40 protein-coding genes (2 of these 40 running past the window's edge) are annotated in these 57,671 nt (G+C 45.5%); 25 read left to right on the forward strand and 15 right to left on the reverse strand.

All coding sequences use genetic code 11. The annotated features are described in order from the left end of the window. Positions 1–2,446, reverse strand: the 5' portion of a protein-coding gene (locus tag DXD65_RS10620) for a glycoside hydrolase (RefSeq protein ID WP_117887617.1). It extends 374 nt beyond the left edge of the window; the window shows 2,446 of its 2,820 coding nt (coding positions 1–2,446); it begins with the start codon at positions 2,444–2,446; its stop codon lies beyond the left edge, outside the window. Between the two features lie 201 nt (positions 2,447–2,647). Here DXD65_RS10620 and DXD65_RS10625 point away from each other — a divergent pair, with 201 nt between their 5' ends. The 8 genes from DXD65_RS10625 (at position 2,648) to trxB (ending at position 10,877) form a co-directional block, all read left to right on the forward strand. After that, a complete protein-coding gene (locus tag DXD65_RS10625) occupies positions 2,648–4,228 on the forward strand; it encodes a hypothetical protein (RefSeq protein WP_119958731.1) in 1,581 nt (526 codons plus the stop codon). A gap of 139 nt (positions 4,229–4,367) precedes the next feature. Then, positions 4,368–4,943 carry a hypothetical protein gene (locus DXD65_RS21130; protein WP_070101133.1) on the forward strand — a complete coding sequence of 192 codons (576 nt, stop codon included), beginning with the start codon at positions 4,368–4,370 and terminating at the stop codon, positions 4,941–4,943. Continuing rightward, complete coding sequence (locus DXD65_RS10635) at positions 4,921–5,208, forward strand: hypothetical protein (RefSeq protein ID WP_035449033.1); 288 nt, start codon at positions 4,921–4,923, stop codon at positions 5,206–5,208. The genes DXD65_RS21130 and DXD65_RS10635 overlap by 23 nt, the downstream gene beginning before the upstream one ends. Before the next feature lie 13 nt (positions 5,209–5,221). Then, on the forward strand, positions 5,222–5,488 hold the full coding sequence (locus tag DXD65_RS10640) for a hypothetical protein (RefSeq protein ID WP_005832022.1): 267 nt from the start codon (positions 5,222–5,224) through the stop codon (positions 5,486–5,488). Between the two features lie 359 nt (positions 5,489–5,847). Continuing rightward, the gene (locus tag DXD65_RS10650) at positions 5,848–6,459 is read left to right on the forward strand and encodes a winged helix-turn-helix transcriptional regulator (protein WP_005832923.1); all 612 of its coding nucleotides are present in this window, start codon (positions 5,848–5,850) and stop codon (positions 6,457–6,459) included. Between the two features lie 271 nt (positions 6,460–6,730). Next, a complete protein-coding gene (locus DXD65_RS10655; protein ID WP_005832921.1) occupies positions 6,731–9,235 on the forward strand; it encodes an FtsK/SpoIIIE family DNA translocase in 2,505 nt (834 codons plus the stop codon). Between the two features lie 3 nt (positions 9,236–9,238). Then, positions 9,239–9,889 carry a LolA-like putative outer membrane lipoprotein chaperone gene (locus DXD65_RS10660; protein ID WP_117887620.1) on the forward strand — a complete coding sequence of 217 codons (651 nt, stop codon included), beginning with the start codon at positions 9,239–9,241 and terminating at the stop codon, positions 9,887–9,889. 37 nt (positions 9,890–9,926) lie between these two features. Beyond that, a complete protein-coding gene (gene trxB, locus DXD65_RS10665; RefSeq protein ID WP_009038069.1) occupies positions 9,927–10,877 on the forward strand; it encodes a thioredoxin-disulfide reductase in 951 nt (316 codons plus the stop codon). 83 nt (positions 10,878–10,960) lie between these two features. On the opposite strand, the gene DXD65_RS10670 is transcribed toward trxB, so the two are convergent. Further along, positions 10,961–11,662, reverse strand: coding sequence for a Crp/Fnr family transcriptional regulator (locus DXD65_RS10670; protein ID WP_005832010.1), 702 nt, complete (start codon positions 11,660–11,662; stop codon positions 10,961–10,963). A 291-nt stretch (positions 11,663–11,953) separates the two neighbouring features. Continuing rightward, a complete protein-coding gene (locus DXD65_RS10675; protein WP_005832915.1) occupies positions 11,954–14,143 on the reverse strand; it encodes a glutamine synthetase III in 2,190 nt (729 codons plus the stop codon). A 415-nt stretch (positions 14,144–14,558) separates the two neighbouring features. Between DXD65_RS10675 and DXD65_RS10680 the strand changes: the two genes are divergently transcribed. Then, a complete protein-coding gene (locus tag DXD65_RS10680) occupies positions 14,559–16,880 on the forward strand; it encodes a DUF5686 family protein (RefSeq protein WP_057255727.1) in 2,322 nt (773 codons plus the stop codon). Between the two features lie 167 nt (positions 16,881–17,047). Then, the gene (coaW, locus tag DXD65_RS10685; protein ID WP_008665214.1) at positions 17,048–17,878 is read left to right on the forward strand and encodes a type II pantothenate kinase; all 831 of its coding nucleotides are present in this window, start codon (positions 17,048–17,050) and stop codon (positions 17,876–17,878) included. A 3-nt stretch (positions 17,879–17,881) separates the two neighbouring features. Here the strand turns inward: coaW and DXD65_RS10690 are convergent, their stop codons facing one another. Beyond that, a complete protein-coding gene (locus tag DXD65_RS10690; RefSeq protein WP_005832910.1) occupies positions 17,882–18,703 on the reverse strand; it encodes an alpha/beta hydrolase in 822 nt (273 codons plus the stop codon). Positions 18,704–18,899: 196 nt separating this feature from the next. On the opposite strand from DXD65_RS10690, the gene rpsA reads away from it, so the two are divergent. The 6 genes from rpsA to DXD65_RS10720 all read left to right on the forward strand — a co-directional run bounded on the left by rpsA (position 18,900) and on the right by DXD65_RS10720 (position 24,133). Next, entirely contained in the window at positions 18,900–20,696 is a 1,797-nt protein-coding gene (gene rpsA / locus DXD65_RS10695) for a 30S ribosomal protein S1 (RefSeq protein WP_005831997.1), read from the forward strand. Positions 20,697–20,871: 175 nt separating this feature from the next. Continuing rightward, a complete protein-coding gene (locus DXD65_RS10700) occupies positions 20,872–21,663 on the forward strand; it encodes a hypothetical protein (RefSeq protein WP_008665217.1) in 792 nt (263 codons plus the stop codon). A 34-nt stretch (positions 21,664–21,697) separates the two neighbouring features. Then, on the forward strand, positions 21,698–22,612 hold the full coding sequence (locus DXD65_RS10705) for a ribonuclease Z (protein ID WP_117680910.1): 915 nt from the start codon (positions 21,698–21,700) through the stop codon (positions 22,610–22,612). Between the two features lie 54 nt (positions 22,613–22,666). After that, positions 22,667–23,221 carry an RNA polymerase sigma factor gene (locus DXD65_RS10710; protein WP_005831992.1) on the forward strand — a complete coding sequence of 185 codons (555 nt, stop codon included), beginning with the start codon at positions 22,667–22,669 and terminating at the stop codon, positions 23,219–23,221. 47 nt (positions 23,222–23,268) lie between these two features. Beyond that, on the forward strand, positions 23,269–23,634 hold the full coding sequence (locus DXD65_RS10715; protein ID WP_005831990.1) for a hypothetical protein: 366 nt from the start codon (positions 23,269–23,271) through the stop codon (positions 23,632–23,634). Between the two features lie 25 nt (positions 23,635–23,659). Beyond that, positions 23,660–24,133 (forward strand): hypothetical protein, encoded by a 474-nt coding sequence (locus DXD65_RS10720; protein WP_035449335.1) that lies wholly within the window; start codon positions 23,660–23,662, stop codon positions 24,131–24,133. A 129-nt stretch (positions 24,134–24,262) separates the two neighbouring features. Here DXD65_RS10720 and mazG read toward each other — a convergent pair whose 3' ends face one another. Further along, positions 24,263–25,087, reverse strand: coding sequence for a nucleoside triphosphate pyrophosphohydrolase (gene mazG, locus DXD65_RS10725; RefSeq protein ID WP_035449333.1), 825 nt, complete (start codon positions 25,085–25,087; stop codon positions 24,263–24,265). Between the two features lie 8 nt (positions 25,088–25,095). Further along, the gene (locus DXD65_RS10730) at positions 25,096–26,142 is read right to left on the reverse strand and encodes a DUF3810 domain-containing protein (RefSeq protein ID WP_117588457.1); all 1,047 of its coding nucleotides are present in this window, start codon (positions 26,140–26,142) and stop codon (positions 25,096–25,098) included. 101 nt (positions 26,143–26,243) lie between these two features. On the opposite strand from DXD65_RS10730, the gene DXD65_RS10735 reads away from it, so the two are divergent. Next, positions 26,244–28,877, forward strand: coding sequence for a valine--tRNA ligase (locus DXD65_RS10735; protein WP_117887621.1), 2,634 nt, complete (start codon positions 26,244–26,246; stop codon positions 28,875–28,877). Between the two features lie 78 nt (positions 28,878–28,955). On the opposite strand, the gene DXD65_RS10740 is transcribed toward DXD65_RS10735, so the two are convergent. The 4 genes from DXD65_RS10740 to DXD65_RS10760 form a co-directional block, all read right to left on the reverse strand. Continuing rightward, the gene (locus DXD65_RS10740; RefSeq protein WP_117887622.1) at positions 28,956–31,328 is read right to left on the reverse strand and encodes a glycoside hydrolase family 9 protein; all 2,373 of its coding nucleotides are present in this window, start codon (positions 31,326–31,328) and stop codon (positions 28,956–28,958) included. 33 nt (positions 31,329–31,361) lie between these two features. Next, positions 31,362–32,291, reverse strand: coding sequence for a ThuA domain-containing protein (locus tag DXD65_RS10745; RefSeq protein ID WP_009038079.1), 930 nt, complete (start codon positions 32,289–32,291; stop codon positions 31,362–31,364). Further along, positions 32,288–32,782 (reverse strand): hypothetical protein, encoded by a 495-nt coding sequence (locus DXD65_RS10750; protein WP_057281662.1) that lies wholly within the window; start codon positions 32,780–32,782, stop codon positions 32,288–32,290. The genes DXD65_RS10745 and DXD65_RS10750 overlap by 4 nt, the downstream gene beginning before the upstream one ends. A gap of 376 nt (positions 32,783–33,158) precedes the next feature. Further along, the gene (locus DXD65_RS10760) at positions 33,159–33,737 is read right to left on the reverse strand and encodes an RNA polymerase sigma-70 factor (RefSeq protein ID WP_022401932.1); all 579 of its coding nucleotides are present in this window, start codon (positions 33,735–33,737) and stop codon (positions 33,159–33,161) included. A gap of 137 nt (positions 33,738–33,874) precedes the next feature. Here DXD65_RS10760 and DXD65_RS10765 point away from each other — a divergent pair, with 137 nt between their 5' ends. From DXD65_RS10765 to DXD65_RS10790, 6 genes are all read left to right on the forward strand, one after another. Beyond that, the gene (locus DXD65_RS10765; RefSeq protein ID WP_008665236.1) at positions 33,875–34,888 is read left to right on the forward strand and encodes a FecR family protein; all 1,014 of its coding nucleotides are present in this window, start codon (positions 33,875–33,877) and stop codon (positions 34,886–34,888) included. A 235-nt stretch (positions 34,889–35,123) separates the two neighbouring features. Further along, positions 35,124–38,525 (forward strand): TonB-dependent receptor, encoded by a 3,402-nt coding sequence (locus DXD65_RS10770; protein WP_117887629.1) that lies wholly within the window; start codon positions 35,124–35,126, stop codon positions 38,523–38,525. Between the two features lie 12 nt (positions 38,526–38,537). Further along, a complete protein-coding gene (locus DXD65_RS10775; protein WP_117887623.1) occupies positions 38,538–40,529 on the forward strand; it encodes a RagB/SusD family nutrient uptake outer membrane protein in 1,992 nt (663 codons plus the stop codon). Positions 40,530–40,554: 25 nt separating this feature from the next. Further along, positions 40,555–41,271, forward strand: a complete 717-nt coding sequence (locus DXD65_RS10780; protein ID WP_005831972.1) for a DUF3823 domain-containing protein — start codon at positions 40,555–40,557, stop codon at positions 41,269–41,271. A gap of 71 nt (positions 41,272–41,342) precedes the next feature. Continuing rightward, positions 41,343–44,357, forward strand: coding sequence for a glycosyl hydrolase family 28-related protein (locus tag DXD65_RS10785; protein ID WP_117887624.1), 3,015 nt, complete (start codon positions 41,343–41,345; stop codon positions 44,355–44,357). 29 nt (positions 44,358–44,386) lie between these two features. Continuing rightward, the gene (locus DXD65_RS10790; RefSeq protein WP_117887625.1) at positions 44,387–47,389 is read left to right on the forward strand and encodes a glycoside hydrolase family 55 protein; all 3,003 of its coding nucleotides are present in this window, start codon (positions 44,387–44,389) and stop codon (positions 47,387–47,389) included. Positions 47,390–47,495: 106 nt separating this feature from the next. Here DXD65_RS10790 and DXD65_RS10795 read toward each other — a convergent pair whose 3' ends face one another. The 5 genes from DXD65_RS10795 to DXD65_RS10815 all read right to left on the reverse strand — a co-directional run bounded on the left by DXD65_RS10795 (position 47,496) and on the right by DXD65_RS10815 (position 55,501). Further along, on the reverse strand, positions 47,496–47,942 hold the full coding sequence (locus DXD65_RS10795; protein ID WP_005831967.1) for a hypothetical protein: 447 nt from the start codon (positions 47,940–47,942) through the stop codon (positions 47,496–47,498). A gap of 66 nt (positions 47,943–48,008) precedes the next feature. Continuing rightward, positions 48,009–49,109 (reverse strand): DUF6340 family protein, encoded by a 1,101-nt coding sequence (locus DXD65_RS10800; protein WP_098031968.1) that lies wholly within the window; start codon positions 49,107–49,109, stop codon positions 48,009–48,011. Positions 49,110–49,279: 170 nt separating this feature from the next. Then, on the reverse strand, positions 49,280–52,615 hold the full coding sequence (secA, locus tag DXD65_RS10805; protein WP_005831963.1) for a preprotein translocase subunit SecA: 3,336 nt from the start codon (positions 52,613–52,615) through the stop codon (positions 49,280–49,282). 97 nt (positions 52,616–52,712) lie between these two features. Further along, positions 52,713–54,281, reverse strand: a complete 1,569-nt coding sequence (locus tag DXD65_RS10810; protein WP_117887626.1) for an alkaline phosphatase family protein — start codon at positions 54,279–54,281, stop codon at positions 52,713–52,715. Beyond that, entirely contained in the window at positions 54,281–55,501 is a 1,221-nt protein-coding gene (locus tag DXD65_RS10815; RefSeq protein WP_117887627.1) for a DUF4105 domain-containing protein, read from the reverse strand. The genes DXD65_RS10810 and DXD65_RS10815 overlap by 1 nt, the downstream gene beginning before the upstream one ends. 505 nt (positions 55,502–56,006) lie before the next feature. Between DXD65_RS10815 and DXD65_RS10820 the strand changes: the two genes are divergently transcribed. Next, positions 56,007–56,738: a type III pantothenate kinase gene (locus DXD65_RS10820; protein WP_005831955.1), complete on the forward strand. Its 732-nt coding sequence runs from the start codon at positions 56,007–56,009 to the stop codon at positions 56,736–56,738. After that, positions 56,725–57,671: the 5' portion of a hypothetical protein gene (locus DXD65_RS10825; protein ID WP_117887628.1), read on the forward strand. It continues 316 nt past the right edge of the window; only the first 947 of its 1,263 coding nucleotides appear in the window; its start codon is at positions 56,725–56,727; its stop codon lies off the right edge, out of view. Before DXD65_RS10820 ends, DXD65_RS10825 begins: the two co-directional genes overlap by 14 nt.

Consider the following 57,671-nt stretch of genomic DNA (forward strand, 5'->3'; position numbering starts at 1 on the left):
GGCACTCGGTGGGGAACTGCCGGAACAAGGGATGTTTCTCGTCCATCAGCAAGGAGAGGGTGCCCGGCGAAACTTCGCGGCCGGCGTTTTCCGAAATGCTTTTGAACATGGCATAGTTCCAGTAGTCAGGAGTAAAAAGTCCACCTACACTCTGTTCTTCAATGGCTTTGTGGTCGGGTATAAGCAGTATCTTCCCTCCTTGGCTCAGTCTCTTTCGCGCCTCGTCATCCAAGGACTGACAGATGAAGATGTCCGCTTCGCTTTCCGGTGTCCGGTCGGGGTATACCCATAAGTTATAATAGTTATGATAATTCCCGGTGGTCAGTGTCAGTCGCAATTGGGCAGGCTTGTCTATTTCGGTAAGGGTGCTTTTCAACTCGCCCACCTGCATTACTTTTCCTTGCTCTACATGGGCGGGGACTTTGCCTTCGCGAACAAAAGTTACGCTGTCACTCAGGCTTTCCAGACGCCAGCATAATGCATCAGACCATGGTTGCTCTTCGTAATTTGTCAGGGCGAGTCCTATGTTCAGCTCTTCTTTGTTGCTGTAACAGTAGGTGTCCATAAGCGCCAGCGGTACCACCGGAGCACAAAAGCCGCGGAATGTTTCGGGAGTGACAATGCCTTTGCTGTCCATGAAAGCATCCAGAATGCCTACCAGTGCCGAGCCTTGTCCGGGAAAGTCTTGAAGGTCGAGCATCTGGAATCCACCTAAACCGGCAGTGCGCAGGCCGTATTCAATATCAGCCTTGTAGCATTCGACGGCAAACCGGCCGGTGGCCTGATGGAATGCGTCAATCTGGTTCTGCAGTCCATTTTCATTGAGCCGGTCACGGAATATCTCCAAGTTATATGGATGCAATACGCCGGTGTATTTCTCCAACTCCTTGTAGTCGGGATAAATTTGGAACTGTCCGGTTTCGTGACTGATGACCGGTCGGGGAGATTTCGCTATGGCAGCAGTATAATCCGCACGGGTATTGGGACGGGTGTTGTTCAAGATACCTCCCTTTTCGGCATCGACAAAGGCAAACGAACTGCGTACGTGCGTTGTATAGCCTTCGCCTCCTCCTACCCGGCAGGTTGTCAGATAATCTTCACCGTCTATGGCACCTCCCCAACCCAGGAAGTTGTTGGAACCGAGCGAATAGAGATGGCGGTTGTCATGTTTTCTGAATCCGTCCAGCCAATTGCGCATCAGGTCAACGTCGCCACCCAACTCGTTGCCCAGTCCCAACATGGTGAATGAGGGGTGATTGCCCATGTAGTCGAGGGTCATATAGGCTTCGTTCAGCAAGAAGTCATTCAGGCGATGGTTGTCCGGTGAAATGCTTCCCCATAAAGGCAACTCGGCCTGGAAATAGATACCCTCGATGTCGGCAGCGGCAAAAGCGGCGCGGGGCGGGGTGTAGGAATGGCAACGGTAGTAGTTGATGCCATAACTCTTGGCTGTCTGAAAAACTTTTCGCCAGGACTTTACATCCATCGGCGCATATCCGGTAAGTGGGAATACGCAAGCGTCGTGTTTGCCGCGCAAGAAGGTCTTGAAGTCGTTTATGGTGAACTGAGTACCTTCGGTGGCAAAGTCGCGCATACCGAAATCTGTTATTATATTGTCTTTACCCTCGTTTGTGGCAAGGGTCACGTTCAGTGCATAAAGTGTGGGGTGGAATTCGCTCCATGTCTGCATCCGGTTGCCCATGTCGAGCGTCAGTTCTATCTTATTTTCACCTTTGCTTAAGCCGACTTGTTTTTCCATGTCCAGTAACAGGCGTTCTTGTTGGGTGTTCCACGTCTTGGCAGAAAGGGTCACTACGCCCGATTGCTCCGAATCGCTGTATATGTTTACATGGATGCGGGCCTTTTTCTCCTTTACAGACGGGTAGACTTGTACCTGCTCGAGATAGGTGTGTGGGGTCGCTTCGATGTAGAAATCGCCCAGAATGCCGTTCCAGTTGGTTTGTGTGCCGTCGGTCCAGGCATGCGAGCTTTGGATTTCGGCTGGTACGGAGCTGGGGGAATTGTCAATGCGTATCTTTATATGGTGGCTGCCGGGTGCCAAGGCCGGCAGGCTATAGCAGTGAGGTGCATAGATATGTCCCAACGTGCCGACGCTGTCCCCGTCTATCCAGAGAGTACTGGGCTTTGTACGTTCCATGAAGAGTATCAGGCGTTTCCCTTCCATCTGTACGGGAATTTCAACATCTTTTTCATATTCTACGATGCCGGAGTAGGGATAAGTCCGTGTCAACTGGGAGGTTACATTGGTGGGATGCCTGCCGTCTCCCAACTTGTTTTCATCCGTCGTACCGGGCAATGTGCAGTTCCCTAATGAACTGTTCCAATTTCCTGATAAATCGATTCGTTCTCTTATTGTCTGGAATTCTTTTTTGTCTGTACATGATGCCAGACATGCCAATAAGCATAATACAATGAAATTTCTCATAAACTACCTGTTTTTCATGGCCGGTGATTGATTGACCGGTTGCAAATATAGGGCATTGCTCCCGTCTCTCTGTATACAAAATGTTTCCAATTATGTGACGGGATGTTTTTTTATTGCTATCTTCATGCTTGATATTAGTGTTGTTGAGTGTTCGTCATTATAGATGAGGATTTTTATATCATGTAATTTGTTTCTGTCTTTATGAATAAAGAATTGAAAATCAGTGATAAATCACCTTTTGAGAAAATAAGGAAGTTTGATGGGCAAGGACGGTCATACTGGACTTCGAGGGAATTGTGCGCTGCTTTGGGGTATAGTACGTACCAGAAATTTTCCGTTCCATTGGCAAAAGCCATGAGGTCTGCCGAAGCGGATGGTATAAATGTGGATGAGCATTTTAACCTGATGGTTGAAATGGTTGGGGTAGGCTCTGGTGCGCGTAGGAGCGTGGAAAACTATCACCTTACGCGGGAGGCTTGCATCTTTATAGCGAGGCAGGTCTATGCTAAAAAGAAAGAAGTGCAGGCAGCCCTTGAATATTTTTCCAGTGTTAGCATTGATTTTGATGGGGCCGAATGTGATGTGAACTGTCAGGAGGTTGTCTCTGAGATGGAGAAAGATAAAATCAGAGAGAGGAACCGGGAGCATTGGAAAAGGTTAAATGACGAAGCTTCAGAGTTTTATAAAAAGAAGATGAGGCTGCTGGATGAAGTGGAGGATTTTAAAGCGGATGCTTCTTTTCATGGGAACAAGGCTCCACATCACATGATGTACAAGCTGGGGACATTGTACAGTAAGGATGGATGCAGAGGGTATGAATTTCTGATAGAATATGATGTGTATGAACCGGTTGTCGGCATTTATTATGGATGTAAGGGGCTGATTCTTGATGGGAATGATGAAGATGGGGAAAAAATGTTCAATGAAGAATGGAAAGATATTCGTTATTATGTTACTGCTGTTCTTGAAAATACATTTCCGGGGAAATCTTTCACTCATCGCTTTAAGCCTACAAATAATGCGAACAACCATACTTATTGGCCCTTTTGGATTACTCTTCATGAAGATGAGGATATTGTGGAGGTGGGTGCAAGGGCGGTTCGTCTTATAAGAAGTGTATATGAGGGGTATCTTGAAAATGAAGATGTTGAGGCTCTGAGAAAACGTTCTGACTCCCGGAAAGAGTCTCAAAAAGAGGATAAGATACGTTTCTCTGCTGATGTTAACTTTACAAAAGAGGCATATCAGGAACTGCTTGAAAAGATAGGCCGAATGTCGAAAAAGGGAAAGGGGAAGACAAATAAAAAATTGTTTGAGAAGCTGCTGGAAAAGGCCACTGAAAGTGGATACTTAACAAAAGAAAAACACTATGAGGCAGCGTGGCGGATAGTAGGAAACGGAGATGTGAAAGAGCGAGATTTCCAGAAGAAAACTAATAAACAATTTGTCTATGTGATTATACTTCTTCTGGGGTATATGCAATTTTATTTGAAAACATTAGATACTTCTAAGTGTGGTAAAGAAAATAATAGAATAGTGGCTGTTTCACCTCCTTACACGCATATCAACAAGATTCTGATGACAATGAACGGCAGATCTTTCGGGGCAACACTAAGAAAGGTGTGTACAAAGGGCGATGCTACATCTATAATAATAAATGCATGGAAAATATTGCAAACTCTATTAGACCTGCCAAAGGACGCGTGGAGAATCGTAAATGATACATTGAACTTTCCTGACTGGCAATGGGAAGAATTTAAAAAGAACATGAGGAATGGATAAAGAGGTTGATTGCCTTTTTTGTAGACGTCTATTTCGTGCTTGATTCTTCCCCCATATTTTTGCAATCGTTAATGCTAACGGTTGCTTTTTGTTTTTATAGGCAGAGGGCGCCATAATATAAACTTTAAAAAAAAAGATTATGGAAAATCAAGAATTTCCAAAAGGAGTCGGTTTCGCTCCGTTTTTGCGTTCATTCATGAGTAATTCTTCTATTTCTATTGATGAACTTGCAGTGGCTATGACAATGTCGAAGTACGCAATTACACGTTTGGCCGAGGGCAAGAGCTATCCTACTGACGTGTGCTATGCAGAATTCTGTATCATGTTCACCGTTGTATTAGGCAAAGATTTTGATGCTTACAAAAAGATGACTAGAAAAGACAAAGATGATTTGGTTGCCAAAATAATGGCAAGTGGAGGATCTGCTTGTACGGTGGCAGGAATGATAAGCTTGATTTCGGCTTCAGGTGTTGTTGCTGGGTTGTCGGCAGCAGGAATAACCTCCGGATTGGCTGCAATTGGCGGTATAATAGGAGGTGGTATGCTGGCAGGGATTGCAGTTGTTGCGGCTGCCCCATTGGTAGTAGGGGCCATATTGTATTCTCTTTGTAAACCCAAAGATAAAAAGGCCGATTTTTTGCTTGCGTACAGATATGATTTAGACCCCAAATATGAAATAAATCCTCAAGACAATGAAGATGAAGATATGGATTGAAGAAGCAATGAAGGAAATGGTAGAAGAGGTAGAAAAAAATGAACCGATGCCAAAACATTGGAAACGCAATGTGCTGCTGTTCTGCTTGTTGTCGGCCGTTTGTTTTCAGACGGGACTTTGGGTGTTGGCAAAAAACGGCATTGCTTCCGCTGATAGAAGTCCTCTTTTCATTGCAATTGGCATTGTCTGTTCTATGCTGGTGGGAGTTGTGCTGATTAAATGCTGCTTATATGCAAAAAGAATAATGAATAAAAGTAATAATTAAAAATAAGATAGTTATGGAATGTATTTTTTGTTTGAATGAGAATGCCTATTTCGATGGCGTGAATTATGTTTGTCCGGATTGTGGAAGAGAATGGCCATGTGATGAAATTGCGGATGACGATGATGATAACAACAAGTTGCGTTGCCCTGAGTGTGGCTCGCATTTGGTCTATCCTGATTCAAGTGGTATTAATGATTATGCTTGTGATGCTTGTGGGTGTAGATGGGATGGTGACGATGATGACTACGATGAAGATTATGACGATGATGATGAAGATTAATTATTGCAATTATGGAACTGGGCAAATAGCGCTATTATTACCGCATTATTACATGCTTCAATCTGAAAAAGATTAGCATTCCTTTGCCAAGCCCCCTGCTTTTCATTATCTTTGCCTCTGTAGTTTGTAGTTGCGCACAGTCGTGGAATGTCTTTCTCATAGTTGTGAAGAAGGTGTATCACAAATATGAAGAAGGTAAACCACAGCTGTGCGCATCTTTTTTTGATAAGCTTTCAGCAGAAGGAAGAACGCTTCTTTGCGTAAGGAAGACCCATGTTCTGCCTAATGAAAGCCGGTACTTTGCATGAGCGAAACCTGCAGACAGCAACAGAAATGAATCTAAAAATGGAGGAAAGAATATGGCAATTTTATTTGATTGGTACGAAAACCCGAAAACGAAGGATAAACAAGGGGAAGAACTGACCCTGCATCCCCGGATTAAACTGAACGGCTCCACGACGACCGATGAGCTGCGCAGGCATATACAAGAATACTGCTCGCTGACCGAGACGGATGTACTGGCGGTACTCGATGCTTTGTCGCATTTTGTGGGACGCGAGCTGGGGGAGGGCAGGCAGGTTCATTTGGACGGCATCGGTTACTTTGTTCCTACGCTGACCTGCACGGAACCGGTGACACTGGAGACAAAGCGGAAAAGTACTAAGGTAAAGTTGAAAAACATCACTTTCAGACCGGACAAGGCGCTGCGCAGTGAGATAGGAGTATTGAAGGTAAAGCCGCTGAAATTGCGGAATCTCACGAAAAAGAGGCTGACGGATGATGAGGTGAAGCAAAAAGTGGTGAACTATCTACGTAAGAATGAGTTCATCACCCGCAGTGTTGTACAGTCGATTTGCGGCATGACCCGCACGACTGCGACGCGGCAGATTCGTCGTCTTTGTGAGGAGAATGTGTTGGTGAACAAAGGGTTGCAGAAACAGCCGATTTATTTTTTGAAGGAAAAAGAGTAGGTTGATGCGTATAGGGCTTGCATGGATTGCGTCATGTAGGCAAAATCTGCCTGCATGCTTGCATGAGGTCTGCTTGCATGGCGCAATCTGTTGTAAATTAGTGCGCTATGTCATTTCATGCAAGCATGTAAGTAAAACATGCGATAAAACTACAGTTGTAGATTAGGAATACCTATAATCGGCAGACGAGAAATTAAAGAATGAAAACAACGCGGCAGAAGGATAGTTTTTATTATTTTTGCAATCAATTCTCAATAGTTATTTAAAAAATATGGCAAAGAAAAATTCAACAGCTAAAGATACGGAGCTGTCACTCTCGTTTTTTGGGAAAGTGGCAGCGTTATTTAGAAGTGAAACTGTTCATTTCGTTATCGGCTTGGTACTGGTAATCTTTTCGGTTTATTTGTTGCTCGCCTTTTCGTCGTTCTTTTTCACGGGAGCGGCAGACCAGAGCATCATTGACGGAGGCAGTGCGCAGGAGCTGATTTCCACCAATAATGGGGTGAAGAACTACGCCGGTAGCCGCGGTGCGCAGTTGGCCAGCTATCTGATAAATGATTGTTTCGGCGTATCGTCTTTCCTGATTCTCGTGTTCCTGGCTGTGGCGGGATTGAAGCTGATGCGGGTGCGTGTGGTGCGCTTGTGGAAGTGGTTCATCGGCTGTTCGTTGATGCTGGTGTGGTTCTCGGTATTTTTCGGTTTTGTGTTTGTAGACCAGTACAAGGACTCTTTCCTCTATCTGGGCGGTATGCACGGATACAATGTCAGCAACTGGCTTGTGTCTCAAGTCGGTGTGCCGGGAGTATGGCTGCTATTGTTGGTAACTGCCATCTGCTTCCTCATCTATCTGAGTGCACGGACTGTCATCTGGTTGCGCAGATTGTTCAGTCTCAGCTTCTTGAAGCGTAAGGAGAAGGCGGAAAGCGTGCAGGGTGAAACGCCGGAAGAGTTCAAGACCTCTTGGGGTGCAAAGGAAAAGACTACTGCTCCGACACCGGAAGCTGCGGAGCCGGAAAAGGTTCTTGAAAAGGAGGAGGAGGTTGCCACAGAGGAAGAAGAGGACGAACCGCTGAATGAAATCACCCTTGACTTGGGTGGAAGTGATGGAAAGGTAAAGCCAGCCAAGTCTGCGGATGAGGATGTTACCATGACTTTTGAGACTCCTGCACCGGAGCCGGTGCCCCCTTTTCGGGAACAGCCGGTAGAGAAGGAGCCGGCATTCCAGGTTGAAAAGGCCGAAGAGGAGGAGTATGTGGGAACGGAGAAGGAGCCGTACAATCCCCGTCTGGATTTGGAAAACTATCATTACCCCACAATAGACTTGATGAAGCATTACGATGACAATGGTCCGACCATTGACATGGTAGAGCAGAACGCGAACAAGGATAAGATTATCAATACTCTGCGTAGTTTCGGTATAGAAATCAGTACCATTAAGGCGACGGTAGGTCCTACGGTGACGCTGTATGAAATCACTCCCGAGCAGGGCGTCCGAATTTCGAAGATACGCGGTCTGGAAGATGATATTGCCCTCAGCCTTTCGGCGCTCGGCATCCGTATCATCGCTCCCATTCCGGGAAAGGGTACGATTGGTATCGAAGTGCCCAACTCCAATCCGAAGATTGTATCCGGTCAGAGCATTATCGGCAGCAAGAAGTTCCAGGAGTCTACTTACGACTTGCCCATCGCACTGGGTAAGACGATTACGAATGAAGTGTTTATGGTGGATTTGTGCAAGATGCCGCACGTGCTCGTTGCCGGTGCTACCGGTCAGGGTAAGTCCGTGGGGTTGAATGCCATCATCACCTCCTTATTATATAAGAAGCATCCGGCAGAGCTGAAGTTTGTGCTGGTAGACCCCAAAAAAGTAGAATTCAGCATCTACTCCGTAATTGAGCATCACTTCCTCGCGAAATTACCCGACGGGGAAGATGCCATCATTACGGACGTCACGAAGGTGGTGCAGACTTTGAACTCCATCTGTGTGGAGATGGATACTCGCTATGACTTGCTGAAAGCTGCCCATGTGCGCAATATCAAGGAGTATAACGAGAAGTTCATCAACCGTCGTCTGAATCCGGAAAAGGGGCATAAGTTCATGCCTTACATCGTAGTCGTTATCGACGAGTTCGGTGACTTGATTATGACAGCCGGTAAGGATGTGGAACTGCCCATCGCACGTATCGCCCAGTTGGCGCGTGCCGTGGGTATACATATGATTATCGCTACACAGCGACCGACAACAAACATCATTACGGGTACGATTAAGGCCAACTTCCCGGCGCGTATCGCCTTCCGTGTATCGGCAATGGTCGATTCGCGTACCATCCTCGACCGTCCGGGAGCCAACCAGCTGATAGGCCGCGGTGATATGTTATTCCTGCAGGGAGCTGACCCGGTGCGTGTGCAGTGTGCCTTTATCGATACGCCCGAAGTGGCGGAGATTACGAAGTTTATCGCCCGCCAGCAGAGTTACCCCACTGCTTTCTATCTGCCCGAATATGTGGATGAAAATGCAGGGGGTGATTTGGGGGATGTGGATATGGGACGTCTCGATCCTTTGTTCGAGGATGCAGCCCGTCTCGTTGTTATTCACCAGCAGGGTTCCACATCGCTCATTCAGCGTAAGTTTGCCATCGGTTATAATCGTGCCGGCCGCATCATGGACCAGTTGGAGAAAGCGGGGATTGTGGGACCGGCGCAAGGTAGTAAGGCGCGTGAGGTGTTCTGTATAGATGAGAGCGACCTGGAAATGCGGTTAAACAATTTGCAATAAGGAATGGTTATTTATAGAATGATAAAACTTGATAAGCTTTTACTTGGTGTGCTATTGCTGTTGTTTGCTGTGCCGATGTCGGCACAACAACCGGATGCCAAGAATATATTGGAGCGTACAGCCGAAGCCTTTCGGAAAGCGGGAGGGGTGAAGCTGGCGTTTACCGTGAACGAACAACAAGGCTCTTATGCGGGAGTTCTCTATCTGGAAGGTGAGAAGTTTGTGGTTGAGACCGAGGGAATGAAGACTTGGTTTGACGGACATACGCAGTGGAGCTATGTGGCTTCGGCAGATGAGGTGAATGTATCGGAACCTACGCAGGAGGAATTGCAGACTCTTAATCCGTATGCTTGGTTGTCCCTCTACAAGCAGGGATACAGATTGAAGTTGAGCAGTGTCGGTGGTAAGCAAGACAAGTCTGTTTATTACATCACCATGACTGCTGCCGACAAGAGAAAAGACCCTGAAAGTGTCTATCTGTTTGTGACAAAGGATACGTATCGTCTGCATCAAGTGGACTTGGCACCACGGGGAAGTAAGTATATGACTACTATCCTTATTAATAACTACCAGACCGGACAATCCTATCCGGATAGTTTCTTTGTCTTTGACAAAAAAGCCTATCCCACAGCTGAAGTCATCGACATGCGCTAAATAGTAAATTGTAAATAGTCAAATAGTAAATAATATAATGATGGAAACAGAAAAAGTAAAATGTCTGATTATCGGTTCGGGTCCTGCCGGCTATACTGCCGCTATTTATGCAGGTCGTGCCAATCTTTCACCGGTGCTTTATGCAGGATTGCAGCCCGGTGGCCAGTTAACGACCACTACTGATGTGGAGAATTTCCCCGGTTATCCCCAAGGTATCGGAGGTCCGGAATTAATGGAAGACCTGCGGAAGCAAGCCGAACGTTTTGGTGCAGATTTGCGTTATGGAGTTGCTACCGCAGCCAATCTTGCTGAAGCACCTTACAAGATTACGATTGATGACGAAAAGATGATTGAGGCTGAAACGCTGATTATTGCTACAGGTGCCGCTGCGAAGTATCTGGGGCTGGAGGATGAAAAGAAATATGCGGGAATGGGTGTCAGCGCTTGTGCCACTTGTGACGGTTTCTTCTACCGCAAGAAAACGGTAGCTGTTGTAGGGGGTGGAGATACTGCCTGCGAGGAAGCTGTTTACCTTGCCGGATTGGCTGCCAAGGTTTATCTGATTGTCCGCAAACCTTATCTTCGCGCTTCCAAGATTATGCAGGAGCGTGTGATGAAGCATGACAAGATTGAAGTGCTGTTCGAACATAATGCCGTAGGCTTGTTTGGAGAGAACGGTGTGGAAGGTGTACATTTGGTACAGCGTATGGGTGAACCTGATGAGAAGCGCTATGATGTGGCTATTGACGGTTTCTTCCTGGCTATCGGCCATAAACCCAACTCGGATATTTTCAAACCTTATGTAGATACGGACGAAGTAGGTTATATCGTCACCGAGCCGGGAACACCGCGTACGAAAGTGCCGGGCGTATTCGCCGCCGGAGACGTTGCTGATTCTCACTATCGTCAAGCCATCACCGCTGCCGGAACTGGTTGCCAGGCAGCCATTGAAGCGGAAAGATATTTGTCTGCGAAAGGACTGATTTAGTGATTAGTGATTAGGGGTTAGGATGACAACAATGTGTTTTTATTATGCTAACCCCTAATCGCTTATCCCTTGTCACTTATTCCTTATCCTATCTTGCTGATTTTCTTCAGCTTTTCTTCGTCTATGATTTTGATTTTACGCCCGTCGATGGTGATTAACCGTTCTGTGGCAAACTGTGACAACGTACGTATGGCGTTGGAAGTGGTCATGTTTGACAAATTGGCCAGATCTTCACGCGAGAGATAGATACTCAAGGTGGAGCCGTCTTCCTCCAAACCATAACTTTCTTTGAGGAATAGTAGGGATTCTGCGAGTCTTCCGCGGATATGTTTCTGCGTCAGGTTTACAGTGCGTTCATCGGCAATGCCCAAGTCAACGGACAATTGCTTGATGAAGAACATGGCAAGGTCGTTGTTTTGTGTGAGCAGAGTCATCAAGGCAGTCATGGGGATTTGGCAAACAAGAGACGGCTCGAATGCAGATGCTGCCGTGACATAGTCTGTTTTTGCAAAGTAAGGGCGGTAACCGAAATATTCGACAGGTTTAATCATACGGATAATCTGGCTTCTACCACCGACTCCGTCTTTATAGATTTTGACCTTTCCACTCAGCAGACACATCAAATGCGTAGGTGTCTCGCCTTCGCAATGGATGACTTCGTTTTTTTTGTAGTTCTGGAGTGTGAAGTGGTTGGCGAGGAATTCCCGCTGTTCGTCATTCAAGGGAGACCATATATCTGCAATCAACTCCGGAACATTAATATCAGACAAGTTTACTTTTACCATAACTGCTGCAAAACTGTGTTATACAGCACAAATGTAAAAAGAAAAAATTAAATATTGCACAAATATGACAAAAAGATGTCGTAGGGGGGAGATAAAGGAAAATCTATATATTTACGATTAGACGATTTACGATTGAAGTTTGTATTGTTAAACAACTGCTCATTAGCAGGTGGGTTTATGATTGTATGAGTAACTCCAACCGTAAACCGTCAAATCGTAAATCGTAGTAACTTAATTGTTTATCGTAGTATCTCTATCCCCCTCCCTGCGGGGGAGGGGCTAGGGAGAGGCCTACTTTGTAAACAGCAGCTCCCTATATTTCGGAAGCGGCCAGATTTCATCATCAATTTCCATCTCAAGGTGGTCGATGTGGTCACGGATACTTTCCAGATAAGGGCGTACGGTTTCTTCGTAAGCGAAAGCCTTGTCTTTGTAGTTATCCATGTGGTTGGCTACTTTGCGGGCTTCGGTCATTTCGCGTACTTGTACCTTGATGGCTGTTACGCGCTTGGAAATTTCGCGTACAAGCTCTTTCCGGTCGGCACTGAGGACTTCGTATTCTTCGGGAGAGAAGGTCTCGCGCAGGCCACGGAGATTTTCCAGCAGACGGTTTTGGTAGATAACGGCAGTCGGTACGATGTGGTTGATGGCAAGGTCGCCCAGCACACGGCTTTCTATCTGTACCTTCATGGTGTATTTCTCCAGTTCTACTTCCAGGCGGCAGGCAAGCTCCGTTTCGTTGAAGATACGTTCGCCGATGAGTACGGAACGGGACTGGTTATCCATGTAGTGCATCAAGGCTTCGGGAACGTGGCAGATGTTGGTCAGCCCACGGCGTGCAGCTTCCTGCTTCCATTGTTCGGAGTAGCCGTCACCCTCAAAGCGGATAGGCTCGGAGGCGATGATGGTCTCTTTCATAATGCGGAAGATGGCTTCATCCTTGCCGACCCCTTCTTCCATCAGTTTGTCGATGGATACTTTGAACTCGTTCAGCTGATTGGCCATAGCCGCATTGATGGCAATCATGGCGGCGGCGCAGTTGGCAGATGAACCTGCGGCACGGAATTCAAAGCGGTTGCCGGTAAAGGCGAATGGAGAAGTACGGTTACGGTCGGTGGTATCCAGTAATATTTCGGGAATACGTCCGATGCCTAATTTCAGTGTTGTCTTTTCTTCCGATGTCATCTTGCTGCTGCTGATCTGGCGGGCTATCTCGTCGAGGATGGAAGACAGCTGTTTGCCCAGGAAGATGGACAGAATGGCGGGAGGTGCTTCATTGGCTCCCAGACGGTGGCTGTTTCCGGCACTCATGATGGAGGCGCGCAGCAAGTTCTGGTTTTTGTATACCATCATCAGTACGTTTACCAGGAAGGTAAGGAACAGCATGTTTCCTTTCGGATTCTTGCCCGGTGCAAACAAATTGATACCCGTATCGGTGCAAAGCGACCAGTTGTTGTGCTTGCCGGAGCCGTTCACGCCGTTGTAGGGTTTTTCGTGAAGCAGTACGGCGAAGTGATGCTTGCGTGCGATGCGTTTCATCAGATCCATCACAAGCTGGTTGTGGTCGTTGGCAAGGTTGGCATTCTCAAAGATAGGCGCCAGCTCAAACTGGTTGGGAGCTACTTCGTTATGGCGGGTCTTGACCGGGATACCCAGTTTGTGACATTCGATTTCCAGTTCTTTCATAAAAGCTGTGACACGTGGGGGGATGGAGCCGAAATAGTGGTCCTCCAGCTGCTGGTCTTTGGCCGAGGAGTGTCCCATCAGGGTACGTCCGGTCAGACAAAGGTCCGGGCGGGCATTGTACAGTGCCGAGTCGACGAGGAAATATTCTTGTTCCCAGCCTAAATTGGTATAAACGCGTGTGATATTCTTGTCGAACAACTGGCATACGTCTGTCGCTGCTTTGTCTACGGCTGCCAAGGCTTTGAGCAATGGAGTCTTGTAGTCGAGCGCTTCGCCGGTATAAGAGATGAAGATAGTGGGGATGCAAAGTGTGGTATCTACCACAAAGGCAGGTGAGGAAACATCCCAAGCAGTATATCCTCGTGCTTCGAATGTGTTTCTGATACCTCCGTTGGGGAAAGAGGATGCATCCGGTTCCTGCTGGATGAGCAGTTTGCCGGAAAAACGTTCAATCACTTCCGTTCCTTCTCCGAATTCGATGAAGCCGTCATGTTTCTCGGCTGTTCCGTCCGTCAGAGGCTGGAACCAGTGCGTGTAGTGGGTGACGTTGAGGGACTTTGCCCAACTTTTCATGCCGTTGGCAATCAGGTCTGCCATTTCGCGGTTGATGGGAGTGCCTTTTTCGATGGCGTCGGTCACGGCTTTGTAGGCTTCACGAGGCAGGTATTCCTGCATTTTCTTACGGTCGAAGACATGGCTGCCGTAGTAGTCGGACAGTTTGTTTGAAGGGGTGGTCACTTCAAGAGGTTGCCGATTGGCAAGTTCTTGCAAAGCAAAAAATCGCATTTTTGACATATAAGTCTCTCCTTTTATTGGTTGTTGGGCGCAAAAATACATGTTTTTTCTGAACTACCCCCTCTTTTTTAGGGGGTATTCTCGAAAATATTAGTGTTTTTTGAGAATAGACCCCCTAAAAAGTCTGCTTGTTATGGAAAAACGACCAAAAGCTTGCGTTTGTTACATGCCATGATTAGTAATCTTTCCGCATCACGATTAGTAATCTTAGTGCGTCGTGATTAGTAATTTTCATGTGTCACAATTACGAATCATTCTGTACATGACACTTGTGGCACCCTTTTTATAACAATTAATATAGGTTCGTATTTATCTCGCACAAACTATGTGTGCTTGTGTATTATTGTCTCTCGCGCGTAACATATGTTTTATAATAAAGGGTGTCACAAGTGTCATTCCCGCTTCTTTATGGAACATGTTTTTGCATTACACAAATTCTTCCGTATATTTGTCCCGATTCTATAAGGAGAAATTGCGGTTGAAACGTTTGTTGTTTATATGGATTTGGATTTGCTTCTTGTTTTCTTTTGTACAGAAGGCAGGGGCGGAGCGTGTATCTTATCCGGTTGACAAACATGTGAGTTCGGCAGACTCCATCATGGAGAAAGTCATCTTCTTTGCCCCCCTTTATGAACGTATTATTGAAAGTTATAAGGCTGAGCTTTACATAAAGGGCTGGGTGAATATCCGTAAGAAGAATCATATTCTCCGCTACATCCCTTCCATGTTCCGGCCCAAGAAAGGGGTGCGGGAATATATGATGGAAACTTATAGCGATTTGCATTTTACTGCTCCCGACATCTATGACCAGAAGGTAAAGGCAAGTGTCGGTACTGCTTCCGAGTTTTGGGAAATGGACGGACGGCTGCCGGAATATTTTCACATCAACATCTATTCTTCTACCTTATTATATGACAAACTACTCTCTCCTTTAGCACCCAATGCCAAAAAATATTATACCTATCGGATTGATACGGTGATGGGGGAACGGCATGCCCTTCAGTATAAAATCCGTTTTATGCCAAAAAGCAAAAGCTTTCAGCTGGTGGGCGGTTATCTGATTGTGAGTGATAACGTGTGGAGTGTACGCGAGATGCGTTTTTCCGGACGTAATGAGATGGTGCGGTTCAATAATCTGGTGAAGATGGGTAATGTGGGCGATTCGGACGAATTTCTTCCGTTGCAGTATGATGTGGATGCAACGTTTCGTTTTTTGGGAAATGTGGTAGATGGCACTTATGAAGCTGTACTCGATTATAAGAACATCATTCAGAAAACTTCTGGCAGTGATATACGGAGGTCGGTGAAGAAAAGTAAATATGACTTGTCCGATTCATACACGTTGCGTACTGATACGAATGCTTATCTACGTGATACTGCTTACTTTAAAACTTTGCGTCCCATTCCTTTGACTCCGCATGAGGAGACACTGTATCAGGATTTCTTTTTGAGTCGGGATACGCTCGCCCGGAAAAAGAAACCGGTGAATAAGAACTTGGAGTTTTGGGGGCAGATTGGAGATGCATTGATCAGTCGCTATACGGTAGACCTTGATAAATTGGGGAGTGTGCGCTGTTCACCACTAATCAATCCTTTTCTTTTGAGCTATAGCGGCAAGCATGGAATTTCGTATCGGCAGGAGTTCAAGTACAACCGTATTTTTACCGGTGATCGCCTGCTGCGCATCGTTCCCCGGATAGGTTATAATTTTAAGGAAAAAGAGTTTTACTGGAGGGTGAGGTCCGATTTTGATTATTGGCCCCGTAAGCGTGCAGCATTGCATCTGGAGTTTGGTAACGGTAACCGGATTTACAGCAGTGATGTGCTGGACGACCTGAAAGCCATCCCCGACAGTATTTTTGACTTCAACCAGATACACTTGGATTATTTCAAAGATTTGTATCTGAATCTGCGTCATAGCTGGGAAATAGTAAACGGTCTGTCGCTGGAAGTGGGTGTATCCATGCACAGACGTACGGAAGTGAACCGCTCCCGGTTTGAACTGAACTACCCGAGCATGCCGCCTACCAAGTCGGCCACCCGTGCCGGTTCCGGAGGTTCATCCTTCTTTCCGAATTTTGACCCGAATATCCTGAACAAGTTCCGCCATACCTATAATAGTTTTGCTCCCCGCGTCCGCCTCACCTGGACTCCGGGACAATACTATTATATGAATGGCGACCGTAAAGTAAATCTTCATTCCAAGTATCCTTCCATCTCAGTAGATTGGGAGCGGGGACTCAGTGGAGTGTTGCAGAGCAGTGGTTCGTACGAGCGTGTAGAGATTGATTTGCAGCATCAGGTTTCTTTGGGCTTGATGCGTGATATTTATTGGCGTTTTGGTTGGGGAGAGTTTACCAATCAGAAGGAACTGTACTTTGTGGACTTTGCCAATTTGCGGCGTTCCAATCTTCCTATGGGTTGGAGTGATGATATTGGCGGGGTGTTCCAGTTGCTGGACGGCCGCTGGTATAACTCTTCCCGTAAATATATCCGCGGACACCTTACCTATGAAGCGCCTTTCCTCCTACTCCGCCATCTGATGAAATATACCCAATATGTATTGAATGAACGTCTGTATCTGAATGCATTGGTGGTTCCTCACTTGAAACCTTATCTGGAAGTAGGGTATGGCATTGGTACACATATATTTGACTTTGGCTTGTTTGCCAGCTTTGCAAACTGGAAGTATCAGGAAATAGGTTGCAAATTTACCTTCGAACTGTTTAACAGATAGCAATGTGGTAATGTGATTAATGTGCCAATGTGTCAATGACCAGGACGTGATGGCGTAGCATAAACATAGCGCAGCCAATTAGCCAATTAGCATATTGGCACATTATCACATTAATCAATTGTCAATTATTGATTCTTTTGTAACTTTGCTGCAAATTACTTGGAGCTATGGGTATAGTAATAGGAATAGATGTGGGTGGAAGTACCACGAAAATCGTTGGAATCAATGGAGAACAGATACAGTCTCCAATGTTTATTACGGCTACCGACCCGGTGACTTCCTTATTCGGAGCATTCGGTAAGTATATTTATGACAATGGTATACAGCTGGCCGATGTGGAGCAGGTGATGCTGACGGGAGTGGGAAGCGCATTTGTCAACAGCCCTCTATATGGACTGCCTACTCGCAAAACGGATGAGTTTATTGCCAATGGTTTGGGAGCCAGACATGCAACGGATATAGACCAACTGATTGTAGTCAGCATGGGTACCGGCACTTCTTTTGTGAAAATAGACGGAGACAAGGTGCAGCATATTGGCGGCTTGGGGATTGGTGGAGGTACTTTGCAGGGATTATCGAGGTTGCTGTTGAAAACTCATGATATTCATCAGGTGTCCGAGTTGGCTGAGAAAGGGGATGTAACTCGTGTCAACTTGCAGATAGGTGATATTTGCAACACTGCTTTGCCTGACTTGCCGGTGAGTGCTACCGCCTCTCTTTTCGGGAAAGCAGATAGCAATGCTTCTCAAGAAGATATTGCCTGCGGTATAATTTATACGGTACTTCAAACCATTGGAGGAGCTGCTGTACTGTCAGCTTTGAACAGTCCTATCAAGGATTTCGTTCTGATAGGAAATCTCACCCAACTGCCCCAGTGCCGGGAGGTGTTTTCTAAAATGGAAGCCATCTATCATGTACATTTTCATATACCGCCCTATGCTGAATATAGAACAGCAATAGGAGCGGCATTGGCATACGTAAAAGAAAGGCAAGGGTAGTGGTTACTTCTTGCCTGCCTTCTTCATATAGCTGTTTATCAAGGTACATGCGGGAGCGGCCACCGTACCGTGGTCAAATCCCTCCATCTGATAGAGGGTGGTTTTTTGTCCCAATGCTTTGAGGAGAGCATACAAATGGGCGTTTTCCTCATAGCGTGCCAGCATCTCCAACTCTTTGTCGCCAGTGATAAGTATCATGGGTGAAGCGTCTTTTCTTACGTTATTGGAAGGAGCATATTTATCTATAATCGGAGTGTCGGAAGGCAGCCCGCGTTCTTTGCGGATGGTGTAGTGGGTAGTGGTCTGTCCGCTGATGGGGAAAGCGCCTGCCAGGCTGTTGGCGTCAATATTCCACTTTGCCAGGTAACTCTTGTCCAGATTGAGCATCAGACAGAGATAACCACCGGCTGAATGACCGGCTATGTATATTTTGTCTTTATCTCCTCCGAATTCTTCTATATTCTCGAAAGTCCAAGCAACGGCCTCTGCGGCATCTTCCGTGTAGGCAGGGTTTTGGGCACGCGGGCTGAGTCGGTAGTTTACGGCTATCACGGCGTAGCCTTGCTCCAGGAACTCCTTCGGAAAATGTTTTTCTCCGGCTTCCAGTCCTCCGCCGTGGAACCAGATAAGGGTGGCAAATCCTTTTTTATCAGTAGGATAATGGAGGTCGAGCTTACAACGCTCCAGCTTATAACTGTCCTTTTCGCCGGGATGAAGATAGGAAATGTTCTTTTGCGTACGGTAGTTGTTGTCCGTTGTCTGATTTTGGCTATAACATAATAATGTATAGCAAATGATGGAAATGCATGCGATTATCTTTTTCATGATAAATTATTGAGATTATGTATAAATGAAACGATGCAAAGGTAACATTTTTTTTATTCTTTAATTGATTATTCCACTGCTGTTTTGAATGCTTTTTGTTTTGTAGTTCAAGAAAATACTTCTATCTTTGCGCCCGATTTACAATGAGTCAACATAAAGTCTCACTTAATTAACGAGTTAAACAATTTATTTATTAATGGAAAATTTAAAGAATGTAGCTCCTATTGAAGACTTCAACTGGGATGCTTATGAGAACGGCGAATCAGTAGCCAGTGCAAGCCACGAAGAACTGGAAAAGGCGTATGACAATACGTTGAACAAGGTTAACGACCGCGAGGTAGTTGATGGAACCGTAATCGCAATGAACAAGCGTGAAGTAGTTGTGAACATCGGTTACAAATCAGACGGTATCATTCCGATGAGTGAATTCCGTTACAATCCTGAGCTGAAGGTTGGTGATACTGTTGAGGTATACATCGAAAATCAGGAAGACAAGAAAGGACAGCTCGTTCTGTCTCACCGTAAAGCTCGTGCTACCCGTTCTTGGGATCGCGTAAACGCAGCTTTGGAAAACGAAGAAATTATCAAGGGTTACATCAAGTGCCGCACAAAGGGTGGTATGATTGTAGACGTATTCGGCATCGAAGCTTTCTTGCCGGGTTCTCAAATCGACGTGAAGCCTATCCGCGACTACGATGTATTCGTTGGCAAAACTATGGAATTCAAGGTTGTTAAGATCAACCAGGAATTCAAGAATGTGGTTGTTTCCCACAAGGCTCTTATCGAAGCCGAACTGGAACAACAGAAGAAGGAAATCATCGGTAAACTCGAAAAAGGACAAGTTCTCGAAGGTACCGTTAAGAATATCACTTCCTATGGTGTATTTATCGACTTGGGTGGCGTAGATGGTTTGATTCACATTACAGACCTTTCTTGGGGCCGTGTTAGCGATCCGAAAGAAGTGGTTGAACTCGACCAGAAACTCAACGTCGTTATCCTTGACTTCGATGATGAGAAGAAGCGTATCGCTCTCGGCTTGAAGCAACTCACTCCGCATCCTTGGGATGCACTGGATGCTAACCTGAAGGTTGGCGACCACGTGAAGGGTAAAGTTGTAGTTATGGCTGACTACGGTGCATTCATCGAAATCGCTCCGGGTGTTGAAGGTCTGATTCACGTATCTGAAATGTCTTGGTCACAGCACTTGCGTTCTGCACAAGACTTCATGAAGGTAGGTGACGAAGTTGAGGCAGTAGTCCTGACTTTGGACCGCGAAGAGCGTAAGATGTCTTTGGGTATCAAGCAGCTGAAGTCTGATCCTTGGGAAACTATCGAAGAGAAGTATCCTATCGGCAGCAAGCACACTGCAAAAGTTCGCAACTTCACTAACTTCGGCGTATTCGTTGAAATCGAAGAAGGTGTTGACGGCTTGATTCACATCTCTGACCTGTCTTGGACGAAGAAGGTTAAACATCCGTCTGAATTCACTCAGATTGGTGCAGACATCGACGTACAAGTTCTGGAAATCGACAAGGAAAACCGTCGCTTGAGCCTTGGCCACAAGCAACTCGAAGAAAATCCCTGGGATGTATTCGAAACTGTATTTACAGTAGGTTCGGTACACGAAGGTACTATCATCGAAATGCTGGATAAGGGCGCTGTAGTTGCTCTGCCTTATGGTGTAGAAGGTTTCGCTACTCCGAAGCACCTCGTTAAGGAAGACGGCTCACAAGCTCAGTTGGACGAGAAGCTTGAATTCAAGGTAATTGAGTTCAACAAGGACGCTAAGCGTATCATCCTTTCTCACAGCCGTATCTTCGAAGATGCTGCAAAGGCAGAAGAAAGAGCTGAAAAGAAGGCTGCTACTAAGAAGTCAACCGGTAAGAGAGAAGACGTTGCTCCTGCTATCCAAAACCAGGCTGCATCTACTACTCTGGGTGACATCGACGCTTTGGCTGCCTTGAAGGAACAGATGGAAGCTGGAAAGAAATAATTACTCCGTTCTATAAATGAAGGAAGGGTACTTGCGCAAACAAGTGCCCTTCTTTTTTATGATTTGTCAATAGAATTTTATGGAATTAAGGATGGTTTTTCCATAAATGTTTATCTTTGCAGGGTGGTTACTTTTGCAATCATAGAAATATTCAATAATTTAATTTTCATTTATTATGAAAAACATGTTCAAAAATGCAGGGAAGATGGTGTTGTTCACTTGCCTGTCGCTGATGTTACTAACCGCATGCGGCCAGAAGTCCAAACTCAAGCTGGCTATCGCAGCTGCCAACAAACAATGTCCCATGGATATGGGAGCTTCCGGCGAAATATCCAGTATTACTTTTGATGGGTCGGATGTGGTATATGTACTGCTTATGAATGAAAGTTTCCTCAATATAGACGCTTTGAAAGAGAATCCTGATGCAATGAAGTCTGCTGTGACTGTTATGTTCGGTAATCCACAAGGGTCCATTAAAGAGATGCTGGATTTGGTTGTCGGTACTGATTCCGGTATAAAGTTCATATATAAAGGAAAGACATCCGGTAACGAAGTGGAATGTTATCTGACTACTCAGGACTTGAAAGATATATTGAATGGCGGTTCAACTGCTGAAAGCAGTGATAAGAAGAAACTGGAAGAGCAAGTGAAGATGACCAACGTATCGTGCCCGATGCAGGTGGATGAAGCCACTATGCTCAATAAACTGACAATCGAGTCGGATAAGGTGCTTTATCATTATACGATTGACGAATCTGTAGTACAGATGTCTGCTTTGAAGGAAAATGCCGAACAGATGAAGGCAAATGTGAAGAACTCTTTGAACTCCTCCGATCCAGCCTTGCGCATGTTCTTGGAAGTATGTGTGAAGTGTGATAAAGGGGTGGGCTATCTGTATAAAGGGAATAAATCCGGAGAAACTTTTGAAATATCTTTTGGAGTTTCAGAGATAAAGGCTCTTCTATAAATCAAGGAGTAGAAATCAGTTCGGAAGGTTTGGAATGGAAAAATTTGAGTTACATATTCTTGGTTGTGGTTCCGCTTTACCCACAACGCGTCATTTCCCTACGTCTCAAATTGTGAACGTGCGCGACAAGTTGTTTATGATTGATTGTGGGGAAGGGGCGCAGTTGCAGTTCCGTAAATCACATCTGAAGTTTTCACGTTTGAATCATATTTTTATCTCTCACTTGCATGGAGACCATTGTTTTGGCTTATTAGGACTGATTTCTACACTTAACCTTTTAGGACGTACAGCAGAGTTGCATATCCATTCTCCCAAAGGGCTGGAAACATTACTGACACCTATGCTGGATTTTTTTAATAGGCAGATGACGTACAAGGTCCTTTTCCATGAGTTTGATACGAAAGAACCGATGCTGATTTATGAAGACCGTTCGTTGACGGTTACTACCATTCCTTTGCGTCATCGTATGCCGTGTTGTGGTTTTTTGTTTGCAGAAAAGCGGTGTCCTAACCATATTATCCGTGAAATGGTCGATTTCTACCAAGTGCCGGTATACGAATTGAATCGTATAAAGAATGGGGCCGATTACGTGACATCGGAGGGAAAAACTGTTTCCAACAACTTGTTGACCCGCCCTTCTGCTCCGTCCCGCAGTTATGCCTATTGCTCGGATACCATCTATCTTCCTTCTATCGTGGAGCAGATAAAAGGGGTTGATTTACTTTTTCATGAGGCGACATTTGCGAATGAGGATGCGCCACGTGCCAAAGAAACATTTCATACAACTGCTGCACAAGCGGCCGAAATAGCCAGGAGGGCTGAGGTGAAGAAGTTGTTGATAGGACATTTTTCGGCACGATACGAAGATGAAAATGTCTTGCTTCAAGAAGCATCCGCTATTTTTCCGGATACTCAGCTTGCCAAAGAAACACTTTGTGTATCGGTATGAATTAAACTTTTCGTATCTTTGGCAGTCTAAAACAACAAATGCGAATAGAAATTTATGACTCCTTCCTATAATGAACGCGAAGTGTTGGCTCTTCTACAAGAAGAAAGCACACAAAAGCGGGGATTTGAGATGATTGTTACCCAATATAGCGAGCAGTTGTATTGGCAGATTCGTCGTATGGTCCTCTCTCATGAAGATGCCAATGATTTACTTCAGAATACTTTCATTAAAGCATGGATTAATATAGATTATTTCAGGGCAGAGGCTAAACTCTCTACCTGGCTCTATCGCATAGCCTTGAATGAATGCCTCACTTTTCTGAACAAACAACGGGCTGCTTCCACAGTCTCTTTGGATGACCCCGAGGCAGATGCACTTCAAAAGCTTGAAAGTGATCCTTACTTCTCCGGTGATAAAGCAGAGATGGCTTTGCAAAAAGCCTTGCTTGCCTTGCCGGAAAAACAACGTATGGTGTTTAATCTGAAGTATTACCAGGAAATGAAATACGAAGAGATGTCCGATATATTTGGTACTTCCGTAGGTGCCTTGAAGGCTTCCTATCACCATGCCGTGAAGAAAATAGAAAAGTTTTTGGGTGAGGAGTATTAAACCTTTGCCACAAAACAATGTCTAATTAAACAGAAAGGAGAAAGCTTATGAAAGAAGAAGATAAAATACAGAAAAAGATAGGGACGGAAAATCCTTTCCGCGTTCCTGAAGGCTACTTTGAGAATCTTACTTCAGAGGTAATGAACCGGCTTCCCGAAAAAGAGAAACTCATTGCTGTGCAGACAGAGCCTACAATGTGGCAGAAGGTAAGGCCTTGGTTGTATATGACCGCCATGTTTATAGGTGCGGCATTGATTATCCGTGTAGCTTCTTCGGAGCATACTCCATCTGTAGAGCGTATGGCTGCTGATGATACGGAAACAGAAATGGAATATATTAATATGGCTGTAGAGAATTCCATGCTGGATGATTATTCATTGTATGTTTATTTGGCAGACTCTGATGCAGAATAAGGTAACAACACTCAACTATTTAAAAATGAAGAAACTAATTGTTTTATTGGTTATGATATGTGGCATTATGCCTCTGCTTTGGGCTAGCGATGGATGTGACCAGCATCTGTCACCTGAAGAGTTTCGTGCCAAACAAAAAGCGTTTATAACGGAGAAAGCCGGACTGACGAGTGAGGAGGCAGCCAAGTTCTTCCCATTGTATTTTGAATTGCAGGACCGGAAAAAGCAGCTAAATGACGAGGCTTGGAAGTTGCTTCGACAAGGGAAAGATGAAAAAACAACCGAAGCCCAGTATGAGGAAATTATGGAAGGTGTATATGATGCCCGTATCGCTTCTGACCGGTTGGACAAGACCTACTTTGATAAGTTCAAGAAAATATTGCCTTGTAAAAAGATTTATCTGGTGCAAAGGGCTGAAATGCGTTTCCACCGTGAATTACTGAAAGGCATGCATAAAAAGGGGGATGCTTCTCCACGAAAAACACAAGGAAAAAGATGAATAGTGAATGAATACAAATAAGGAAGGTTGCCACAATGATGTGAGCAACCTTCTTTTGTTAATGATAGATACCTCGCTTTAGCCTGGCTAAACCTCTACTTTAGTTCCCTAAACCTTTGCTTTAGCCAGCTAAACCTGACCTTTAGAGGAATCATCTTGTTTGCTTTCTTTTTCCAATGCTTTCGCTTCGTTCCATAGCTTATCCATCTCCTCCAGCGTCATGTCATGGAGGTTTTTGCCCTCCTTGATGCTGTGCGCTTCTACATAGTTGAAGCGGTTGATGAACTTCTGGTTGGTCTGTTCCAGCGCATTGTCCGGATTGATTTTGTAGAGGCGGGCAGCGTTGATGAGGCTGAACATGACATCGCCGAATTCAGCTTCAGCCTTTTCTTTATCCATGTGGGCGACTTCAGCCTGGAATTCTTGGATTTCTTCTTTTACCTTATCCCACACTTGCTCGCGTTCCTCCCAGTCGAATCCTACATTGCGTGCCTTGTCCTGGATGCGGTAGGCCTTGATGAGCGAGGGTAGGGCAGCGGGTACACCGCTCAGCACTGTTTTGTTCCCATCTTTTTCCTTCAATTTTAGCTGTTCCCAGTTTTCAGAAACCTGGCCTGCGGTTTCGGCCTTTACATCGCCGAAGACATGGGGATGGCGGAAAATAAGTTTCTCACAAAGACGGTCGCATACGTCTTTCATATCGAAATCACCGGTTTCGGAGCCTATCTTTGCATAAAAAGCCACATGCAGCAGCACATCGCCCAGCTCTTTGCAGATGTCATTCTTGTCATCGCGTATCAGGGCGTCACAAAGTTCATAAGTCTCTTCGATGGTATTGGGGCGCAGGCTTTCGTTGGTCTGCTTGCGGTCCCAGGGACATTTCTCGCGCAGCTCGTCGAGTATGTCGAGGAAGCGGCCGAAGGCTTCCATCTGTTCTTTTCTTGTATGCATGATTTTGAAATTTAGTTTTTCCATTCTTCGTATGAGATAAGCAAGCCTATTACTTCCGAATAGTTCTTGCGTCCGCTTTGAATCTTGTTTCCTTTAAGGTACAAGTCGTAGATAAAGTTCTGGATGTCTCCGATGAGCGGACTGTATTTCTCCATCCAGTATTGCTGGTTCTTTTGGGCCAGTTCTATGATTTCAGGACGTATCCGGTTGAAAAGTTCTGCGTATTCTTCTTCGCTCATCAGTCGGCGGGCATTGCCCAGCACATGTGGGAGTACGGAGAAATACCCACTGAAACGAATCTCTTTCACCTGCGAACGGGTGCAGACCTGGTAAGCGTAGAAGTTGGCTTCTGCCTCGCTGGTGATGCCTAAAAAGTGTGCCAGCTCGTGGGCATAAGTAGCAGGATATTGTGGTGGAAGCAAATCGCCGTTCAGCGTGAATTCGCAGAAGAAAGGTCCCATGCTTCCCGTAACACCGACCATGGAAATGAACGGAGTGAAAAGCATGGTCTTCACGCGCGGAGAGGAGTGGGGAGGGCGATGTATCCCCAGCGTATCGCTGATTTGGTTGTATCCGTGTACGCTTTCCCGGCAGACCAATGGTTCGTCAATGGAGGTGACATCTGTATAGGAAGCATTCAGCTTGTCTATATAGTTGTCTACAAATGACTGAAAGATTTCGGGAGTATAGGCAGTATAAGGAATGTTTGTCCTGCCATAGAAATCTTTCTGTGAGTAGTTCAGTCCCCATGCCAGATAGAACCATGCATATATCCACAGCAAGTATTCCATTTCGTTCAGCAGAATCTGTTTCCACTTCTTCTTCTGGATATAGCGTGCCCTGATGGGATTGAAGAGGAGCCCGATGATGCTGAGGAAAATGAACAAGTCGCCTACGGCAAAAGGTATGAGTTTTGAAAAGGAGGACAGGATATGGGAAATTACCGGATATACGGACTGTGCATACACTTCTCCCAAGCTTGGAATGAGCTGCGTTGCCCATACGACAGACAGTAATACAATTAATATGATATATCGGATTTTTAGCTTCCCCCTCATTTTATATACTGTTTTGTAGGGACAAAAATATATATTTAAATTTTAATTCATTAATTTTGCGCCCGTTATTCGCAATAAATTAATTATAGAGATTTAAAAACATGGAATTAGCAAGTAAGTACAATCCCGCTGACGTGGAGGGAAAGTGGTACCAGTATTGGTTGGACCACAAATTATTCAGTTCGAAACCCGATGGTCGTGAGCCTTACACCGTCGTCATTCCGCCTCCAAACGTCACCGGTGTGTTGCACATGGGACACATGCTTAATAATACCATACAAGATATTCTGGTACGCCGTGCCCGCATGGAAGGCAAGAATGCCTGCTGGGTGCCGGGAACCGACCATGCTTCCATTGCTACCGAGGCCAAGGTGGTGAACAAGCTTGCCGCACAAGGCATCAAGAAGACAGACCTTACCCGCGACGAGTTTTTGAAGCACGCCTGGGAATGGACCGATGAACACGGTGGCATCATCTTGAAGCAGCTCCGCAAGCTGGGCGCTTCCTGCGATTGGGACCGTACGGCTTTCACTATGGACGAGAAACGCAGTGAAAGCGTGCTCAAGGTCTTTGTCGACTTGTATAACAAAGGTCTGATTTACCGCGGTGTCCGTATGGTGAACTGGGACCCGAAAGCACTGACCGCCCTTAGTGATGAGGAAGTAATCTATAAGGAAGAGCACAGCAAGCTGTACTATCTGAAGTATATGGTAGAAGGTGACCCCGAAGGACGTTATGCAGTGGTTGCTACCACCCGCCCTGAAACCATCATGGGAGATACAGCCATGTGCATCAATCCGAATGACCCCAAGAATACCTGGTTGAAGGGTAAGAAGGTGATTGTTCCGTTGGTAGGACGTGTTATTCCGGTTATCGAGGACGATTACGTAGATATAGAGTTCGGTACCGGTTGTCTGAAGGTAACTCCTGCCCACGATGTGAACGACTACATGCTGGGTGAGAAGTACAATCTGCCGAGCATCGACATCTTCAATGATAACGGAACGCTTAGTGAAGCTGCCGGCTTGTATATCGGTATGGACCGTTTCGATGTGCGCGAGCAGATTGAGAAGGACCTGGCTGCTGCCGGTCTGTTGGAGAAAGTGGAAGCCTATACCAACAAGGTAGGTTTCTCCGAACGTACCAACGTGTCCATCGAACCGAAGCTTTCCATGCAATGGTTCCTGAAGATGCAGCACTTTGCCGACATGGCTTTGCCGCCGGTGATGAATGATGAGTTGAAGTTCTATCCTGCCAAATATAAGAATACGTACAAGAACTGGTTGGAAAATATCAAGGACTGGTGTATCAGCCGCCAGTTGTGGTGGGGGCATCGCATTCCTGCTTATTTTTTGCCGGAAGGTGGTTATGTAGTGGCTGCCACTCCCGAAGAAGCCTTGGCATTGGCAAAAGAGAAAACGGGTAATGCAGACCTTAAACTGGAAGACCTTCGTCAGGATGAGGACTGCCTGGATACTTGGTTCTCCTCCTGGTTGTGGCCCATCTCTTTGTTTGACGGTATCAACAATCCGGGTAACGAGGAGATAAACTACTATTATCCTACCAGCGACTTGGTGACCGGTCCGGACATTATCTTCTTCTGGGTAGCCCGTATGATTATGGCAGGCTATGAATATGAAGGTAAGATGCCGTTCCAGAATGTTTATTTTACGGGTATTGTCCGTGACAAGCTGGGACGTAAGATGTCCAAGTCGTTGGGTAATTCTCCCGACCCGCTGGATTTGATTGAGAAATACGGTGCCGATGGTGTACGTATGGGCATGATGCTTTCAGCTCCTGCTGGCAATGACATCCTCTTTGACGATGCACTGTGTGAGCAAGGACGTAACTTCAATAATAAGATATGGAACGCTTTCCGTCTGATTAAAGGTTGGGAAGTCAGTGCGGAAGTTCCGGTACCGGAAGCTTCAGAACTGGCAATACGCTGGTTTGAGGCCAAGCAGAATGAAGTGGCTGCCGAAGTGGCTGATTTGTTCAGCAAGTACCGTTTGAGTGAAGCGCTGATGGCTGTTTACAAACTGTTCTGGGACGAATTCTCTTCCTGGTATCTGGAAATGATTAAACCGGCATACGGCCAGCCCATCAACCGGAAAGTGTATGAAGCAACTATCGGTTTCTTTGATAACTTGTTGCATCTGCTCCATCCGTTCATGCCATTTATTACAGAGGAGTTGTGGCAGCATCTTTGCGACCGTACAGACGGTGAGAGCTTGATGGTAAGCCCGTTGTCAATGTCGGCATTGGTAGATGAGGATATCATCCGGGAGTTTGAAGTGGTGAAAGAGGTTATCAGCAATATCCGTTCCATCCGTTTGCAGAAGAACATCGCCCCAAAAGAGGCACTTGAGTTGCAGGTTATCGGTGAGAATCCGGTTGTGGCATTCAACGCGGTTATCATGAAAATGTGTAACCTTTCCTCCATCAATATAGTGGAGAACAAGGCCGACGGTGCTGCTTCCTTCATGGTAGGTACTACGGAATATGCCGTACCTTTGGGTAATATGATTGACGTGGAAGCCGAGATAGCCCGTATGGAGGCCGGACTGAAGCATAAGGAAGGATTCTTGCAGGGTGTGCTGAAGAAGCTGGGTAACGAGAAGTTTGTGAATAATGCTCCTGCCGCCGTTCTTGAGATGGAACGCAAGAAGCAGGCAGATGCTGAAAGTATCATCAAATCTCTCAAGGAAAGTATTGCAGCATTGAAAAAGGCATAACTGTCCGTCACATAAAAACAGAGAAAAAGCTCCGGAACCTTCAACTCCGGAGCTTTTTTTAGCGGTATAATGAACTGTTTATTTGAACAGTTCTACTACACACCACATTAGGCGTGCGGTGGTGTGTGTCCAGATTTCCTTGTAAGTGCAGTTATTTTGCATCGGGAAGTAGGGTTCGTCCTCATTTTCGAATGTTTCGATTCCTACGGGTACAGCTCCCACCACATCTCCGGCATAGGCTCCGTAAAGTGGCGGGTAGTCATATCCGTCTCCATAAACGGTACTCATGGCAAACGGGTTGTAGCCCAATATATACTCTACCTGGCGGGTTGCAATATCCCTTAACGCTTTGTCGTTGAATAGGCGTGCAAGAATAAAGGCAGCTTTGGCTTTGCCCATGACAACAGCGTGGAATCCCCTGAACTGATAGGCGACGGGGAAACGGCGCAGATAGAAATCCTTCGAGAGAGGGATGCCGTTGCGCACTTGTGCATTGTATTCTTCCAGGCTGGGAAGCCCTACCTGCTCTCCTTCGTGGTACAGATTCTTATAATCGGTATTATCCACCTCGTATACGGCGCTTGGCAGTATGCCGTACGGCTCAATCAGTTGTGAAATCCCGCGTAGATAGTCTGCATAGGCTTCACAGGATGCCTTCCACAACGGGACGTCCGGATGGGTAGGGGCATCTGTCAGTAGCATCGAGAGTCCTTCGGCCATCAAGTGCTCTTGGCTTTGGTGATAATAGGCCAGAATACGTTTTTTCCGGGAAGATTCATAGAAGAAACCTCGTAGGGGGATTTTCCAGTCGGTACGCTTTTCCAACTGTTGGCCCGCCATGACGGTACGTGCCAGCCGGGTTGCCCAGTCCAGATAGTAAACATCTTGTGTAAGGCGGTACAAACGCATGGCTGTGACGGTGGCAAGGGCATAAAGTTCGGTTTCGTTCTGTTCCGTCCTTTGCGTATCCAGCAGGTCGATGGCGAATTGGAAGTCCTCAATGGCACTGTTCCGGCACCACCGTGCAAACACTGGGTCTTTCTTTTCAAAATGAGGGGCGGCGAGTGCGCAACTGGAAGCGGCTTTCAGATTGTCCGTAGGCGTATTTCGTGCTTCTGTCTGCATGTCGTCTTTGTCACCACGGATATTCTTTGTCCAAATGCCGATAATCAGTCCACCCAGTCGGTAGCCGTCACCGAAGCGGGTACGCAGAATCCAGTTCACTCCCCAGCGTGCCTCTTCCAGCAGGCGTTCGTAGAAGATACTGTCTTTGCCTTGTACGGCACCGGCCATTTCGAGGAGGGCGATGCACGATTCGGCTGTATTTCCCGTTCCTTGAGTCAGGTCGGCTGCATCGTGCCATCCTCCGGCAATGCTCATGCTCCGTCCGTCGGGATGATAGGCGAATACATCCTGATGGCATTCCTGATGAATGCCGGGCTGGTCGAAACCGCAACGTTCGGAAAAGAAGAAGTTCAGCGTGTGCCAGGCGGTAGACAGGTAGGCATCATTTCCGATGGGGAAAGGCTTTGATTGTACATCACCGATGGAGAGGAAGTATTGTCCGGGCGTATTGAAACTGCTGAAGTCCAGTACAAGAAATCCTTTGTCCAGCTTCTTGTCCTGATTCAGAGGACTGGCCGTACCTTGATAAACGGTTTGTCCCGTGGCGGCATCGTGCAGGCTGAAAGCCCTTTCCGGCATGTGCTGCACCAAAGCCTGCTTGCGTGCTCCCGGCTTGTATCCGCTGTGGCAGTAGGCCATTGCATCTTTTCGCAGGTCGAATCCCCGGCTGTTTTCCGCTTCTACCTTTTCGATGCGCATGTCGTCTATGTATAGGCTCATGTGTTCGCTGGCTCCTGCAGGAGCACCTGCCAGCATGATGTTTACCGAAAAGCCTGTGACACAATCACGGTATAGGTCCGGTATTTCCCATATGATGTGCTGCCATTTGTTGGGATAGACAGTCTCGAAGTGTTGTCCTTCAAAGCGTCCGGGAGTCGGCATGATTTTCTCCCCTTCATTGTATAGGGTGAATCCGGCAAAGGTCAGATAAACGCCCGGTGCATCCACATATACCCAAACGGAAAAGCGGTTGTATTCCCGCAAGTCTTCCCGGTCGAGGGGACGGATAATCTCCGGGGTGGCGTAATTCCGGTTTGTTGGATTCTTCTTGCCCAAGGAGGCAGGAGTGTCCAGACGGACACTTCCTTTGCCTGAGACAGTGACTTTACGGTCTACATGTATGGTTCCGGGTCCGGTGTGGCGCAGAGCGCCGAAATCTTCGGCCAGGGGGAGTCCCCTGCTTTTCAATACCTCTTTCTTTTCCCACCGCGTCAGTCCGGCGTGTGCGGGATTAGCTTTCATTATGCGGTGCACATGATTGCTTTGCTGTAATTGTTTCTCCAGTTCCGTATCGGGTTTCCACGGAGCTTGTGCTTGTGCCTGCATGCAGCAGTGTTCGGATGATGTATTTCATGGTATTCAGTGTTTGGTTTCAGGGTAAGCATGAAAAGGAGCCTTGAACTCCGGACGTAATGTATAAGTATCCTTCAGTGGGAAATCTGCGGGAACTTCTTGGGTGACGGCGCCGGTGGCAGCCCATTCGCATCCCCGGAGTAAAGTCACCTGGAAACCGGTGCAGCGCATGGAGTAAGTCATGTTCGGGTCGTTGCCGCAGTGCCCCAGGAGGTCGACGAATATGCGCCCTTTTCCGTAGCTTACTGTCCACATCAACGGTTCATGCCGTCCGCGTTCGTAGGCGGTTGCCAATATTTCCATGTTTCTTACCGGACCGCGTAGGCGGGTATATATCTCGTCCTTGAAGTGTTTCCATTGAGGAGGCAATCCTTGCAGGATAGGATGATGGGGGGCGCGGTGTTCTATGACGGTTTCGTGCTGCAAGCCGTGGTAGCCGGCATACCCCGGAGAGTAGTCGTAGACGTATTGTCCGTCTTTCCAGTACAGATACGGACCGTCCTTTTCGTTTCGTCCGTCCCATGCCCCCATGCCTATTATCTCGTTGTATTCTTTCCAGTCGGCCATCGGGACGACGGAAGAATGTATCACTACCACACCGCCTCCATCGGCAACGTATTTCTCGAAATTCTTGCGTACGGGTTCTGTCCATGTAGCTCCGCCGTAGTTGATGACGATTAAATCATATTGGTGGAAATCGGGTTTGAAGGTGGCGATGTCTCCACCAAAGTCGGGTGTAAAGGCAAAGTCCACTTTGAACATTCCGCTGTTTTCCAATATCTGCTTCATGGCTTCGCAGGCGCCTTGCCAGTAATGGCTGCCGTCCTGCCCGGCTATCATCATGGTTTTGATTACTTTCTTTTGCTGTGCGTGTGTGTGCGAGGCAGCTCCTATATAAATAAGGAGTACCAGGATAAGTGTCAGTCTTGTTTTCATTTTCCGGAAGATTTAAAGTTTTTGCCAGTAGGGTTCCATTCTATACGGTCGTAGCAGCGTGTGGTGCGCAGATTGTAACCTTGTTCGTCTACGCTGAACTTTCCGTCTTTGAAGTAGGATATGTAGAGCTCGGAGATGCCGTCCTTGTTGCGGTCTTCTACAAGGAGATTGTACTTGTCGGTGACATAAATCTCGTCGGAAATGTATTGTATTTCTTTGGTATAGTTGTCTACGATTGCATAGTAGGCCTTGAAAAGGTCGAAAGTGGGGTAGTGCCCGTTGTCACGTCCGAAAAGCATTACTTCTTCAAGGGCATCGTCCCCGTCCATATTGGCAAGTACGGATTGCTGAAAGGAAAATCCCGGTTTTTGTACTTGTGGAGGGATATTGTTCCATCCTTCCTGATGGGCTGTCACTGAAAATTGCGCTTGTGCATGGATGACGTACACCAGCGCCGACAATAGGATAATCAGTTTTCTCATTGCGTGCATTTTGAGGTTATGATAATAATAGGGTTACTTCTTGCTTATATGACCGGTGGCTCGGAGTTTTCCCTAACTTTTTTTAGAATAATTAATGAATACGGGATGTATAGGGACTTAGTGCCTCTCCCATCAGGACTGAACCGGTCTGACCCGTATACTGAGAGGTCATAACATCCGCATCCTTTCCATTAAAACACCCGGATGTTTTTGGGTAATACATCCGGGTGTTTTGGGTAATACATCCGGGTGTTTTGGGTGAAAACATCCCCATGTATTGGGGTAAAACATTCGGATGTTTTGACCTCTCAGTCCTATACTCTTTAGGGCTAAGTCCCGGTGTGTAGCCGACAAGGTATAGGGGACGTTCCGCTTATGTATGGTCTTAATGCGAGGTGAGCAGGTGCATCAATATCAGTGGCAGATAATCTTTCAGCTTGACCCTTAAAATCTTCAAAGCCTGCTGAATGCGGTAGTCTACCGTTTTTGGGGAAACGTTGAGTAGTTCGGCAGCTTCCTTGTAACTCAGATTCTGGAAACGATGCATGATGAAAGCTTCCCTATAAGTAGGCGGCAGTTCGTTGATGGCCCTTTGTATATGCTTGCTTAATTCGTTGATTTGATAGATATCCACCTCCTGCAGCATGGCGAACATTCGTTCATAGTAAGCGGTGTCTGCCCGTTGCTTCACTTCATTTTGGGCAATCCGGGTCATGCAACGATGGTAGACAGCCTTGAACAGATATTGCTTGAGCGAATATTCGATAACGGGTCTTTCGCGGTTTTCCCAAAGCCATAGCATGACGTCCTGAACAATCTCTTCTGCATCTTCCAACCGGACAAAACGATAGCAGTAGGTGCAGAGCACTGAATAGTACTTTTGAAATAACACATCAAAAGCACTTCTATCTCCTTTTTGTATGGCGGATAATAAAGATGTATCTTCTAATGGTATGTTTCTCATAGGGTGGGGGTTCATTATTGTTGGGCAAAAATAGCTTTTTTTCCTATTATAATCTAAGTATATAAAATATTTTTAGCTTTTTGTTTAGGAGTTCTTTTCACCCGTTTGTCTTTAGATTAAAGCTAGCAATAAAAATTATGGTAAAAAGAGAGGGAATGGAGAACCTGCTTCTCAGGTATTATGAAGGAGAGACAACGGAGGATGAAACTGCTCTGGTAAAGGAGTGGCTGGAAGCATCGGAAGAGAACCGCAGGACAGCCCGCCAGGTTCAGACACTCGGTCTGGCGGCGGACATGGCGCAGATTTCATCCAGGCTGGATGTAAAGAAGGCCTTGGAGGATGTACATCGTAAGATGAAACAGAAAAAGGTCAATAGGTATCAGGTATTATTTAGAGGGATGCAACGGGCGGCCGCCATTTTATTCATCCCTTTGATGGTATCGTGGTCTATCCTTTATTGGGACAAGGATAAAGAAGAGATACATATGATGGAAGTCAGGACAAATCCGGGAATGACTACTTCTGTCGAATTGCCGGATGGAACGGAAGTCGTTCTGAACTCGTCGTCGTCGTTGCGCTATCCTTCCCGATTTGCCGATGATAAAAGGGAAGTGAAGTTGGTGGGTGAAGCATTCTTTTCTGTCGCAAAAGATGAAAAGAAGTTCATTGTCGGCACGCTGAACAATTCCAAGATAGTGGTACATGGAACGGAGTTCAACGTAGAGGCTTACAAAGGGAGCAGGACGGTACAGACCACTTTGGTTTCGGGTAAAGTCAGTTTCTCCTATGTGAATAACGGCAGGAGAAATAATGTAATGATGATACCGGGGCAAAAGGTTATTTATGATATAGTGCGGGAAAAGGTCGTTGTGAAAGAAGTCAATGTAGACGTGGAAACATGTTGGAAGGACGGACGTTTGATTTTCAGGAACACTCCGTTTGAAGATATATTGAAGAGTTTGAGCAAAAGATATAATGTGGAATTCATTCTGAAAAAGGCTTCATTGAAGCAGAATTCCTTTACGGCTACATTTACCAAACAACGTTTGGAGCGAATATTGGAGCACTTCCGAATATCCTCGAATATTCATTTCAAGTTTGTTGAAGATGGTGATGTGGATGCCGAGAGACAGGTAATAGAAGTTTATTAACCCTTTAAAAAGTAGTATGATGAAACACAAGTCCGTTTAGAAAAACATGCAGGAAAATGTTGGCGCATTTTCCTGCATGAAACACAGTAACTTTTAAATATCTGTTTGGCGACAGATAAAGTAACTTTATTTTTTCACTAGAAATCAATACAAAATTATGAAAAAACACTATTGTATCCAATCATTTAGGGCAAAAAGTGTCCTGATGAGATGCATGAAAAAAATTCCTCTTGCTATGAGATGCACATTATTTATGTTGTTTTGTTTGGTTGGTATGACTTTTGCCAATGAAGGTTATGCTCAAAAGACAATGGTAAACATTGCTCTTGAGAACAAGACTGTTGATGAAGTACTGACAGAATTGGAACAGGGTACTGAATTCGTTTTCTTCTACAACAACAAGCAGATTGATGTTAAGCGCCGTGTATCAGTCCGGGCAAATAACAAAACCATATTCAAGGTTCTGAACGATGTGTTCAAAGGAACCAATATAGGCTATAAGGTATTGGACCGTAATATAATCCTTTATGATAAAGCTATAGGAGCTGATGGGATACAGGCAACCTTACAGGCTGCGACAGTGAAAGGTTCTGTGGTCGATGCAACCGGTGAACCGGTGATTGGTGCCAGTATCTTGGTGCAGGGAACTACCAACGGTGTCATAACAGACATTGACGGTAATTTCATTCTGACCAATGTGGGCTCTGATGCTACTCTTATAATAAGCTATGTAGGTTATAAGACACAAAACATAAAGGTTGCAGGCCGAAATTCGTTCAAGATAGTTTTGGTAGAAGATGCTGAGATATTGGATGAAGTGGTTGTTGTAGGATATGGTGTACAGAAGAAAGAATCACTGACCGGTGCCATTGCAGCCATTGGTGCTGATGAAATAGCTACGACCAAGACCGAGAATCTGATTAGCAATATTCAAGGTAAGATGCCGGGACTATTGATTCGCCAGAAAACCGGAGAGCCGGGAACTTTCGACAATATGGTGAGCATTCGCGGTTATGGTGACCCGTTGGTGGTAATTGATGGTATCACGCGTGAAGGTACTGAAGAACTTGCACAGCTGAATTCTGAGGATATAGAAAGTATCTCTATTTTGAAAGATGCTTCTGCCGCTATTTATGGTATGAATGCGGCTAATGGCGTAATCATTGTTACTACCAAAAAAGGTGTGGCCGAAAAGACCAGAGTATCTTACTCGGCATTGTTCGGTATGAAGAATGCCACGGGTATGGAAGAAACGGTAGATGCTTATACTTATCGCATGTTGGCCAATGAAAGGGCACGTAATGACCAGGCTGCCCCTGAATACACTGACGATATTCTGGAACTGTATAGAACCGGGGCTAAGGGTTATACAGACAATAACTGGATTGACATGTTTATGAATAAACTGGCGTTCCAGCAATCGCATACTGTTTCTGTGAGAGGCGGAACGGATAAGGTGAAATATTATGTGAGCTTCGGCTATAATGGCGATAATGGTTTGCTGAAGAGTGGTATCCAATACTATCATAGATATAATCTGAGAAGTAACCTGACTGCAGAGCTTACGAAAGGGCTGAAACTGAATGTGAATCTGTCCGGGCGTTGGGATGAAACCCAAAGGCCGAGAGAGGATTTTATGTGGACTTTTAAGACTTTGATGGTTAATGACCGTGGTATCGGTACTCATACGATTAATAATCCCAATCATTTGTCTGCAATCGGTCCTGAAAACAAGAATCCTTTTGCGTTGGTTGATCCGGATATAGACGGTTATCGCAAGAACAGAGGCCTGACGTATTCTGCCGATGTGGAATTGAATTGGCAAGTTCCTTTTGTAAAAGGGTTGGCATTGAGTCTTTTGGGGTCATTTGACGGTAACAATCGTAACAACTCTTCTTTAAATCGTTCTTATCCGTTGTATGATTATTATACAGATGCGCCTGCCGGTACGGGAGGTAGTACTGATGCTTATTCCAATACGATGAGAATATATCAGAAGATTTATGGTAGGTTGCAGGCTAATTATATGCGTTCTTTCAATCAGCACAATTTGAATGTGACAGCTGTGGCAGAGTTGAGCAGTACACGACGCGATGAATTATCCGGTTCCCGGCAATATTCAGAGTTATTTACTAATGATATTTTGAATCAGGCAAGTCCGGGTACAGCTACCAATTCAGGGTATCGTAGTTTTGGCCGTTTAGCAGCCTATCTGATGCGTGCGAACTATGATTATGCCGGTAAATACTTGTTGGAAGTAGTAGGGCGTTATGATGGTTCTTATCGTTATGCTCCTTCTAAGCGTTGGACGTTCTTCCCGTCGGTAAGTGCCGGATGGCGACTTTCGGAAGAAAGTTTCATCAAGGACAATTTGCCGTTTATTACTAATTTGAAAATCAGGGGTTCTTTTGGACAAAGTGGATATGATGCCGGTGATCCTTTCCAATATGTATCTGCTTATAATTCGGCTTCTAATGGTTATGTTTTTGATGGTGCCAGCCAGATTATGGGTATGGTAGCTCCTGGTGTAGTGACTGACCGGCTTTCTTGGGTTACATCTTCTATTTCCAATGTAGGTCTGGATTTTGACTTATGGAACGGTAAGTTGAGTGGTACTATCGAGTGGTTCAATCGTAAGAATGAAGGCATTTTGGCCGACCGTGCACAATCTGCTCCTGATACATTTGGTGCAAGTTTCCCGAAGGAAAATCTGAATTCTAACCGGAACCGGGGTTTTGAGATTGAATTGGGACACAGAGGACAAATCGGTAAGGACTTCTCATATTCAGTAAGTGCTAATTTTACGTATGCCCGTGAAAGAAGTCTGCATGTAGAACATGCAGAATATACCAGTTCTATGGATAGATGGCTGAATGGAAAGGAAAACCGTAACAGTAATGTGATGTGGTTGTATAAATACGATGGCCAATATACTTCTTTGGAACAGTATGAAACGGCTCCTTTGATTGGTGGGAACTTGGGTAACTCTAAGATGCTTCCGGGTAGTTACAGATTGCTTGACCTGAATGGTGATGGTAGAATTAACAGCAGTGACCGTGTTCCGGAGTTTTGGGCAACCGGTGCAAATCCTCCTATCCAGTATGGGTTGACTTTGGCGGCTTCTTATAAGAATTTTGATCTCAATATGCTGTTTCAAGGAGCTTCCGGTTACTCCATCGGATATGCCAATGATGATGTTTGGGGATATGGTGGCAAGACAAATAAATCTTATTTAATTGCGAAATATGTAGATCGTTGGCATCCTGCAAATATAACAGATGATCCGTATAATCCTGCCACACAATGGGTAGCCGGTTATTATCCGGCATTACGCCACAATTTCTCTAATACTTCGGATAATGGTAGTAGATGGAATTATGGTATTTCCGTTTGGCTTCCGCAAGCTACTTATCTCCGTTTGAAGAGTATGGAGATCGGTTACAATCTGCCAAAATCATTTATGAAAAGAATCGGGTTGAACAGTGCCCGTATCTTTGTCAATGGTTCAAATCTGCTTACGTTCTGTAACAAGGCTTTGAAGGATGCTGACCCCGAACGTGAGGAAAGGGATTGGGGAGCCAACCTGGCATATCCGTTGATGAGAACTTATAACTTTGGGTTAAACATAAACTTTTAATTCTGAAATACCATGAAAAAAAATATTTTATCGATATTCTCGTTATGTGCATTGATGGGATTGTCCGGTTGTAATGCCTTCTTGGAACTTGAACCGCTGGATAAAGTGTCTCCCGATCAGTTATTGGAGACAGAAGGTGGTGTAAAGGCACTATTGGCAAACATATATACCATGATTCCTATGGAAGATTTTAATTATCGTCCGAATGCTGGTTTTAATCAACGCGGTTATGATGGTGTGAATGAAACTACTAATTTAGCATTTCTTACCGACGAAGCTACCCGTAGTGACGGAGGAGTGGATATAGGTTATGAAGGATTCAATTATTGGCCCTATGGAGATATTCGTCAGGTGAATATTTTTATGCAGAATGTAGAAAAAGCCAAAGAAGCAGGAACAATTTCTGTTGCAGATGCGGATCGTATGACTGGTGAAGCCCATTTTGCACGTGCTTATATGTATTATGGGCTTGTAAAAAGATATGGCGGCGTTCCTCTGATTGACAAAGTGCAGGACGATGATTATGCCGATGGTGGACCGGGTGCTGTGGCAGTTCCCCGCAGTACAGAGTTGGATACTTGGAAATTTGTATTGAATGAGTGTACCCTTGCTGCTGCTACCTTGCCCGATGCGACTTCTGGTTCGGATTTGTATCGCGTAACCAAGTGGGCAGCTTATGCGTTGAAGTCAAGAGTTGCACTTCATGCAGCTTCTGTAGCCAAGTATTGGAATCTGGCACCTTTGGCTGGTGAGGCTGTCACTCAGAAACTGGTGGGTGGAATGACTTCTGCCGATGCCGATGCATTCTATAAAGAATGTATTGAAGCATCTAAGTTCCTTATAGAGAATTCCGGTAAATCTCTTTATAAGCCTGCTCCGGCTACTGTTAAGGAGGCTGCATCAAACTTCCAGGCCTTGTTCCTGAATGACCAGAATGAAGAGATCATTTTCAGTAAAGCGTATCTTAATGGAACAACCAATACTAATCAGGGACATAGCTATGCTCAGTTTAATATCCTTCCTCAAGTCAATCCGGGCGCTCTGAAATATGGACGTTTCAATCCGATGTTGGAAATCGTTGATTTGTTTGAAGATTATACGGATGACGGCACGGGAAAAAGTGCAAAGATTGTAACTCGTACGGATGGGAATGAAGATGCTTATATCGCTAATTTCCATAATATGAATAATGCTTCTGTAGTGAACACCTTGATGTCGGTACCTTTTGTTAAATATAACGATTTGTATGAACCGTTTGCCAACAAGGATGCACGTCTGTTGGCAAGTGTGGTTGTGCCGGGTTCATCTTATGCCGGCACTGAGATTATTATCCAGGGCGGATTTATTAAGGACAATAATAGCTATGTGGCTTATTCAAACGAGTCTACTCAGAAAAATGGAACAACATATTATGCTTTAGGAGCCGAAGGTGAAACCATGTTCTCTGGATTTAATAATGTGAACAGTGGTGAGGATGCTAATTGGACTGCTACAGGTTTTGGAGTTCGTAAGTATATGCCCGAGGGCGAGAGCATGTCTCCCGACCGTCTTTCGTCCACTACCTCTTATATTGATATGCGTTTGGCAGAAGTCTACCTGAATTATGCTGAGGCTGTTGTGGAAAATGGTAGTGGATTTGGCGATAAGGAATTGGCTGAGAACTATTTGAATGCTTTGCGACGTAGAGCCGGACATACCGACCGGATATCTTTGACATTAGAGAGTGTTTTGAAGGAACGTCGTGTGGAGATGGCGTTTGAAGGAAAGCGTTTTTGGGATATGAATCGTCGTAGGGAATTCCATACTGAGTTCAGCAATAATAGAATTCGTAAAGCTTTGGTGCCGATGCTTGACTTGCGTGGTGCAGAGCCTAAATATGTCTTTGCAAGGGTGAACTACTTTGGTGACGAAACAAGAGGAGGGCGTACTTTCCAGAACATCAACTACTATAGGGGCATACCTAATATTGCCACGAATGGTTTAGTTCAGAATCCAGGTCATTAATTTGAATAATATTAAGTAGAAAGTTATGAAAAAGATATTGTTATTTGTGTCATGCTTCTTATTTGCATTGACATCTTGTGAAATTGATAATTATGAGGGACCGGATGCTTCCATACATGGTTCTATCCTTGACGAACAGACAGGTGAACTTGTAGGTTCTGATATGGAAAACGGTAATGCAATTAAAGTGAGGGAGCATGGATTTACTAATGCTACGGATCAAACCTGGTATATCACAAATACCGGAGAATATCGTAACAATATGGTTTTTGCTGCCACTTATGATGTTCGTTTTGAAAATGGGAATTTTTATCCATTTGAAGTGAAGGATTTTGTTGTTAAGTCAGGGGATAATGTGTATGATTTCAAGGTTATTCCTTATATTCGCGTCAAAAGTCCAAAAGTAGAAAAGAATGGCAATGTAATTACTGCTACATTCTCGTTGGAAGCTGGTAAACAAGAAGTGAAATTGAAAGAGATTCAGTTGTTTGCTTTTTCAGATATGTGGGTAGGTAACAATGTGAAATTGACGTTGAATGGAGGGACTGATAAGCAAGTGTTTAGTCCGAGTACTGCTATAAATAGCGCTGATATTTATACATTGTCCATCGATCTGGGACAAAATGCTGATGTCTTGAAATACAGCAAGAATTATTATTTCCGTATTGGCGCTCTGGCTGATGTTTCGGGTGTGGGCACTGTACGGCATAATTATGCGCCGGTAGTAGTTATAAAATTGTAATTTATAGCAGAGGGAGACGTTCTGCTTGACGGCAGAACGTCTTTTTTTATCCATACATTAAAAATAAGACCATGAAGAAATTGAACACGATTATTTTAATTTTGCTGGGGATGATATGTACTCAGTTGTATGCTGTACAATTGAATTCGATTTATCCTCTAAAACCCAATGACTCCGAAGCTTTTTATTTCACTCCCGAGAACTATCCTATAAAGGCGGATGGAAAGATGGATGTATCGGATGCTTTGCAGGCAGCGATTAATCAAGTGAAGAAAGAAAAGAATTTCGGAATCCTTTTTATCCCTGAAGGTAAATATAAAATCAGCAAGACCATTTATATTCCTACGGCTATTCGTTTGATTGGCTATGGAAAGAATCGCCCGGAATTTATTCTGGCTAAGAATTCTCCGGGTTTTCAGGAGGAAGTAGCTGATGATAAAGGAAAAGCTAAATACATGTTCTGGTTTACGGGAGCCGTTGTCAAGGAAGGTGAGAAACCCCGTGATGCCGGTGCCAGTACGTTCTACAGTGCCATGTCGAATATCAACTTGCGCATAGAAGATGGTAATCCGCATGCAGTGGCGCTACGCACACACTTTGCCCAACACAGTTTTATCAGTTATGTGGCCGTATACATAGGTAAAGGCAAGGCTGGTCTGTTCGATGTGGGCAATGAGTTGGAAAACGTTGCTTTTTACGGGGGAGATTATGGCATTTATACGACAAAAGCTTCTCCCGGATGGCCGGTAATGATGGTCGACTCTTATTTTGAGGGACAACGTGTAGCTGCTCTTCGTTGTCAGGAGTCCGGTTTGGCAATGGTGAATCTGTATGCCAAGAATGTTCCGGCTGTATTTGATATTGACCCTAATTATTGCGACAAGTTATTTTTGGAAAACAGCTATTTTGAAAATGTAAGTGGTCCGGCAGTGGTGATTACCAACGAGAACAACAGCAACAATCAGATAACCTTTCGCAATGTATATTGTAAGAATGTACCGACCTTGGCGAAATATACCCGTAGCAATACGGCCACCCATGTTGCTCATAAAATCTATAAGGTAAAGTCATACGACCACGGCTTGCAGATGGATAACATGGTGGATATGCCGGAATATGAAACGTTGGTTGATATTGAACCGATACAGAAGATGCCGGTTGCCCAACTGATGGACATCCCTGCACTGCCTGCAATGGCAACATGGGTAAATCTGCGCGAATTCGGTGCAAAGGGAGATGGGGAAACGGATGATACGAAGGCCATCCAGGAGGCTATTGACAAGTACGATAATATCTATGTGCCCCAGGGCTGGTATCGCATTACCGAAACTTTGAAGATGAAGCCCGATACCAAGTTGATAGGCCTGCATCCTTTTGGCACTCAGTTCCGGCTAGACGAAAGTACTGCTGCATTCAGTGGTTTTGGCGGTCCGAAAGCGATGGTGGAATCTTCGGAAGGCGGTGCAAATATGCTGATGGGCATTGGTATCAATACCGGTGGTTATAACTATCGTGCTGTAGGTGTGAAGTGGATGGCAAATGCAGATTCTTATATGAATGACGTGAAGTTTGTAGGCGGGCATGGCGGTTTATGGAAACCTAAACCGGGTGTTGAGGAACCACGTGGCCGGTGGAACAGACCGGCTCGTATCAGTTCTCCCGATAATCCGGTAGCGGCTTCGGGCATGGATCTTGCTTGGGACAACCAGTATTGGAGTCTGTGGGTGACCAACAACGGTGGTGGCACCTTTAAAGATATCTGGACAGCAAGCACATATGCCACCAATGGTTTCTATGCCAACAATACTTCTACTCCGGGGCGTATCTATGCCATGTCCATCGAGCATCATGTAAGAAATGAAGTACGTTTCAGCAAGGTGTCCAACTGGAAGGTGTATTGCATGCAAACCGAGGAAGAGAGCCGCGAAAGTACCGATTGCCAACCGATAGAGATGGACGACTGCAAAGATGTGACCTTTGCAAACTTGTATATGTTCCGCGTTATCCGTGTCAATGAACCGTATCACAGTTCTGTACGTATCCGCAATTGCGAGAACATCGCATTTCTGAACCTGCATAACTATTCTCAGATTAAATATACGAATAACATTGCAGTGTTCGATGTCAACAAAGACATTGACATCCGCCCGTGGGAACTTTCTCGCTTGATTGTAACCGGAAAAGAACCTCATCAGCAATCGTTAGGCAATGAAATAGGTAAGGTGAACCAATTGGCTTCCGATTTGGAATTTGCCGAAGGCATTGCGCGCGACAGTAAAGGTAACATTTACTTCTGCGACCATCGGATGCGTCGTATCTTTAAGTGGTCGGTAGAGACAAATAGCTTGTCGCTGCTGGCAGATTTCCCGTGGAAACCCTCCAACCTGGCTTTTGATTCAGAAGATAATCTATTGGTATTGTTCAGATATGATGCGCAGCCGGGATATCTGATTAATGGTAAGCCGGAGGAAATGCCGGTAATGCCTGATACAAAAGGTACTTCTTTCAGCGGATATGGTAATTCCGCATATACAATGAGAGTCTACTCCATTGACCCGGAAAATCCGGAAGAGACCATCAAACTGTTGCCGCGTGTTCCGATGGGTCAAGTGAAGAACGTGTATAAGGCTCTTTATCCTTCTAACCGTTGGAGAGACTTCCACGATTTCAATGCGGTGTCGGTCTATGTTCCTGAAATGTGCTTCCTGGCACCGGATGGAAAAACTATCATTCCTCATTATTTCGACTTGTCACGTAGTTCTTCCCTGCTGGAAGCCTATCCGGGAAAGCCTTTCTATACATCTGATGAATATGACCGCAGAATGGTGAAGATGGATGTGACCAATGACGGCACGCTCTCCAACTTGAGCTATTTTGTGGAGCAGGGCGAATTTGGTTCTGCTGTAGATAAGGAAGGGAACTTGTATGTGGCTGACGGAGAAATATATGTATTTGATAAGGATGGCAAGAAGAAAGGGATGATTCGTGTTCCCGAACGTCCGTCCACATTACAGTTTGGCGGTAAGGATGGCAATACATTGTTTGTCACAGGCCGTTCCAAGTTCTTTGGTGTACGTATTAAATAAGGAAAATCCATATTAAAACAATCTGTGTAATGAGAAATTATCAAATAATGAGATACCTGCTGATAGTCTGTTGGATTATCGGTAATATGCCGTCCGGGTGGGCGGCAGAGGGTGGTTCCGCCTATACGCAAAGACCGGACGATCCGGAAGCATTCTACTTTACCCCGGAGAATTACGGCTTCAAGGCTGATGGAAAGTCCGACGTGACCGATGCACTTCAAGAGGCAATCAATCAGGTGAAGCGCGAAAAGAACTTTGGGATACTGTTTCTGCCGGAAGGAAATTATCGTATTAGCAAGACGATTCAAATTCCCTCATCCATTCGGCTGATTGGTTATGGGAAGAAACGGCCGGTGATTTATTTGGGAGCCGATACACCCGGTTTCCAGACTACTCAAAATTATATGATATGGTTTACGGGAGGGCTGGCACAAGAGGGTAGGAAGCCTTCGGATGCCGGTGCAGGTACTTTCTATAGTGCGGTGTCCAATGTAGATTTCCGTATAGACAAAGGTAATCCTCAAGCCGTCGCCATTCGTGCGCATTTTGCCCAGCATGGATTTATCAATCATTGCGACATTCGGATTGGTTCGGGGAAAGCCGGCATGTATGATGTTGGCAATGAACTGGAAGACGTCAGGTTCTATGGCGGTGAATATGGGATAATTTCCTCCAGGACTTCTCCGGGATGGCCTATGATGATGGTCGATACTTACTTTGAGGGGCAGAGAAAGGCGGCTGTCTATTCAAAAGAGGTGGGGTTTGCCATCGTCAATATGCATGTGAAGAATACGCCCGTTGCCTTTGAAATGGCAGAGAATCTGGCAGACCGTCTTCATGTGGAGAATTCGTTGTGGGAGAATATTTCGGAAGCCGGTGTCAGGGTGAGCGTAGAGGGAAATACTTTTTCGCAATTGAATCTGGTGAATGTGGATTGCAGGAATGTTCCCGTACTGGTGGGCTATGCTCAAAGTGGAAAGAAAGTTGCCGGAAAAGCAAAAATGTACAGAGTCAAGGAGTTTACTTACGGTCTGGTGTATCAGGATTTGAATGATGCTTCTTCTTTCAGGGAAATATGTGAAATAGAGCCGGTGGCAAAACTGCCGGTTACACTTGGCAAGGACCTTCCGGTTCTTCCGGCAATGGAGACATGGGTCAATATCCGAGACTTAGGGGCAAAAGGTGATGGCGAGACTGATGATACGGAAGTTTTTGAGAAAGCTGTCTCTTTGCATAAAAACATCTATGTGCCCCAGGGTTGGTATCGCCTGACGAGAACGTTGAAGCTGTCTCCCGGTACTAAGCTGATTGGGCTGCATCCTTTTGGGACTCAATTTCTGTTGAAGGAAAGCGAGCCTGCATTCAGTGGTTTCGGCGTGCCTGTGCCTTTGGTTGAATCTTCCGAAGGTGGCGACGACATGCTGAATGGCATAGGTATTAATACCGGTGCGTATAATTACCGTGCTGTCGGCTGTAAATGGATGGCGGGTGAGCGCTCGTACTTGAATGATGTGAAGTTTGTAGGCGGGCACGGTACCTTGCGCAAACCTGCTCCGAATGCTTCCGGACAGTCGTCTTACCGCAGGGACGAGCGTCGGATTAGTTCCCCGTCTTCTCCGGTCATGGAAACCGGTAAGGATATGGCTTGGGACAACCAGTATTGGAGTTTGTGGATTACAAACAATGGCGGCGGGACAATTAAGGATGTTTGGACAGCCAGTACGTATGCTGCCAGTGGGCTTTATATTAGCGAAACGAAGACTCCGGGACGTATTTATGCCATGTCTTTGGAGCATCATGTCCGTACTGAAGCCCGTTTCCATAATGTGGCCAACTGGAAAATTTATGCTTTCCAGTTTGAGGAAGAAGGTCGTGAAGGGCCTGATTGTTATATGGCAGAAATGTCCAATTGTCAAAATATCGAAATGGTAAATGTGTGGATGTATCGCGTTATCCGTGCCTTTATGCCGAAGAGGATAGGTTTCCGCATATGGGATTGCAAGAATATCACTTTCCGTAATATGCACAATTATACGCAGATATTACCAGTCATAGAGTTTCCTATATATGATATGAATAAGAAGTTGCCCGTTTATTCGTGGGACTTTGCCCGTCTCACTGTTTCGGGTAGCGAGAAGAGCCTTCGCCCTTCCTGCACGGTCATGGACAAGCCAGTGAAGCTGGCTACCGGTTTTGAACTAGCCTCCGGAGCTACTACCGACAGTAAAGGAAATATCTACTTCTGTGAAAACCGTCTGAAGAAAATCTATAAATGGTCGGCAGACACGGAGCAGATTACTTTGATAGCCGATTATCCCTGGAAGCCTTTTACATTGGCTACTGATACGCAAGACAATCTACTGGTTATTTTCCGCTATGACCCTCAGCCGGGTTATCTGGTGAACGGCAAGCAGGAAACGGTAGTGCGCTTGCCGGATGATAATCCGATGTACAGTGGTTGGGGTAACAGTGGCTGGAGTGCTTGGGGGTATTCTTTTAATCCGGATAACGTGGATGCTACGATGAAGCCTATGCCACGTGTCGTTACAGCCAGTATGAAGAATATACAGAAAGTCATTCACCCTTCCAGTCGTTGGAGAGGTGACTTTGACAAGGTGGTTGCCAGTATGCCTGAGTATAGTTTTGTCGCTCCGGATGGCGTGACAATTATTCCGGATACCTATGATTTGGGGCGTTCTTGTGCTTTGACTGTTACAGTGCCCGGTCAGTCAGAACCGGTTTATATTGTAAATGAGATGAATAAAACGACAGTACAACTTTCTGTTGGTGTGGATGGCCGTTTGACAGAACAAGGAATAATATGTCCTTATGGCCAATACAGTAATGTGACTGATGCTGACGGGAATGTTTATGTTGCTGATGGTGAAATATTTGTCTATGACAAATCTGGTAAAGAGCAGAGACGTATTCAGATAGAAGAACGCCCGATTTCCTTGGCAATTGGTGGAAGGCAGAAGGATATGCTTTTTGTTACCACCTCAAGTTCTTTCTATGGAATTAAGATACGTTAGGTATTGTATAGGTAAAAAAGAATTAGCCCCTGCGGTCGTTTTATATCGCAGGGGCTAATTTATTATAAGAAGGTCTCTTTTCCTTATAGGCTGATTGTTTGGAATATTATTTTTCCAGCAGCTCTTTCAGAAAAGAATCCAGTTCCTCATCCAATCCTTTCAGTAGCTCTTCATTGACCAATAGAGTATCATCATCCATCAGCAACAGTTCTGCTATTGTTTCTCTATCATCATCCACCAGTACAAAAGAGAATGGTTTCAGAATAGTCAGCTTGTCGAACTTTCCTTCATTTTTCATGTTGCAGAGCAGTGAGGACAAGATACGCTCTACATTTTCGTAGAAATCATCCCCCTCGTATGTCATCCATTCTTCAATGGAAGTATTGGCAAGCTCTTCATCTTCATCATCAAAGATAGACAGTTCGCCCGAATTCTGATTCGGTTGCAGATGAATGTCTGTAACGATAGTCTGTTCGCAACCGCAGGTGTATTTGCCGATTGCTTTTTTAAGAGTGTCCTCCAAGAGTGCTAATGACGATTGACTGAGCTTCATAATAACTTTCTTTTCTTAATGGTTGTTCAAAGGTATAAAAAAAACGGTTATCTCTGCATCATTTGACTAAAAATCATCATCAAATCTGTTCATTTGCATGTTCAGGCGTGCCATTCCCTCTTTTCGTTTCTCCAATTCGTCTACATACATGCTGATAAAGATATAATAGGAGATGGTTCCATCATGTATTTCGCCTGTCTCTTTTTTGTCTGTCTTGCTTTTCTCACGGGCAAGGGTTTGCGCTTTTAATGCCCATTCCAAGGCAGTATCTATGCTGTCTTGCATTTCGTAGCCCAAAGCGGTGTTATAGGCTGCATACATTTTCTGTTTTCCTTTTTTTGTTTCGTAGGTCTGCTTCCAGAGCTCTACTGCTTTACTCCAATTTTCTTCTTTGGCATATACGGCTGCGTCACGCATATTTACAGAACCACCACTGAAGAGATAGCGGTTACTGGTTTTCCAATAGGGGAGTAGATGTCTTACCGGAACCGTTCCTGCAAATTCAGATGCTTGCTTCACCATGTCTTCTTCGCTGATGAGGCGGGAACGTACTGACGCTTCACCATTTCCTGCCTCTTCCCAGAAAATACTGTCATTGCTGTTGACGGTCACCATAGGACCTTTGCGGTTAGGTAAATATATTCTGACGGTAGGATATACCTTTACATCCACTGTGCCGAGGAACACACCCCAGTCGGGCATATAACTTATCTTGCGATTGGAACGCATTTGTATGTTTTCCAGGGCTATCAGGAAATCTACGTCCAAATTCTGTGTAAGTTCCAGTACTTCATCTCTCGATAATGTGCTTTCGCGGGGATTGATGTCTTTACTCCGGAGGGCAGAGTCGCATATCACAACCTCTTCAAAGTAGTTTTCGTTGGCAAGGGCCTCTGCAAGGGATTCGGTTGTTATTGCGGCGTCTCCATTGTAGTAGTTGGTGAGGCGTGCCACCTCATTCTCGCTTTTTTTCTGTTCTTCCTCAGTGATGATGAGTTTGTTGTCCGGTACGTTTGGCATGTTGTTGACAACAGCCACACGTTTCAGTGTTGCCGGGAAACTGACTTCTGCCGGAAGCATATAATCAATGGACAGTTGTTCTACACTCTGGCAGCTGCCTAACAGCAGAGACCCCATCAATAACAGACAATAGTGATATTTGGTCATAGTCTTTGGTTTTGTTCTTTGGAGCAAAAGTACTCTTTTAGCTGAATATTCAAAAGCTGGAACGAATAAAAAATGTGATAATGTGGTAGGAGAAAAAGTGATAGGGTGATAAAAGATACCTGACGGTATCATCTTATCACCCTATCGCCTTATCATTTTATAGCTTTGCTTTATGCATTCCGTCCGTGGCAGTTTTTGTATTTCTTACCGCTTCCGCAAGGACAAGGATCATTGCGTCCTACGGTCTTCTCGGCACGGATAGGTTCGCGTCTTGGTTGTTCACGTGTATCTTGTGCCGCAGCGGCCTGCTGGTTCGGGTCATTCAAATCAACCTTCTGTTCGCGATACTTGCTCATATCCTGGCGTTGTTCCGGAGCAGCCTGGCGCACCTCTACTTGGCGGGGAGCCTGGGGAGCCTCAGGGGCTTCAGCCGGAGCCTCTTGTACCGGGATTTGTCCACGCATTAAGATAGAGATAGTCTGATTATTAATCTTATTCACCATGGCATCAAACAAGTTCACAGATTCCAGCTTGTAAATCAGCAGCGGGTCTTTCTGCTCGTAACTTGCATTCTGCACGGAGTGTTTCAGCTCGTCCAGCTCGCGCAGGTTTTCTTTCCATGCTTCGTCGATGACGTGCAGCAAGATGGATTTCTCGAATGACTTCACCACCTCCTTACATTCTGTCTCATAAGCTCTCTTCAGGTTGCAGGAGATGTTATACATACGTTTTCCGTCTGTGATGGGGATAAGTATGTTTTCGTACATGTGTCCCTGCGTTTCGTATACTTGTTTGATGACCGGATAGGCTATCTGTGCCATACGTTCTGTCTTGCGTTTGAAGAGTTCCATGGCAGCGTCAAAAGTTCTGTCTGCCAGTTTTTCTTTCTTCTCATTACGGAATTCCTCTTCGGTGAAAGGTACTTCCATGGCAAGTGTCTGGAGCACATCCATCTTGCAGTTTTCGTAGTCGGGCGCTTCAATGGCATTGGCACAACGGTCCCAAATCATGTTCACGATATCCATGCCGATACGTTCGCCCATCAAAGCGTGGCGGCGTTTGGTGTAGACTACTGTACGTTGCTTGTTCATCACGTCGTCATATTCCAACAGACGCTTACGGATGCCGAAGTTGTTTTCCTCAACTTTCTTTTGTGCACGTTCAATGGACTTGGAAATCATGCCGTGTTCAATCATTTCACCTTCTTTGAAACCCAGTTTGTCCATTACACTGGCAATGCGGTCACTGGAGAACAAACGCATCAGGTCATCTTCCAAAGATACGAAGAATACAGAAGAACCCGGGTCGCCTTGACGTCCTGCACGACCACGTAACTGACGGTCCACACGGCGTGATTCGTGGCGTTCTGTACCGATGATGGCAAGACCGCCTGCAGCTTTCACTTCCGGACTCAGCTTGATGTCGGTACCACGGCCGGCCATATTGGTAGCGATGGTTACAGCACATTTCAAACCGGCAGTAGCCACAATATCCGCTTCCTTCTGATGCAGTTTGGCATTCAATACACTATGTTCAATCTTACGCATGGTAAGCATTTTGCTCAACATTTCAGAGATTTCAACAGAAGTGGTACCCACCAGTACGGGGCGTCCTGCTGCCACCATTTTTTCTATCTCTTCGATGACTGCTTTATATTTTTCACGTTTTGTCTTGTAAACGCGGTCATTCATGTCATTACGGGCAATGGGGCGGTTAGTCGGAATAACCACTACATCCAGTTTGTAGATGTCCCACAACTCGCCGGCTTCTGTTTCTGCCGTACCGGTCATACCGGATAGTTTGTGGTACATACGGAAATAGTTCTGTAATGTAATGGTGGCAAAAGTCTGGGTGGCAGCTTCTACTTTCACGCCTTCTTTGGCTTCGATGGCTTGGTGCAAACCGTCAGAATAACGACGTCCTTCCATGATACGTCCCGTCTGCTCATCCACAATCTTCACTTGGCCGTCAATTACCACATATTCGTCATCTTTCTCGAACATGGTGTATGCCTTCAACAGTTGGTTGATGGTATGCACACGTTCGCTTTTGATGGCATAGTTGGTCATCAGGGCATCCTTCTTTTCAAGGCGCTGTTCGTCTGTCAGCTCTGTTTCGTTTTCCAAGGCAGAGAGTTGCGCTGTGATATCGGGGAGTACGAAGAAAGTGGGGTCCTCTACATTGCTACTAATCAAGTCTACGCCCTTGTCCGTCAAATCCACGCTGTTCATTTTCTCTTCAATAACGAAGTACAGCGGGTCAGTCACCTCATGCATGCGCTTGTTGTTCTGCTCCATGTAGATTTCTTCGGTCTTCAGCATACCGGCCTTGATGCCTTGTTCGCTGAGGAACTTGATGAGTGCCTTGTTCTTGGGCAGGCACTTGTGACTGCGGTACAAAGCGAGGAAGCCTTCTTCCTGGTCTTTCTTATCGTTTGATGCAATCAGGCGCTTGGCATCGGCCAGGTATTGGGTAGCCAGTTTTTTCTGAGCTTCTACCAGACGTTCCACTTGCGGGCGGAGCTGTTCGAAGAGTTGGTCATCGCCTTTGGGAACCGGTCCGGAGATAATCAGCGGAGTACGGGCATCATCAATCAATACTGAGTCCACCTCATCGACAATGGCATAATTATGTTGGCGTTGTACCAGGTCTTTGGGGCTGATAGCCATGTTGTCACGCAGGTAGTCGAAACCGAATTCATTGTTTGTACCGAACGTGATATCTGCCAGATAAGCTTTGCGACGGGCATCAGAGTTGGGCTGGTGCTTGTCGATGCAATCTACACTCAAACCGTGGAACATGTAAAGAGGACCCATCCATTCGGAGTCACGTTTTGCCAGATAGTCGTTCACTGTTACCACGTGCACGCCGTTACCAGTCAGGGCATTGAGGAATACCGGTAGGGTAGCTACCAATGTCTTACCTTCACCGGTTGCCATTTCGGCAATCTTACCTTTATGTAGAACCACACCACCGAATAGCTGTACATCATAATGTACCATGTTCCATACAGTATCGTTACCACCTGCTATCCAATGGTTCTGGTAGATGGCTTTATCGCCTTCGATGCGTACAAAGTCTTTAGTGGCAGCCAGTTGGCGGTCAAAATCGGTAGCTGTAACCACTATTTCTTCATTTTCAGAGAATCGTTTGGCTGTTTCCTTTACAATAGAGAAAGCGGTGGGTAATACTTCGTCCAGCGCTTTTTCATAAATCTCCAATATCTCTTTCTCGATTTTGTCGATTTGGTTGAAGAGGTCTTCGCGTTTTTCCAGTTCGGTATCTTCAACGCTGGCTTTCAGTTCTTCCACTTTGGCGCGTTGTTCGGCTGCCGAATCGTGGATGTAGGCTTTCAGTTCTTCTGTCTTGGCGCGTAGGGCGTCGTTGTCGAGTTTGGCTACTTCCGGGTAAGCGGCTTTGATTTTCTCCACCCACGGTTGTATTTCTTTCATGTCGCGTGTGGATTTGTTGCCGAAAATCGAGCTTAAAAATTCATTAAATCCCATTATATATTTGTTTTTATTATTATTGCTGAGTTAGTTGAGCGTGCAAAGTTACTGATTTCTATACAGATTATCCAGATTTGCACAGATTATTTTAGAATCAAAAGTCAAGGGGAGATGCTGTACTTGCATTAGGGGCGCGGATGCGCATTACACTTGCCAAGGTAGGGGCAATGCGGTCAATACTGATGGGGGTACGGATGGTTTCAGCCTTCATTCCTCCTCCCAATAAAATGAGGGGAGCAGGAATATCGGCCGTACGTACTACACGGTTATCAGTACTATTTTCCTGCATGATAGTCCAGCCCGGGAGTATTTCAATGAGCAAATCGCCAGAGCGCTTGCGATGAAAACTATTGCGTATACGTTCTATTTGCGGTGACCAGGGGCCCAAAAGCAGGCGATGAGCTGAATATACTTCGCTCACGCCACTAAACTGAACCAGAAATTCGGCAGATTTTTCTTGAATTTCAGTCAGGCTCAACTGCTTGTTCTCAATAAGTTTATGGTTGAGATAGATTTGTTGGTCATAATAAGCTTCCACATATTGTCCCTCGCCATAGGATGCCATGAGGTACATGTTTAGCAGGGCGGCACAGCGGTTCAGGTAGAATTCACCACCCGGTATCCGGTATACGCCCGGGTCGGCTGCTTCCGGGTCGGCATAGCCGGTGGAGGTGATGCAGAAAAGTACGTTGTGGAGCCCAACTTTACGTTCTATGAGCTCTAATAAGGAAGCTATACTACGGTCCAGTCGCACGTAGGTGTCTTGCATTTCCATGGCACATTCCTGCGTACTTCGGTGGTTATAATTTCCTGCGTAGTAAGTCAGCGATAATAGGTCGGGCACGTCATCTTGTCCGATAGTGCTCTTATTCAGCAGCTCTTCGGTCAGCAGGTTGACTTCCTCATTGATGAAAGGGCTGGTTATCAAGCGGCGGAACTTGTTTGTCCGTTCACCATCCAGCTTGTATTTGAATGGCTCGTTGCGCCATTCGGGCAGAAATGTATAGTTGGTAAAAGGAAGTGCAGGTGTCCATACCATATCCTTGATACGGTAGTCAGGAGATTTCCGGTCGTTGTATTGGCTCAGCCACCACGGAAATTCATTATAATAAGTCGTACTGCACCATTTTCCGGTATTGTTATTAAGCCAGAAAGCACCGTTCCCCACGTGCCCGGCACCCAATATGGCGGCATCGCGGAAAGGCGCGATGGCATAGACCAGACCTTTGTTGCGGGTAGCTATTTTCAGCTCGTCGGCAATAGTAGAGGTCAGTAATTGGGAGGGGGAAGTGCTTTCGTCGGTATAGTTGCCCATGAAGTTGGGGTCTTCTACACAGTTTATGGGGCGTAGTGTACCTGCATCCAGCCACTGCTCTGCAATGATGCCGTTCATGGACGGTGTTGTCCCGGTATAGATGGCGGCAATGGCCGAGGCTCGGTCCGTTCCGCAAAAAGGAAATTCTGCTTGACGGAATACTTTACCTTCACGCAGTAAGCGCTTAAACCCCTTTTCTCCGTATAAGGACGAAAATGCTTCCATATAGTCTGTACGCAACTGGTCAATGGTCAATGTTACCACCAGCTTTGGGGAGGCAGGCAGCGGTTGGGCTTGCAGACCACTGAATGTAAGTGCGAGTATGGAAGTTATCAGTCCTTTTTTCATTACTTTCGTTTGTATGTTAGAATGAGGTTGCTTGCAGAACGTATCAGCAAACACAGTGCCAAAGGTAATACTGCTGGCGGAATTCTCTGCGGAATTATTGTCCAAAGCCCTATAAAAAGTGTTAAAACTACAAAATCAACCAGCATATAGTGGCTTATTTCCCTTTTTCGTACCCTGGATAGCATGAATGGAAGGCAGAAAAGGTGAAATGGATGGAATACAAATAATATATAATTGGGACTTACTGCCGGATGCTGTGAGAATAGTGCTAAAAATGCCAGTATACATCCAGCCATTCCGGCAACCAAGAAGAGTATGAGGTCTATGCCCCAAAGAGTTTTCCCTCTTCGTATGCCGTAAATGCTGATGCCTGCTACAAGTATCAGTAATAGCGAAGCCGACTGCATCGGTGTGATGCCTCTGCTGACGAAGTCGGCTGGTGTTTTACCCGTTACTACGATTTTTTCTTCTTTGGCAACCAGTGGCCGTGCTTGTCCTTCTTTGTCCACAATCTGCGCTTTATTGAAATACTCCTGCATGTAGAAGGGGACGAACATTGCCAGCCGCCGGTTGATGGGTTCGTCTGCTTTGCTGCCCATGCATAGGTCCATGCCGAAACGTGACCACAAATGGCCTTCACTGTATTTATGCAGCAAATCCCTGAAAGAGATTCCCGTACTGTTAGCAGTCATATTGTCAGCGTATTGCAGAGTGCCGTTGATGGCACGCTCTATCTGGTCCCGCGGGCGGGTGGCACAATTGTCGTAGAAAAAATTGTAGCGGTATACTCGGTTTTCAGGGCGGTAGTTCTCTGTTAATAGTGCTATCAGGCGTTCTTTTTCCTCTTCTGTTAGGTTTAACGTTTGTTGCCAGACATCGCGTCCCAGATAGTTGTATTCGGCGGCGAAATGCTCATAATCGGTTACTCCAAGTTGATAATCCGTTTCTCCCAAGGCAAAACGGAAGATGAAGTTAGGGGCGTTGAAGTTGAACATGCCGTAATTGAAGACGGCGTCAATGCCACGTGTATAGTTCTCGTACCGTATGGCAGTGTGTCCGAATAGGGAATAAATCTCTCCTCCTGCAGCGCAAGTCAGTAGGCTGACGCGTACGGAGTCTGTTGCAGCAGTCTTTTGCTGTTGTGTCACCTGGGCATTTGCTGAAGGCAAACAGAAGAAAAAGATTACTATATATATATGTATAAGTAGGCTTCGTTTCATGCTGCAAACTTACGGAAAAAACTAATATTATCCCAATTTGTGATTAGGAACTAAAGCGGTTATTCGCGTTATCCCGGTCATCTGTGTCCGAAGAATCTTTTTTAATTATGAACTTGATACAATTCTTAATTCGCATTATTGGTTGTTTTGAATCAACTGTCGAGTACGAGTGGTAGGTATTTTCTATTTACAAACGATACGGGTGCAAGAAATAGTGGTATATTGAACCTGATTCAGTCGTATACTGAATGCCATTCAATCGTATACTGAATAGGGCTCAGTCGTATACTGAATGTAGCGCATTTAGCTGTATTGATAATCAGGTGGTTGTGGTATGATGTTGCGGCTTTAATAAATCTCAACAGAATGTAGAAGTGGCATTGTGGTTGTTTGGTGTGGATGTGAATAAGAATTCTTGTGCAGTTGTTCTTCTAATAAAGAGATGGTTTCTGCTGAATTTCAATATTAATGTTATATCTTTGCGCCGCTAAATTTATGCAATACGGTGAATCTCATTATTGATATAGGAAATACAATCGCCAAGATGGCGGTGTTTGATGGTGGACGTATCGTGGAGGTGGTGTATGACTCCAATCTGACGTTGGAACGGTTGCCTGAAGTATGCCGTACATATACGATTGAAAAAGCGATAGTGGCTACTGTCATTGATTTGAGTAGAGAGGTGTTGTCGCAACTGGAAGATATGGCTGTCCCCATTCTGTGGCTCAATGAAAAGACTTCTCTTCCGGTAGAAAACCTCTATGAAACTCCCCGGACGCTGGGGTATGATCGTATGGCGGCGGTGGTAGGAGCCAATGAGCAATTTCCTGGCAGGGATATACTGGTGATTGATGCCGGTACCTGTATCACTTATGAGTTTGTCGATGCTGCTGCCCGCTATCATGGCGGGAATATCTCTCCCGGCCTGCAGATGCGTTTCAAGGCGCTTCATCAGTTTACCGGACGGCTTCCAATGGTGGCTCTTGAGGGGCGGATGGTGCCCATGGGGAAGGATACCGATACGGCTATCCGTGCCGGAGTACTGAAGGGTATTGAATATGAAATTTCAGGTTACATTACGGTTATGAAGCATAAATATCCTGAACTTTTGGTTTTTTTAACGGGCGGGGATGATTTTTCTTTTGATACAAACTTAAAAAGTATCATCTTTGCAGACAGATTTTTAGTGTTGAAAGGATTAAATAGAATTTTAAACTATAATAATGACAGGCTATAGACAAACACTGTTAGTGCTCTTGCTCACGATATTATCAGGAGCGGCAGTCGCTCAAAATAATACAAATTCTCCCTATACACGATATGGATATGGACAGTTATCTGAACAAGGCTCGAGCAACAGTAGGGCGATGGGTGGTATTGCCTATGGTTTACGGGACAAGTATCAGACTAACTTTGCTAATCCTGCATCCTATACGGCGGTAGATTCGCTGACTTTTATCTTCGATGGAGCAGTCTCTCTACAGAATACAAATCTCAGTAACGGTACTCTGAAACGAAATGCCAAGAATTCCAGTTTTGACTATATCACGATGCAGTTTCGTGCAAGTAAATGGGCTGCCATAAGCTTGGGGTTGCTGCCTTATTCAAACGTTGGATACAGTATGGGAGAATATCGGGAAGATACGGAATTTCCAGACAAATCTACTACGGTAAGCTATTCGGGAGAAGGAGGCTTGCACCAGCTTTATTTAGGTGCCGGTTTTAAAATAATTAAAAATCTTTCTGTCGGTGCGAATTTTTCGTATCTTTGGGGAGATATAACAAGAACCGCTGTGGAGACCTTTCCGTCCAGTTCAAGTGTATTTCCTATTACAATACAGTCTAATGTGGCTGTAAAGAGTTATAAGTTGGATTTTGGAGCGCAGTACACTCACCAGTTTGGGAAAAAACATGTTGCAACGTTGGGAGTTGTCTTTTCTCCGGGGCATGATCTGAGTAACGATGCGTACGAAGTTACGCAGACTGGTAATAGCAATACGGGAGCTACTTCGGTAACAAGGGATACTGTCGTTACTTGTGGCATTCCGACAACATTTGGCGCAGGTGTGACCTACGTGTACGACAACCGACTGACTGTAGGCGCGGATGTAATGTTCCAGAATTGGAGTAAAGTGAGTTATATGAACAATGACGAGGCGTTTTGCGACCG

It is taken from the genome of Bacteroides sp. 4_1_36, assembly GCF_003466325.1.
GTDB lineage: Bacteria > Bacteroidota > Bacteroidia > Bacteroidales > Bacteroidaceae > Bacteroides > Bacteroides uniformis.

Excerpts from the sequence above, each read along its gene's own strand:
- DXD65_RS10690 (WP_005832910.1), bottom strand. The coding sequence starts at position 18,703 with ATGAAAAAGATAATCGCATGCATTTCCATCATTTGCTATACATTATTA.
- DXD65_RS10675 (WP_005832915.1), bottom strand. The coding sequence starts at position 14,143 with ATGTCAAAAATGCGATTTTTTGCTTTGCAAGAACTTGCCAATCGGCAA.
- DXD65_RS10705 (WP_117680910.1), top strand. The coding sequence starts at position 21,698 with ATGGAAAAATTTGAGTTACATATTCTTGGTTGTGGTTCCGCTTTACCC.
- secA (WP_005831963.1), bottom strand. The coding sequence starts at position 52,615 with ATGGGATTTAATGAATTTTTAAGCTCGATTTTCGGCAACAAATCCACA.
- DXD65_RS10700 (WP_008665217.1), top strand. The coding sequence starts at position 20,872 with ATGAAAAACATGTTCAAAAATGCAGGGAAGATGGTGTTGTTCACTTGC.
- DXD65_RS10720 (WP_035449335.1), top strand. The coding sequence starts at position 23,660 with ATGAAGAAACTAATTGTTTTATTGGTTATGATATGTGGCATTATGCCT.
- DXD65_RS10740 (WP_117887622.1), bottom strand. The coding sequence starts at position 31,328 with ATGCAGGCACAAGCACAAGCTCCGTGGAAACCCGATACGGAACTGGAG.
- DXD65_RS10780 (WP_005831972.1), top strand. The coding sequence starts at position 40,555 with ATGAAAAAGATATTGTTATTTGTGTCATGCTTCTTATTTGCATTGACA.
- DXD65_RS10730 (WP_117588457.1), bottom strand. The coding sequence starts at position 26,142 with ATGAGGGGGAAGCTAAAAATCCGATATATCATATTAATTGTATTACTG.
- DXD65_RS10650 (WP_005832923.1), top strand. The coding sequence starts at position 5,848 with ATGGCAATTTTATTTGATTGGTACGAAAACCCGAAAACGAAGGATAAA.
- DXD65_RS10775 (WP_117887623.1), top strand. The coding sequence starts at position 38,538 with ATGAAAAAAAATATTTTATCGATATTCTCGTTATGTGCATTGATGGGA.
- DXD65_RS10810 (WP_117887626.1), bottom strand. The coding sequence starts at position 54,281 with ATGAAAAAAGGACTGATAACTTCCATACTCGCACTTACATTCAGTGGT.
- DXD65_RS10770 (WP_117887629.1), top strand. The coding sequence starts at position 35,124 with ATGAGATGCACATTATTTATGTTGTTTTGTTTGGTTGGTATGACTTTT.
- DXD65_RS10735 (WP_117887621.1), top strand. The coding sequence starts at position 26,244 with ATGGAATTAGCAAGTAAGTACAATCCCGCTGACGTGGAGGGAAAGTGG.
- DXD65_RS10660 (WP_117887620.1), top strand. The coding sequence starts at position 9,239 with ATGGTTATTTATAGAATGATAAAACTTGATAAGCTTTTACTTGGTGTG.
- DXD65_RS10715 (WP_005831990.1), top strand. The coding sequence starts at position 23,269 with ATGAAAGAAGAAGATAAAATACAGAAAAAGATAGGGACGGAAAATCCT.
- DXD65_RS10765 (WP_008665236.1), top strand. The coding sequence starts at position 33,875 with ATGGTAAAAAGAGAGGGAATGGAGAACCTGCTTCTCAGGTATTATGAA.
- DXD65_RS10655 (WP_005832921.1), top strand. The coding sequence starts at position 6,731 with ATGGCAAAGAAAAATTCAACAGCTAAAGATACGGAGCTGTCACTCTCG.
- DXD65_RS10745 (WP_009038079.1), bottom strand. The coding sequence starts at position 32,291 with ATGAAAACAAGACTGACACTTATCCTGGTACTCCTTATTTATATAGGA.
- DXD65_RS10670 (WP_005832010.1), bottom strand. The coding sequence starts at position 11,662 with ATGGTAAAAGTAAACTTGTCTGATATTAATGTTCCGGAGTTGATTGCA.
- DXD65_RS10710 (WP_005831992.1), top strand. The coding sequence starts at position 22,667 with ATGACTCCTTCCTATAATGAACGCGAAGTGTTGGCTCTTCTACAAGAA.
- DXD65_RS10635 (WP_035449033.1), top strand. The coding sequence starts at position 4,921 with ATGAAGATGAAGATATGGATTGAAGAAGCAATGAAGGAAATGGTAGAA.
- DXD65_RS10750 (WP_057281662.1), bottom strand. The coding sequence starts at position 32,782 with ATGCACGCAATGAGAAAACTGATTATCCTATTGTCGGCGCTGGTGTAC.
- DXD65_RS10625 (WP_119958731.1), top strand. The coding sequence starts at position 2,648 with ATGAATAAAGAATTGAAAATCAGTGATAAATCACCTTTTGAGAAAATA.
- DXD65_RS10680 (WP_057255727.1), top strand. The coding sequence starts at position 14,559 with ATGTTTTTGCATTACACAAATTCTTCCGTATATTTGTCCCGATTCTAT.
- DXD65_RS10815 (WP_117887627.1), bottom strand. The coding sequence starts at position 55,501 with ATGAAACGAAGCCTACTTATACATATATATATAGTAATCTTTTTCTTC.
- DXD65_RS10790 (WP_117887625.1), top strand. The coding sequence starts at position 44,387 with ATGAGAAATTATCAAATAATGAGATACCTGCTGATAGTCTGTTGGATT.
- DXD65_RS10785 (WP_117887624.1), top strand. The coding sequence starts at position 41,343 with ATGAAGAAATTGAACACGATTATTTTAATTTTGCTGGGGATGATATGT.
- DXD65_RS10795 (WP_005831967.1), bottom strand. The coding sequence starts at position 47,942 with ATGAAGCTCAGTCAATCGTCATTAGCACTCTTGGAGGACACTCTTAAA.
- DXD65_RS10640 (WP_005832022.1), top strand. The coding sequence starts at position 5,222 with ATGGAATGTATTTTTTGTTTGAATGAGAATGCCTATTTCGATGGCGTG.
- rpsA (WP_005831997.1), top strand. The coding sequence starts at position 18,900 with ATGGAAAATTTAAAGAATGTAGCTCCTATTGAAGACTTCAACTGGGAT.
- trxB (WP_009038069.1), top strand. The coding sequence starts at position 9,927 with ATGATGGAAACAGAAAAAGTAAAATGTCTGATTATCGGTTCGGGTCCT.
- DXD65_RS10800 (WP_098031968.1), bottom strand. The coding sequence starts at position 49,109 with ATGACCAAATATCACTATTGTCTGTTATTGATGGGGTCTCTGCTGTTA.
- DXD65_RS10760 (WP_022401932.1), bottom strand. The coding sequence starts at position 33,737 with ATGAGAAACATACCATTAGAAGATACATCTTTATTATCCGCCATACAA.
- DXD65_RS21130 (WP_070101133.1), top strand. The coding sequence starts at position 4,368 with ATGGAAAATCAAGAATTTCCAAAAGGAGTCGGTTTCGCTCCGTTTTTG.
- coaW (WP_008665214.1), top strand. The coding sequence starts at position 17,048 with ATGGGTATAGTAATAGGAATAGATGTGGGTGGAAGTACCACGAAAATC.